Genomic DNA, 57512 nt, shown 5'->3' on the forward strand with positions numbered 1-57512 from the left:
CGGTGGTAAGGATGGCCGGAAAGGATGGTGACAGTGCGGTAAAGCTGCTCGGCCAGAAGAATGCGCACCAACTGGTGTGGCCATGTCATTGCGCCGAAGTTGATAACGGCATCGGCCTTGTCGCGGGAAGACGCATCATGGCCATCAGCCCCGCCGATCGCCAGCATGCAATCGCGTTTGCCTTGATCGCGAAAGCGGCCGATCAGCGCGGCAAAGGCCTCGCTGTCCATGGATTTTCCACGCTCGTCGAGAATGATCAGAACGCTGCCCTCCGGCAGCGCCTTGTCCAGCATGCCGGCCTCTTCGCGTTTGCGTGTTTCGGCATTGGACGCACGGCTTTCCGCCACTTCCACGACACGTGCAAACTCAAGGCCTACAGCCGGGCCGGCCTTGGCCATCCTGTCCACGTAACGGGACGCAAGTTCCTTTTCAGGGCCGGCTTTCAACCGTCCCACGGCAAATAGGCTGATGCGCATTTTTGAACCGCCATGTTCCTCCGATCCAAAACCGCCGTATGGACGGCGGTGTCGGGAACGGAATTGGCACCTAGCGGTTCACGTCTGCGGTGAGGAACCCGTCAGTGCAATGTGTTTTCCTCGTAATCCGGCTCTGCCCACATTCTTTCCAGATTGTAGAACTCGCGGATTTCAGGGCGGAACACATGGATGATGATGTCACCGGTGTCAATCAGCACCCAGTCGCCGGTTTCCTGGCCTTCGACACGGGAACCGCCGTATCCTTCGTCCTTTAGATCGGAAACAAGGTGATCGGTGATCGCCGAGACATGGCGGCTCGATCGCCCGGAGACAACGACCATGTAGTCTCCCAGCGCCGATTTTCCGGCAATGTCGATGGTGACGATATCTTCGGCTTTGGAGTCCTCAAGGCTTGCGAGGACCAGTTCAAGAGCACGATGAGCAGCTTCGGCGCCGCGGTCGGTGCTCGTCGGGAGGAGACGCTGGGTCTTTCCCTTGGCGTGTACTGTTGTCAGGGTTTTTCCTTTCGTCCAAGACAAAACAGGCACTCGCGAATCCCAGATACAAGCGGGATCGCAAGAAAGAAGGTGGCATCGAACGGATAATCTTTCAAGAGTGATGACGATCGGATTGCGACCGTAGCGCGATTGGACCGTTCACGTTTTTTGTCGTGCCTTTGCGCGCAACTGGGTGGAACTGATGGTCGAGCGGCGGTCGTGGACAAATGTCCATGCCGGTGCAGGGCGCAGCGCAAGGCCCGCCGCGTCTTCCTCATCGACGCGGGCATGGTCGTAGGCACGCGCCATTGTCGAAGACACAAGTGACAGCGTTGCGCCCGGCCGGTCGATGATGGCGATCGGGAAGGTGGCGACGATCTGGCGCCAGTTCTGCCATAGATGAAACGTTTTCAGGCTGTCCGCGCCCATGATCCAGACAAAACGGATGCCGGGATTGCGCGCCGCCACATGCGCCACGGTATCGGCCGTGAAGCGCGTATCGAGATTTTGCTCGAAGGCGGTCACCTTGATGCGCGGGTCGTTGATCAGCTTTTCACTGGCAGCGATCCGGTCGCTCAGGGAGGCGAGTTCCGAGCGGCTTTTCAGCGGATTGCCCGGCGTCACCATCCACCAGAGATTATCAAGGGACAGCCGGCGCATGGCGATTTCCGCCACCAGCAGATGGCCTTCATGCGGGGGATTGAACGAACCGCCGAACAGGCCGACGGTCATGCCGCGCTCGACATGCGGCATGCGCAGATAGCGGCGATCGACGGCTGCTTCCTCCTCCACCAGCGATCAGGGCCTTGTCTGGCCGGTGCCATGCACGCGGTATTTGAACGAGGTGAGCTGTTCGACGCCGACAGGGCCACGGGCATGCATCTTGCCGGTCGAAATGCCGATTTCGCCTCCCATGCCGAATTCGCCGCCATCGGCAAACTGCGTGGACGCGTTGTGCAACAGGATGGCAGAATCGATCTCGTTGAAGAAGCGCGTCACGACCTGCGGATCTTCTGCGATCACCGCTTCGGTATGGTGCGAGGAATAGGTATCGATATGGTCGATTGCGCCCGAAATGCCGTCGACCAGCTTCACCGAGATGACGGCATCCAGATATTCCGTGCGCCAATCTTCTTCGGTGGCCGGAGCGAGGCCAGGGACCTTAGCAAGCACATCAGCAGAGGCACGCACTTCGCAGCCGGCTTGCTGGAGAACATCCACCAGCGGCTTCAACAGCGTGTCCGCGGCAGAAGCGTCGATCAGCAGGGTTTCGGCCGCGCCGCAAACGCCGGTGCGGCGCATCTTGGCGTTGACAACAATCTTGCGTGCCATGTCGAGATCAGCGGAGGCATCCACATAGATGTGGCAAAGCCCCTCAAGATGAGCGAAAACCGGCACACGGGCTTCGTTTTGCACACGCGCGACCAGGCTTTTGCCGCCGCGCGGCACGATCACGTCAATCGCGCCATCGAGACCCGAAAGCATGGCCCCAACCGCTGCGCGATCCGTCGTCGGCACCAGCTGGATGGCATGTTCCGGAAGCCCAGCGGCTTTCAGCCCTTCAACCAGGCAGGAATGGATAGCTTGCGATGAAAGGGCGGAATCCGAGCCACCGCGCAAAATAACCGCGTTGCCAGCCTTAAGGCATAGTGCGCCGGCATCGGCGGTCACGTTCGGGCGGCTTTCATAAATGACGCCGATGACGCCGAGCGGGGTGCGCACGCGCTCGATCTGCAGACCGTTGGGGCGATCCCAGGCGGTGATCACCTCACCGACCGGATCCTTGAACTCAGCAATTTCACGCAGGCCTTGAGCCATGCCCGCTATGCTTTTTGTTGTCAGCGTCAGGCGGTCGATGAAGGAAGGCAGAAGTCCCTTGCCTTCAATGTTTTTCAGGTCGGCGGCATTGGCAGCCAGCAATTTGTCTTCTGCTGCCAGGATAGCGTCGGCCATGGCCTGCAGGGCAGCGTTCTTTGCTTGCGTCGAAGCCGTGGCGAGAATGCGTGCAGCGCTTTTGGCATTGCGGCCGATCATATCCATCACGGCGGCGACATCCGCCGCTCCGGTAACTCTATCCAGCATGCGCGTCCTCCCTGACTTTTGCTTCCTCTGCAAGCGCGTGATGGCCGGTTACAACCAGGTCGTCGCGATGGACCATGGCGGCGCGGCCTGCATAGCCGAGAATGTTTTCGATCTCGCCGGATTTACGACCGGCAATCTGCCGAGCCTCATCGGCATCATAACTGGCGAGACCCCGCGCGATTTCGCGGCCATCAACACCGATAATGGCAACCGTGTCACCACGATTGAATTGGCCGCTGATCCTGCGGACACCGGCGGGCAGAAGGCTTTTCCCACCATGCAATGCGTTTTGCGCACCTGCATCGACATGAAGTTCACCGCTCGCCTGAAGATGCCCGGCAATCCATGTCTTGCGGGCATTGACCGGCGTGGTCGCCGGCGCAAACCACGAGCAGCGAACGCCGTCCTCTATGGCGCGGAGCGGGTGTTCGGTCTTGCCGGAAGCAATGATCATCGCGCAGCCGGCGGCTGTCGCGATCTTGCCGGCATCGATCTTGGTGCGCATGCCGCCACGTGACAGCTCGGATGCCGCGCCGCCGGCCATGGCTTCGATCTCGGGTGTAATCTCAGCAATCTCACCAAGGAACTGCGCTTCAGGATCGATATGCGGGGGGGCCGTGTAAAGTCCGTCGATATCGGAAAGCAGGATCAGAAGATCGGCACCCGCCATGGTGGCCACGCGGGCAGCCAGCCGATCATTGTCGCCATAACGGATTTCCGATGTGGCGACAGTGTCGTTTTCGTTGATGATCGGCACTGCGCCCATCTTCATCAACTGTTTCAGCGTTGCGCGGGCATTGAGGTAGCGACGCCGCTCCTCGGTATCGCCCAGCGTCAGCAGCACCTGTCCGGCGACGATAGCGTCGCGAGACAGGCTTTCCGACCAGGCACGCGCCAGCGCGATCTGGCCGACGGCTGCGGCTGCCTGGCTTTCTTCAAGCTTCAGCGCACCGGCGGGCAGGCCCAGAACGGTGCGACCGAGCGCGATGGCCCCGGAGGAAACGACGAGCACTTCGCTGCCGCGCGCTCTCAATGCCGCAATATCGGCGCAGACTGCATCGAGCCAGCGCGATTTCAGCCCGGTGCCGCGATCAACAAGAAGAGCCGAGCCGATCTTGATGACGATGCGGCGGTGGCTGGCAATCGATTTGCGGCCGGCTGTCATTCGTCATCGTCCTCGTCGAGGTCGTTCTGAACTGGTGCGGAACGATCGGGCAGGGCGGTTTCACTGGTGCCGCTCGCCTCGACGATGATGTCGCGCAGGGCGCGCAGAACTTCCGTCATGCCCTTGCCGGTGATGGCCGAAATCGCAAATGGCGTCTGGCCGCTCGCTTTTTCAAGCTCCTTGGTCTTTTTCTTCAGTTCCTTGTCATCGAGGATGTCGATCTGTGACAAGGCGACGATGACCGGCTTGTCAATCAATCCGCCGCCATAGGCTTCCAGTTCTGTCTTGACCGTCTTGTAGGCTTTGCCGACATTTTCCTCCATCGAGGAAACGAGGTGCAAGAGAACGCGGGTGCGCTCCACATGGCCAAGGAAACGGTCGCCGATGCCGACGCCTTCATGCGCGCCTTCGATAAGGCCGGGAATATCGGCCAAAACGAATTCGCGGCCGTCAATGGTGGCGACGCCAAGGTTTGGATGCAGCGTCGTGAATGGATAGTTGGCGATTTTTGGCCGCGCACGGGTAACCGATGCAAGGAAGGTGGATTTGCCGGCATTCGGCAGACCAACGAGACCGGCATCGGCGATCAGCTTCAAACGCAGCCATACGGTCTTTTCTTCGCCTTCAAGGCCCGGATTGGCCCAGTTCGGTGCCTGATTGGTCGCGGTCTTGAAGTGTGAGTTGCCAAAACCGCCATTGCCGCCCTTGGCGAGGCGAAAACGCTGACCTTCGCGCGTCAGGTCGATGATCAGGGTTTCGTTGTCTTCCTCGAAAATCTGTGTGCCGACCGGCACTTTCAGCGTCACTTCGCCGCCATTGGCGCCGGTACGGTTGCGGCCCATACCATGGATGCCGGTCTGCGCCTTGAAGTGCTGCTGGAAGCGGAAATCGATCAGCGTGTTGAGACCGTTGACGGCCTCGACCCAGACATCGCCACCACGACCACCGTCACCACCATCCGGTCCGCCGAATTCGACGAATTTTTCGCGACGGAACGAGACCGCACCGGCGCCGCCGTCGCCAGAGCGAATGTATACTTTTGCCTCGTCAAGAAATTTCATCTTTTTGCCGTCACTTATCTGATAGTCGGTTTGCGGTTTGGATATCGCCCATAGGGGCCAAGGTCAAAGATTATCATGAAGTTCGTCAGCTATAACATCCAGTATGGTTTTGGCCTCGACGGCCTTTTCGACCTCGAACGTATCGCCAAGAGCCTCGCTGGTGCCGATGTCATCGCCTTGCAGGAGGTCACACGCGGATCGCCGGAAAACGATCACGTCGACATGGTTGCCGCCCTGCAGGAACTGTTTCCCGACTTCTTCATCTCTTATGGCGCCGGTTGCGACGTGCTTTTCGACTTCGTGGTCGAAAATGGTCGTCGCAAGGAGCGGCGTTTCCAGTTCGGTAACATGATCCTGTCGCGCTGGCCAATTCTTGCTACCCGGAACCTGCTTTTGCCGCGTAGCCACAGTGTCGAGCTTATCAACCTGCAGCGCAGCGCCGTCGAGGCGGTCATCGATACGCCGGATGGCGCCATCCGCGTCTATTCCGTCCATCTCGATCATGTGTCGCCCGATGAGCGCATGGCGCAGATCGCCTTTCTCAAAGAACGGGTTTTGAACTTTGTGGCCGAGGGTGGTTCTCTGACGGGTATTGGCTCCAACAGATTTCCAGAACTGCCGCTGCCGCAGGATTTTGTCGTGATGGGCGATTTCAACATGGAACCGGAGACGCCGGAATATATCGCCATGGTCGGGCATGATGACCGTTTCTATGGCCGCGCATTGCGCAGCAACCAGCTCGTCGATGTTCTGGCGCGTTTTGGTCGCCTTACATCCGACTGCTACAGCTGGATCGAACCGCCGGAAGGGCCGGCCAAGGCCCATCTCGATTACTGCTTTGTCAATCATGCTCTCTTTCCGCGCGTCCGGGATGTTTTTGTCGATATGGACGCCAAGGGATCCGACCATTTTCCGGTCTGGCTCGAGCTCGTCTGAGCATTCATCCTCTCCTGAAATGCCGGGACAATTGATTGCCCCGGCATGTCTTCAATTCCTGATCGTCTGCACAAAGTCCCGCGCTGTCACCACCGTGTCGATATGCATGACCATGGCATTGCGGGCGATGGAGAACATGTCTCGGCAACCGATAATGGCAAAACCAAGTTTCTGCTGAACGCGCAACGAGCCGGCATTGTCGGAAAACATTCCGGAATGCATTTCTGCATCCGGCATGCATTCGAAAAACGCCTTCAAAGCGCTGCCCGCCGCTTCCGTCATCAACCCGCGTTTCCAGGCGCTGCGGTTCAGCCAATAGCCCAGATGCCATTGGCCATGCCGCAGTTCTATGCTGACGATGCCAAGATGACGGCCGTCGGTATCGCAGATGGCAAAATTCCAGTCGGGCAGCTTTCTGGCAGTCTGCTGTTTCAGCCAGTCCACTGCATCCTGCCGATGGAACGGTGCGGGCACCCGCGCCAGCATGCGCGATACGGAAAAATCACCCAGGGAAACGGCGATGGCATCGGCATCCTCCATCCGGGGTGGGCGCAATAAAAGCCGCGGCGTGCGGATGGTCGGGCAGGGGCCGATACCCGCGCGGACGTCCTGCTTTTCGCTCTCCAGGGCAATCATCGCATTTCCCCCCAGCTTCTCAGCGACATCCAGGTCTTGCGATCGAGGCGATACCATTCGACCGGCACCATGCCGCCCAATGCCAAAGAACCGACCATGCCGGAACCCTGGAACTGGAAGCCGCATTTCTGGATGACGCGGCGGGAGGGGATGTTGGTGACCCGGCAGCGCGCGTCGATCTGGTCGATGTCGCGCGTGCGGAACGCCATGTCGATCAGCGCATGCGCCGCTTCGGTGGCAATGCCGTCATTCCAGTAGGGTTCGCCCAGCCAATAGCCGATTTCGAGCGTGGCCGGGTCTTCCTGCGGCTCCAGCGCGCAGCATCCGAGAAATTTGCCGTTTTCGGCATGGGTAATGGCATAGACGCACTTGCCAATCACGCCATCTTTCGTACGTCGCACGAAATCCGCGGCGTCTTTGGCCGTGTATGGGTGCGGCATGCGGGCGACCATGGTCGCAATATTCGCATTGTTGGCGAGATGGGCAAGGGCGTCGATGTCTTCTTCGTGCGGGGCGCGCAGAACGAGCCTTTGCGACAATAAGACGGGGCAACTGCTCCTTAAGCCATCGGGCCTTGGCCGCTCTTCGGGCAACCGTGATTGGCTGCTCCTCAACAATTCGCCTTGCATGTTCAGTCTCCTTCGTGGGGAACAAGAAAAAGGGGAGGTGGGTGGTGTCCCATCTCCCCTTTTCTTTGACTGAACCTTTTAACGTTCAACCGGGTCGATGAGACGCCGGTTGCTAACGCTTGCCGGCTTTTATTCTGCGGCTTCGGCTTTCGGCATCACGGACACGTATACGCGGCCGTTAGCCTTCGTACGGTAGTTCACGTTGCCGGCGGTGAGCGCAAAAATGGTGTGGTCCTTGCCGAGGCCGACATTGGCGCCCGGATGCCACTGCGTGCCGCGCTGACGCACGATAATGTTGCCTGCGATGACGACTTCGCCACCGAACTTCTTCACGCCGAGGCGCTTGGAATTTGAATCGCGACCGTTACGCGACGAACCGCCAGCTTTTTTATGTGCCATGGGAGTTCTCCTTTAAACCTACGAAACCCGATTAAGCGACGATGTCGGTGATACGAACAACCGTGTGATGCTGGCGATGGCCGCGAATACGCTTGGAATTCTGACGGCGACGCTTCTTGAAGGAAAGAACCTTCTTGCCACGGTTATGCTCAACGACTTCTGCCTTGACGATTGCACCAGCAACGAAAGGCGCACCGAACTTGGCATCGGCGCCAACGCCAATAACGAGGATTTCGTTGAATTCTACGACTGCACCAGCTTCGGCTTCCAGCTTTTCGATGGTGAGCACGTCGTTGGCGGCCACGCGGTACTGCTTACCGCCGGTCTTGATGACTGCGAACATTCTTTATCCTTTCATGTTCGTTCCGGCTCTCCCCCAAAGGGGTGGCCGTCTTTTTGTCAGTCGGGATGGCAGGTTTCCGATATTCTCGGATTGCGCTGCCGGTGAAAATCTGTGGGAAAGCGCTTGAGGCGAAAACCGCACAAACAAAGAGGCGAAGAAAGCTTTCCACGCCTGATTGCGTGCGGGGATACGCGAGAGTCAAAAAACTGTCAAGGCGATCATCTACAAAGAGTTTCTTTTGACCTCTTGCCAGCCCCGATTTTCATCGCTATGAACCGCCTCGCGCTGACCAACGCGTCATCATGCTCAAGCGGAGAGGTGGCTGAGTGGTCGAAAGCACCGCACTCGAAATGCGGCATACGGGCAACCGTATCGTGGGTTCGAATCCCACCCTCTCCGCCATTATTTCTATGTATTCATTAGACAGTCCATTAAGCGCTATTCGCTCGTTCGCTGGGTGACAATACATCGTCGCCTGTGAAATGCTCGTGTTTGAAATCCCAGATCACAGGAGCAGTTTTCGGGCTACGTCATCCAACCAAGCCCATCCTCGGTTCTTCCTGCCGGCCGGTATTCGCAGCCGACGTAACCTTGGTATCCGAGCGCATCGATTTCCTGAAAAATACGTCGGTCATCCAGTTCTCCCGTCAATGGCTCATGGCGGGTCGGGACGGCAGCGATCTGGATATGGCCGATGCGTGATGCCATTTGCCTCAATCCGGTGATCACATCACCATGCAGGATCTGGCGGTGATAGATGTCGAACTGCAGATTGAGATTAGGCCTGTTGAGCTCTCGAACGAGCTCGAATGTGCGATTGAAATCATTGAGAAAATATCCCGGCATGTCGCGCTTGTTGATGGGTTCGATCACAAGGCCTATCCCGGCTTCAGCTGTTGCGTCTGCTGCCATTTCCAGATTGTCCCGGTAACAGGAAAGGGCGGCTGGGTCATCAGACGGGGCTATGCCGGCCATCATGTGCAGAAGGGGTGTGCCGATTGTCTTCCCGTAGGAGATCGCGGTGCCAAGTGCTGACTGAAATTCCTCGCGCCGATGCGGGAGGCTGGCAAGGCCGCGATCGCCGGCTGCCCAGTCTCCCGGCGGCATGTTGAACAGGGCTTGTTTCAGCCCGGCTGCGCGAAGCGCTTCGGCGATGACCTCGGCAGGATATTCATAGGGAAACAGATATTCGACAGCCGTGAAGCCGGCATTGGCAGCGGCTTGAAAACGCTCCAGAAACGGCCGTTCGTTGAACATCATCGAAAGATTGGCAGCGAATTTCGGCATCGGATCATGCCTTTTCAGGCATGCCGGGCAGTTGCTGCCCGGTAATCTGTGCCAGCAGGCGTGCGACCGAACTGTCGTCGTCTCGTCCCATGCCGGCAGCCTCGGTCATGATGAACATTTGTAGTGCTGCTGCCGTGATCGGCAGTGGAAATTTTTGCGCGCGCCCGATATCGGAAACGATGCCGAGATCCTTCGAGAAGATGGAAACGGCGCTGTGCGGGGTGTAATCGCCCTCAAGGACATGCGGGATGCGGTTCTCGAACATCCAGCTATTGCCGGCCGATTTTGTGATCACGTCGAAAACGCGGCTGATATCGAGGTTCAGGCTTTTTGCGAAAGTTATTGCCTCGCATGCGGCAGCGATATGCACGCCGGCGAGCAACTGGTTGACGATCTTGAAGGATGAGCCGATGCCCGGCTGGTCGCCAAGTTCGTAAACGGTTGCAGCCATGGCATCGAGAGCCGGTCTTGCAGCCTCGAAAGCCTCGGGCGATCCTGAAGCCATAAAGGTGAGATCGCCGGAATTTGCTTTTTTCGAGCCGCCGCTGATCGGGCCGTCAAGATAAAGCAGGCCCGCAGCCTCCGTGCGCGCGGCGAAGGATTTTGCCTCGCCTGGCGAGATCGTGGCGCAGGAGATAATCACTGCGCCGGGCCTCATGGCGGAGACGATGCCGTGATCGCCGAACAAAACCAATTCCGTTTGAGCCGCATTGACGACAACGACGACAGCCACATCCGCGCCGTTGGTGGCATCGGCAGGGTTTTTCGCTGCGATGCCGCCGTCTGCTGACAGTCTTTCAAGCATATCTGGATTGACGTCAAAGCCCCGAACCTGCTGGCCGGCTTTTAACGCCGAACGGGCCATGCCAAGTCCCATGGAACCAAGACCGATAACAGCGACAGTTGGTGGGCGGGACATCGCAAAAAATCCTCCGTGAATGCGATAAACGACCTTATCTCAGCGCTAACATCTCTTTCAAACCACATCATCTTGATCTGTTCAAGTGAGTTATGTTAGCGCTGAGATAGATCTGGAGATTGTCGCATGACGGACAGCAGCCTTTTGGCTGAAGAGCGCTCTTCATTGTCAATGCCCGAGACGCCGACGCTCGCGCATGTGGCACGGCTGGCCGGCGTCAGCGAAAACACGGTTTCGCGGGTGATCCGTGACAAAGGACCGATTGCGACCGAGACCCGGCGACGCGTCAACGATGCGATCGCGCAGCTCGGTTATGTGCCGAACCGGGCAGCCGGTTCGCTTGCGTCTTCATCCTCGCTGATCATTGGCGTCATCCTGCCATCGCTGTCGAACATCGTTTTTCCCGAGGTGCTGCAGGGTATCAATGCCGGGCTTGCAGGGACGCCGTACAGGCCGATGATCGGCGTGACCGATTACGATCTCGAAAGCGAGCAGCATCTGATTTCCTCGCTTTTGGCCTGGCAGCCGGCAGCGATCATCACGACCGGGTTTGCGCATACTGATACCGCAAGACGCATGCTGGAAGGCAGCCGGGTTCGAATTGCAGAACTGATGGATATCGATGATCGACCGATCGATCTGGCGGTCGGTCTGTCGCATCGGCAGGCCGGTCGAGCCATGGCGCGGCATCTGGTGAACCGTGGTTATTCGAAAATTGCCTATGCCGGCCATGACTGGGCGTCGGACAGGCGCGCCTATGCGCGTTATCAGGGGCTGCGCGAGGGGCTTGGTGAAGCCGGTTTGCCGCTGGTGGCAGAGTGCCGTACAGAGCAGGCCAGTTCGACGCTGGAGGGCCGTGAAACGCTTGCGCGTCTGCTGGCGGAAAACACAGGCATCGACGCCGTTGCCTTTTCCAATGACGATATGGCGGTCGGTGGCTTCATGCATTGCCTTGCGGCCAATATTTCTGTGCCGGAGGATCTCGCTCTCATCGGCTTCAACGGGCTCGAGATCGGTCAGGTACTTCCAAAACCGCTGACCACAGTGCTCTCCAACCGCTTCGCCATCGGCAAGACGGCCGTCGAGATTTTGCTCGAAGACACGAAACGTCCGCCAGATGCCCGGATCATCGACACGGGGTTTTCAATTATCGAGGGTGCTACGGCCTGAATCTGAATCATCCGATGGGGAGGAATGGCATGCTGCTGGGCGCAATCGCCGATGATCTGACTGGAGCGACCGATCTGGCGCTGGTGCTGTCTCGCGAAGGCATGCGAACCATCCAGACGGTGGGCGTTCCGCCGGCGGGCTTTGATCCTGCCAATGTCGATGCCGTCGTGGTTGCGCTGAAATCGCGCACGATTCCTTCCAGTGAAGCCGTCCGAATGTCTCTGGAAGCGCTCGCATGGTTGAAAGCCGCCGGTGCGCGGCAAATCATCTTCAAATATTGCTCGACCTTCGATTCCACGCCCAAGGGCAATATCGGCCCGGTCACGGATGCGCTGGTGAAGGCGCTTGGAACCGATCTCACAATCGTCTGCCCGGCTTTTCCAGCCAATCGCAGAACGATCTACAAAGGGCATCTGTTTGTCGGTGAGCAGTTGCTGTCGGAAAGCCCGATGCGACATCATCCACTGACACCGATGACGGATTCGTCTCTGGTGCGTCTGATGGTGGCCCAATCCGGTTTGCAGGTCGGACTGGTTTCTCATGATGCTGTCGCCCGCGGTGTCGATGCCGTCAGAGACGCGTTTGACGCCGCGAAAACGAGGCGTGATCGCGTCGTCGTCGTTGATGCGATTTCCGATAGGGATCTGCGTGTCATCGGCGAGGCGATTGCCGATTTCCCTTTGGTCACCGGTGGCTCCGGCATCGCGATCGGCCTGCCGGAGAATTTTCGGCGTGCCGGTCTGCTGGCAAGTGACAAGACGGCAGGGCAGTTTGCGGCGCCTGCCGGGCGCTCCGCCATTCTTGCTGGGTCGTGCTCGGAGGCGACGCGCAAGCAGATCAAGGTGGCAATCGATGCCGGCCTGCCGGTTCTGAAGCTCGATCCGATAGACATTGTCGAAGGCCGCATCACGGTCGGCGAAGTGCTGGAATGGACGCTTTCCCAGGGAGATGCCGTGCCGTTGATCTATTCGAGTGCTGATCCGCAAGATGTCCTTGCCGCTCAAAAACGCCTCGGACAGGAAAGGGCAGGGGAGGTCATCGAGACGTTTCTGGCACAGACGGCGATCGGATTGCGCGGTGAAGGTGTTCGGCGACTGATCGTTGCCGGTGGCGAAACCTCGGGTGCGGTGGTCGGTGCGCTCGCTCCTGCCGCCTTGCTGATCGGTCCGGAGATCGATCCAGGCGTGCCCTGGACATTGACGTCAGGCGATAACGAGCCGATGGCGCTTGCGCTCAAGTCCGGCAATTTCGGCGCAGCCGATTTCTTCCTCAAGGCATGGAAAATGCTGACATGACGGCCATCCTTTCAGAAGACACACGCCTGCGTGACGAGATCGTCGAAGTCGGCAAATCGTTGTTCGACCGATGCTTCACCTTTGGTTCGACAGGAAATATCAGCGCGCGGCTGTCGAATGGCGAATTGCTGATGACACCGACCAACGCGTCGCTCGGTGCGCTTGATCCGGCGCGGTTGTCCAGATTTTCTGCGGAAGGCATTCATATCGATGGCGACAAGCCGACGAAGGAAGCCTTTCTGCATCAATGCATGTATTGCGAACGTAGCAGCGCCGGCGCGGTGGTGCATCTGCATTCGACCAATGCCGTCGCCATCAGCCTCATCGATGGACTTGATCCGCAAGATGTCTTGCCGCCGCTGACGGCCTATTATGTCATGCGGGTCGGCAGGCTGCCGATGGTGCCGTATTTTCCGCCGGGCGATGTTGCCCTGGCGGAGGCGGTCAGGGAGCGCGCGCGCGACAGCCAGGCCGTGCTGCTTGCCAATCATGGTCCCGTTGTTGCTGGCAAATCGCTACGTGAGGCGCAATATGCGACGGAAGAACTGGAGGAAACGGCAAAGCTGTTTCTGATGTTGCGCGGCGAAAATATCAGACCATTGACGCCGCAGCAGCGCGATGACCTGGTGAAAAGGCAAGGTTGATTGTCTGTCTGGGGTCGCAGCACCACCAAGATGAGAATTTTGAATTTTTGCCCTTGCACCTCTAGTTACTAGAGGTCGTACGAATGATCCAAGTGCCAAGAGGATCATTCGATGAGCAATCCGACTCAAACCCGTTTCCGTGTCGAAGGAATGGACTGCGCGTCCTGCGCGGCCAAGATCGATACGGCTGTCAGACGCATGCCTGGTGTCAATGACGTTTCCGTTTCCGTGACGGCTGGAACGATGACCGTGACGCATGACGGCGGCAATCTCGACGTCATCGGGAAAACGTTATCCGGGTTGGGGTATGGCGCTACACCTATCGTGCCCAGGGAGAAATCGTCGACGGTGGACAGTTCAGCGAGTGGCGGTCATGTCCATGGTCCCGGCTGCTCGCATGATCATGGCGATCACGCCCACGCCCACGCCCACGCCCACCACCATCACCATCATGATCATAGTCACGACCATTCTCATGCGGACGACACGAGCGAAAGCCTGCACGGCCATGACCATGGTCCCAGCGATGGTTCGTGGTGGAAAAGCCGCAAGGGACGCCTGACGATCATGGCCGGACTGGCACTGGTGGTTGCGTATGTCGTTGGTCATCTGGTTCCGGCTATCGCCACATTCGCCTTCATTCTGGCAATGCTGGTTGGATTGTTTCCGATTGCCCGCCGCGCTTTCATGGCAGCGCGGATGGGGACGCCTTTTTCGATCGAGATGCTGATGACGATTGCCGCCGCCGGCGCGCTGATCATCAATGCCACCGAAGAGGCCGCAGCCGTCGTGTTCCTGTTTCTTGTTGGCGAGTTGCTGGAAGGTGTGGCCGCCGGACGTGCACGCGACAGCATTCGTTCGCTGGCAGCGCTGGTGCCGAAAACCGCGCTGCTTGAGGACGGCGGCAAGACCCGTGAAGTGCCGGCGGAAACCTTGGCGGTTGGCTCCGTCATCCTTGTGCGTCCCGGTGATCGGGTTTCCGCTGACGGCATCATCGTTGCGGGCGAAAGTGCCATCGATGAGGCGCCGGTGACGGGTGAAAGCGTGCCTGTGCAAAAAGGTGTCGACGATGTCGTCTTCGCCGGTACGGTCAATGGTGATGCTGCCCTGCGCATCCGTGTGACGGCTGCGGCGCAAGACAATACGATTGCGCGAGTCGTGCGGCTTGTCGAGGAAGCGCAGGAATCAAAGGCTCCTACTGAACGCTTTATCGATCGTTTCTCTCGATATTACACGCCGGGTGTCGTGCTGGTCGCGGCCCTGATTGCCGTCATCCCGCCATTGGTTGCCGGAGGCGGCTGGAGCGAGTGGGTCTACAAGGGCCTTGCCATCCTGCTGATCGGCTGCCCTTGCGCGCTGGTCATTTCAACGCCGGCGGCGATTGCCGCTGCGCTGTCGGCCGGTGCGCGCCGCGGTCTGCTGATGAAGGGTGGCGCAGTTCTCGAGGGTCTCGGCAAGCTGACGGCAATTGCTTTCGACAAGACCGGCACGCTGACTGCCGGCAAGCCTGTGGTGACGGATATCGTACCGTTCGGACGCGCAGGCGTGGACGTATTGCGGTATGCGGCCTCTCTGGAAACCGGATCGAGCCATCCGCTGGCGCTCGCCATTCTCGAAAGGGCCGAGGAAGACGGTATCGATCTATTGCCGGCAGTGGCCGCAAAGGCACTGGGGGGCAAGGGCGTAACGGCTGTCATCGACGGCGTCGAAGTGTTTCTCGGTTCGCCGAGGGCAGTCGCGCAGCGCGTGAAGCTTTCTGCAGCGCATACCCGTTCGATCACGTCGCTTAACGATGATGGCAAGACGGTATCCGTTCTCATCATCGGCGATGTGCTGGCCGGCGCGATCGCCATGCGCGACGAGCCACGTGCCGATGCTGTGGCGGGCCTGAAAACATTGACCGATGCCGGCATAAAGACGGTCATGCTGACCGGTGACAACGCACGCACCGCAACGGCCGTCGGCGCACAGCTCGGTATCGAAGTCCGCGCCGAGCTGATGCCGGAAGACAAGCAGCGCATTGTCGGCGAACTCAAGAAGGATGGTTATGTGGTCGGCAAGATCGGCGACGGCATCAATGATGCCCCGGCGCTCGCCGCTGCCGATATCGGCATTGCCATGGGCGGCGGCACCGATGTGGCGCTGGAAACTGCGGATGCCGCTGTCCTTCACGGCCGTGTCGGTGATGTCGCTCTGATGATCGATCTGTCGAAGCGCACGATGAAGAACATCTTTCAGAACATCACGATCGCGCTTGGTTTAAAGGCCGTCTTTCTTGTCACCACCGTGATCGGCGTGACGGGTCTGTGGCCTGCCATCCTTGCCGATACCGGCGCAACGGTGCTCGTGACAATGAACGCGTTGCGCCTGCTACGGCCGATCAAATAATCGGACGGCTGCAAGGCGATTTTTTCGAAAGCCGGCTATGTTTCGTAGCCGGCTTTCGACTGCCTTTTCGGAATGAATTCAGGTCGCCCGGCGATGGGTGTCAATCGTGGTCGGTCGAGCAAAGATCATGGTTGGCGAGCGCCTGAATGACATAGCAGTCGCGGACGTGATTGCTGTGGCAATGGGTGGTGATCCGCTCGAGTTCCGCCTCCAGCTTCTGCAGTCGCTCGATCTTTTCGCGAACGGTGACGAGCTGTTCGGCAGCGATACGGTCGGCTTCGGCGCAGGGTTTTTCCGGATGCTGGCTGAGATCGATCAATTCCCGGATCGCCTCGATCGTCAGGCCCAGCTCGCGCGCATGTTTGATAAACGAAAGGCGCTCACGCTCCCCCTTCGAATATCGACGCTGGTTTCCTTCCGAGCGCTCGCTGTGGGACAAGAGCCCCATCTGCTCGTAATAACGGATGGTCGGCACTTTGACGCCGGTCGTTTTTGACAAATCGCCAATCGTCAGCATGACATGTCTCCGGCTCGTACCATCTTCGCCATATGCGAAAATTCAGATCTCAAATATCCGAGCCTGTTTGCCATTCAATATAGTGAGTGAACCCCGCCTTCAACACCGGCGAGGGAGGTCCGCCGCCTCCCGATCCGTTCAAACCCGTTCCAGTGCCACCGCGATACCCTGCCCGACACCGATGCACATGGTGGCAAGGGCATGGCGACCACCGCCAAGCGACAGTTCGAGTGCAGCCGTGCCGGCGATGCGGGCGCCTGACATGCCAAGCGGATGGCCGAGCGCGATGGCGCCGCCATTGATGTTGACGCGGATGTCGTCGTCGGCAATTCCCAATTCGCGCAATGTCGCCAGACCCTGTGAGGCAAAAGCTTCGTTGAGTTCGATGACGTCGAATTGATCCTGTCTCATGCCGAGCATGGCCATCAGCTTCTGTGAAGCCGGGGCAGGGCCGATGCCCATGATACGCGGGGGAACACCTGCCGCCGCCCCTGCCATGACGCGGGCGATGGGGTTAAGACCATATTTCTTTGCCGCTGCTTCCGAGGCAATGATCAAGGCCGCTGCACCGTCGTTGACGCCGGAAGCATTGCCGGCCGTGACCGTTCCGCCTTCCTTCTTGAAGGGCGTGCCGAGTTTCGCCAGCGTTTCGATCGTGGTGGCGCGGGGATGCTCGTCCTTCGAGACCACGACGGGATCACCCTTGCGCTGTGGAATGGTGACGGGTGTGATCTCCTTTGCCAGCCGACCGTTTTCCTGAGCTGCCGCCGCCTTGTTCTGGGAGCGGACTGCAAAGGCATCCTGATCCTCGCGCGAGACGTGGTAGTCTTCGGCCACGGTTTCACCAGTTTCCGGCATGGAATCGACGCCATATTGCTTCTTCATCAGCGGATTGATGAAACGCCAGCCGATCGTCGTATCGTGGATTTCGGCATTTCGGGAAAAGGCCGTTTCGGCCTTCGGCATCACGAAAGGCGCGCGGCTCATGCTTTCCACCCCGCCGGCAATCATCAGTTCCGCTTCGCCGGCCTTGATGGCGCGGGCGGCGGTGATGACGGCATCCATGCCGGAACCGCACAGACGGTTCATCGTCGTACCGGTCACCGAAACCGGCAGACCCGCCAGCAGCAGCGACATGCGGGCGACATTGCGGTTGTCTTCTCCCGCCTGATTGGCGCAGCCATAAATGACATCGCCCACTGCTTCCCAGTCGACGGCAGCATTACGCCCCATCAACGCCCTGAGCGGGATCGCGCCGAGATCGTCCGCCCGAACCGAGGATAATGCGCCAGCAAATCGGCCGATCGGGGTGCGGATGTAATCGCAGATGAATGCGTCAGTCATAAAACCCTCCTCCACGCATCGGTGCGGTGTCGAAACGCGATGCGGAATGTCAAAAACTCACAGAGCCGGGACCACGAGATCGATGACCGATTGCTCGACATGAAGTCTGGCGCCGGTCATGGCCTGCAATTCCTCGATGGTCAGGCCGGGCAGTTTTTCGCGCAGAACGAAGCGGCCTTCGACGATATCGACCACGGCGTGGCTGGTGTAGATGCGGGTGATGCAGCCGACGCCGGTCAGCGGAAATGTGCATTTTTCAACGAGCTTGGGTTCGCCATTCTTTGTGACGTGCTCGGTGATGACAAAAACCTGCCTGGCGCCGTGGACGAGATCCATGGCGCCGCCGACCGCCGGAACGCCCCTCGAGCCGACGCGCCAGTTGGCCAGGTCGCCATTTTCCGCCACCTGCAGCGCGCCGAGGATCGCCACGTCGAGATGGCCGCCGCGCACCATGGCAAAGCTGTCCGCGTGGTGGAAAAACGCGGCGCCGGGCTTCAGGGTGACGGCCTTCTTGCCGGCATTGATCAGGTCCCAGTCTTCCTCACCGGGTTTTGGCGCTTCGCCGAAATCCAGAATGCCGTTTTCGGTATGAAAGATCGCCTGCCGGCCCGGTGGCTGGTAACGCGCCACCATTTCGGGAAAGCCGATGCCGAGGTTCACATAGGCGCCGTCTCGAATATCCTGTGCGGCACGCCAGGCCATCTGGGCGCTCGAAAGTCGTGCATCGTCTGTGGCCACGCTTGATGTATCGGTGCTCATGCGTAAACGCCTCCCTCGTATTGCATACCGGCGCGGATCATCGCCTCTTCCTGCTGCGGGTTCGGCACCTCGACCAGTTGATCGACGAAAATTCCCGGCGTGACGATGTGTTCGGGATCTATGCCTCCGGCCTCCACAAGACTGGATACCTGCACGATGGTTCTGGCGGCTGCCATGCACATCAGCGGATTGAAGTTACGTGCGGCCTTGTTGTAGGTGAGGTTGCCGTGGGTATCGCCAATATGCGCCTTGATGATCGCAAAGTCGGCCTTCAGCCAGCGTTCCTGAACATAATGTCGGCCGTCGAATTCAGCGATCGGCTTGCCTTGCGCTAGTTCGGTGCCATAAGCGGTCGGCGTGTAGAAGGCTGGAATGCCAGCCCCACCGGCCCTGATCCGCTCGGCGAGCGTGCCTTGCGGCACCAGTTCCAGCTCGATCTCTCCCGCCAGATATTTTTCCGTAAAAGCGCGTGGATCTGACGATTTCGGAAATGAGCAGATCATCTTGTCGACCATGCCGGCGTCGATCATCGCGGCGATGCCGATACGGCCATTGCCGGCATTGTTGTTGATGACCGTGAGATTTTTGGGCCGCTTGTCGATCAACGCATGAATGAGTTCGATTGGCGCACCGGAACCGCCAAATCCACCGATCATCACCACCGCGCCGTCACCAATGGCAGACACTGCCTGCGCGGCACTCGCCGACCTCTTGTCCATGAAGCCTCCTCGACCTCTCTACACCGACATTCGTCAGCGCCTCCTCATGTTTGATAAAACTCACAAAAGCTTGCGACAATCCGTTTTGTGCGTTAATTGACATTTGTTTGTATATCGCACAAAATGAATGGGTGATGGCGCTGTGAAGGAAACGGATTTCGTCAACGGTTTTGCGAAGGGTTTGCGGGTGATCGAAGCGTTCGGGGAAGGCGATCGACGTCTTTCAATCGCCGATGTCGCCAAGAAGACGGGACTTGACCGGGCCACCGTGCGGCGGTCTCTGCTGACATTGGCAGAGCTGCAATATGCGGATTACGACGGGAAATTCTTCACCCTGACGCCGCGCATCCTGCGTCTCGGCCACGCCTACCTTTCGGCAACCCCTTTGCCGGCATTGTTGCAGCCGCATCTCGACCTGCTCGCCGAAAAGACCGGCCAGAGTTCTTCTGCCTCCGTCCTCGACGGAACGCAGGTTCTCTACATCGCGCGTGCGTCGCAGCGTCGGGTGATGTCGATCAATCTCAACCCCGGCAGCCGTCTGCCTGCCTATTGTTCATCGATGGGCAGGATACTTCTGGCCGCACTGGGCGATGATGGTGCTCGTGATGTGCTCGCAAGAACCGATCTGCATGCCAATACGGATCGCACGCTGACGGATATTGATGCGATCATCGCCGAGCTTGGTCGGGTGAGGCAGCTTGGTTACGCAATCATCGATCAAGAGCTTGAACTCGGCTTGAGATCCATTGCAGTGCCGCTGAAGAACCGACGTGGGGAAACGATTGCGGCGTTGAACGTGGGGGCGCCTGCCGCGCACATGTCGCTGACGCAATTGGTCGAGCATGTGCTGCCGTTGTTGAGGCAGGCAGCGGAAAACATCAGCCTGTCTCTTGGCTGACGAGGCAGGGGAATACCGGGTAAGATCGACACGCAAAACCCCTCCCGCGTGGATCGAATTGTGCTAGACGGACTTCATGACCGCGCTTTCAGACGTCGCTCCGATTTATAACCCGCCGCTCGATCCCTACGTGTCGCTTCTCCACCGTGACGCGGATTTCCTTGTTTTCGACAAGCCGAGCGGCCTCTTGTCCGTGCCTGGTCGTCATCCTGCCCTGTCCGACAGTTTGCTGACGCGTGTGCAGAAAGACTATCCGCAGGCATTGATCATCCACCGGCTGGACAAGGATACATCCGGCGTGGTGCTGATGTCGCGCAACCGCAAGGCGCACGCCTTTGTTGCCGCCCAGTTCGAGGCGCGCACGACCAAAAAATCCTATGTAGCCGAGGTCTGGGGACGTGTGGCCGACGAGGAAGGAATGATCGACCTGCCCTTGGCGATCGATCCCGACAACAAGCCCAGGCATCGAGTCGATACGGAGCATGGCAAACCCGCACAGACGCGCTGGCAGGTGCTCGGATATGGCGAGAACACCACGCGGCTTCGCCTGTCTCCGCTGACGGGGCGCACACATCAGCTTCGTGTGCATATGAAGGCGCTGGGGCACGTGATCCTTGGTGACGAATTTTATGCGGATAGTGCGGCATTGGCTGCGGCTGACCGTCTGTTGCTGCACGCCGAGCATCTGGCCTTTCGTCATCCCGATGGTCAGGATGTCAGCTTCACCGCTCCCGTTCCCTTCTGAGGCCGGACAATGGCGCAAAAACTCGAACAATCATCGCTAATCGTCGATTTCGTCGGTGGTGCCGTTGGCCATCGTTTTCGTTCTGGCGAGGGGCGTGGGCAGCCTCTGGCAAAAGCCGCCGGCTTTTCCAGTGGGGTCACGCCCGAGGTCGTTGATGCGACGGCGGGGCTTGGACGCGATGCATTTTTTCTGGCTGCACTCGGCGCGCGCGTCACTCTGATCGAGCGTTCGCCGACGATGCATGCGCTGCTTGCCGAGGGGCTTGAGCGGGCCCATGCGGAAGGTGGGCGTTATGCTGAAACGGTTGATCGCATGACTCTCCTTCATGGCGATTCCTGCGTTCTGCTGACACAGTTGAAGACGCAGGTCGTTCTGATCGATCCGATGCATCCGCCACGTGACAAGACATCACTGGTGAAAAAGGAGATGCGGCTGATCCGGGATATCGTCGGCACTGATCCGGATTCGGCGGAATTGATGCGCATCGCATTGGAAACCGCGCAAAACCGGGTCGTGCTGAAGTGGCCATTGCGTGCGGAGCCCATGCCGGGCGTGCGCAAGCCATCGCATCAGATCGTCGGCAAAAGCACCCGGTACGACGTATTCGTCAACGCCAAGATCGTGGTCCCGACATCATAGATTCCGGCCTGCACGATCTCAAAATAGCATTTTGGGAAACGCGGAAACCGCATGTTCCTCCAATAAAAAGAGGCAGCTGCGGGTGAACACAGCTGCCTCGTTTCATTGGAAATTTCCGGAACGCCGCTCCCTTGCCGCGATGACGGCCGCAGGAGGCGATTTTTGGTTTCACCAGTAACCCAGAACCTTCCACCAGATGCCGCCGACGGTGGCGAAGATGGCAAGGTTGATCACACACATGACAAAACCGATGCCCCACCATTTGCTCATGGTGACATATCCGCTGCCGAAAATGATCGGCGAGGTACCGGTGGCATAATGGGTGAGCGTCATCATGATGCCTGAGCCGGCCGCCATCATCAGGATGAAGATGCCTTGATATTCGGCGGGGATCAGCATGACGCCGACGGTCAGGAAGGCGAGCATCATGGCGCTGACATGGGCTGTGGTGCTGGCAAACATGTAATGTGAGAAGGTGAAGACCGCCACGAGCACCGCGGCCGTCAGCTGCCAGCTCAAGTCGGCAGCGGTAATCGCATCCTTCATGCCGTTCGAGAACCATCCGATCACGCCGAGCTTGTTGAGTTGGTCGGCCATCATCACCAGCGCGCCGAACCAGATGAGCGTGTCCCAGGCGCTTTTTTCACCGAGAATGTCGTTCCAGTCGAGCGTGCCGGTGATCAGCAGCGCGAAGAGGCCGATCAGGGCAACCACGGTCGGATCAAGCATGAAAGCGGGACCAAACATCATTGCCGGCACGTTGGCCCATAACAGCAGCAACAGCGCAAAGGTGCCGATCATCACCCATTCCTTGCCCGACAGAGGTCCCATCTCGGTCAGTTCCTTGCGGGCGTAGACGATCGCGTCGGGTGTCTTCTTCATCTCCGGCGGCGACAGCGCGTATAGAATGAGCGGCATGACCAGAAGCGCGACGATGCCGGGTACGAACATGGCGAGCGCCCAGGTGACCCAGGTGAGATGGACAGTGCCGCCGGTGACCTTGGTGACATATTCCAGCACCAGCGGATTGGGTGCCGTTGCCGTGACGAACATCGCCGACGAGATCGGGTTGGCATGATAGTTCACCAGTGCCAGATAGGTGCCGACACGACCTTGCGTTCCCTTGGCCGGATCCGAATCGAAGGCGTTGGCGATCGATTTCATGATCGGATGGATGATGCCTCCACCGCGTGCGGTATTGCTGGGAGTGAACGGTGCGAGGATCAGTTCGCAGATCACCAGTCCATACCCGATACCGAGCGTGCGCTTGCCGAGAAGGGCGATAAAATAAAGCCCGATCCGACGACCCAGCCCGGTTTTCTTCAGGCCGAGCGAGATCAGCACGGCAATAACGATCAGCCAGATCAGCGGATTGGCAAAGCTGCTGAGCGCATCGGCGACGGCGCCCTTCGAACTGGGCGAGGTGACCTGCGCCAGCGAGACGATGACGATCGCCATGATGGCCATGACGCCGATCGACATCACCTTCAGAATGATCGCCAGAATGGTGGTCAGGAAGATCGCCAGCATTACCCAGCCGTTTTCATCCAGGCCAGATGGGGCAGGAATGGCGAGAAGAGTAATCAGAAAGGCGGTGGTGACGATCGCGGGCAGGATCCGGAACGGCACCGCCTGTTTGAAATAGGTCAGAATTCCAGTCAATTTGGTGGGCATTGCAGTGTCCTCTGGACATTGCGGGGCAATCCCCGCCTCACGTCCTCCCACCGGACTGATCGCATTTTTCGTGCGATCTATTCTTGATGTTGATCAAGAGTGGCGTGCAATTGCGCCATTTGAGCATCAAAGGCTCAGTCCGTCAGGACGCAATCGGCCGTTCGGCCGTGTTCGCGGACAAGGGCACCATTCTTGAGATCGTTGCCTTCGGTTTTCGCGCGCGCCGCTTCCTGCGTGAAGCCGAGATCCAGCCATCGCTGCATCAGCCTTTTTTCCAGCAAAGCGACGGGTGGGGAGATCAGGATCGAATAGTCGAATTGCCCATCCAGTGCGGACCACGGGGCTTGGTCCAGCAGCAGATAATTGCCTTCCACCAGCACGAAACGCGTCGATCTGGCAACGATGCGCGCCGCGGCGATGGCAATTTCACGCGACCGGTCAAACACCGGTACGAGCACTTCACCTTCGGCAGCTTTCACGGCACGGATAATATCAAGAAAGCCGCGGACATCGAATGTTTCAGGGGAACCCTTGCGCGGCAGAAGTCCCTTTTCACGCAGGATGCCGTCATCCATGTGAAAACCATCCATTGGCAGCACTTCGGCGGTCTCGCCATTTGCCTTCAATGCGGCCGAAAGAGAATCCGCCAGCGTCGATTTTCCGGCACCGGGCGGGCCGGCGATCGCCACGAGGAAGCGTTTTTTGTCGCCCGCACGGTCCATCAGTGTGCGGGCGAGATCGTCTGTCGTCGGTGTCATGCGGCAAGTGGCTCCGGTGCCTTGGCGCCGGTCATGAAAGCGACGGCGTCCGACATCGTATAGTCCTTCGGATTGATGACGGTCAGTCGTTTGCCGAGCCGATGGATATGGATGCGGTCGGCGATTTCAAAAACATGCGGCATGTTGTGGGAAATCAGCACGATCGGAATGCCGCGCGAGCGCACGTCGAGGATGAGTTCCAGCACACGCCGGCTTTCCTTGACGCCGAGCGCCGCTGTCGGTTCGTCGAGAATGATGACCTTGGAACCGAAAGCAGCTGCGCGCGCCACCGCCACGCCCTGGCGCTGGCCACCCGACAGTGTTTCCACTGCCTGGTTGATGTTCTGAATGGTCATCAGTCCGAGTTCGGTGAGCTTTTCGCGAGCCATTCGTTCCATGGCGCCGTGATCGAGTTTGCGCAGTACCTTGCCCATGAAGCCCGGCTTGCGGATCTCGCGTCCCAGAAACATGTTATCGGCAATCGACAGTGCCGGTGACAGCGCAAGGTTCTGGTAGACGGTTTCGATGCCGGCCTTGCGGGCCTCTATCGGCGAGGCGAACTGTACGAGTTCTCCATCCATGCGGATCTCGCCCTCGTCAGGCCGGATGGCGCCGGAAATCGCCTTGATCAGCGATGATTTGCCGGCGCCGTTGTCACCGATCACGGCGAGGATTTCGCCCGGATAAAGGTCGAAATCGGCATTGTCGATGGCGGTGACGCGGCCGTAACGCTTGATCAGTCCGCGGCCGGTGAGGAAGGGTTTTCTTGTCTGTACCTCGGTCATTAGCGGGCGGCCTTTCTGATCCATTGGTCGGCTGCGACGGCGACGATGATGAGGACGCCGATCAGGAGATATGTCCATTGCACGTCGGTGCCGAGAAGGCGCAGACCCAGCGAAAAGACGCCGACGATCAGTGCGCCGAACATCATGCCGAGAATGGAACCGCGGCCACCGAACAGAGAGATGCCGCCGATCACCACGGCGGTGATCGATTCGATATTGGCAAACTGGCCGGCGGTCGGCGAGACGGAGCCGATGCGGCCGATCAGCGCCCAGCCGGCAAGCGCACAGATGACGCCGGAGATAACGTAGACGGAAATCAGCATGCGCGTCACGTTGACGCCGGAAAGATCGGCGGCTTCCGGATCATCGCCGACCGCGTAAAGATGGCGGCCCCAGGCGGTGTGGTTGAGCACATACCAGAGAACGGCGACGAGCAGGATCATGGCAATGACGCCATATGTGAACACTGCACCGCCGAGTTTAAAAGTTTCGCCGAAGAATTGCAGGATCGGCGCATTCGCCTCGATTTCCTGCGCGCGAATGGTTTCGTTGGCGGAATAGAGAAAATTGCTGGCAAGCACGATCTGCCACATGCCGAGCGTCACGATGAAAGGCGGCAGTTTTACCTTGGCGATCAACACGCCATTGATGAAGCCGCAAAGCGCGCCGGTGATGAAGCCGCAGAGAACAGCGAGTTCCGGCGGCAGGCCGTAGCGAAACGTGAACTGGCCCATCACCACCGAAGACAGGACCATGATGGCGCCGACCGACAGGTCGATGCCGGCGGTCATGATCACCAGCGACTGGGCGGCGCCGACAATGCCGGTGATCGCCACCTGCTGCAGGATCAGCGTCAGCGAGAAGGCGGAAAAGAATTTGCCGCCGAGCGTCAGTCCGAACACGAAGAGCGAAACCACCAGCACGATCAGCGATACGGCGGACGGGTTTGAATGCAGGAAATGGCGAAACTTGTGAAGGGCGGATGGTTTGTCGCTGTCGAAGGATGCCACATCCTTGGAACTGTCCTTCAGCACTTTTTCGTAGTCGTGATGCGGTGCGCTTGCCACTGGCTCGCTCATGAAATCCTCCCGCTGTGTCGTGTGTCCGGTTCAGGCCGGTTTGCCGTGGCGGGCCGATGAAGTGTCTCCACCGGCCCGCAAAATTGGCTAGAGGCTTAGCCCCAGCACTTTCCAAGGCCTTCCTTGGTGTCGATCGACTTGATCGACGGGACGGGCTTGTCGGTGACCAGCGTCACGCCGGTATCGAAGAAGTTCTTGCCTTCGGTCGGCTTTGGCTTTTCACCGCTATCGGCAAACTTCTTGATGGCCTCGATGCCGAGTGCTGCCATCTGCAGCGGGTATTGCTGCGAGGTGGCGCCGATCGCGCCATCGGCGACGTTCTTGACACCCGGGCAACCGCCATCGACCGAAACGATCAGCACGTCTTTTTCGCGGCCGACCGACTTCAGGGCTTCATAGGCACCAGCGGCAGCCGGTTCGTTGATCGTGTGGACGACGTTGATGGTCGGGTCCTTCTGGAGAAGGTTTTCCATCGCCGTGCGGCCGCCTTCCTCGTTGCCGTTGGTGATGTCGTGGCCGACGATGCGTGGATCGTTTTCGTCACCGATCTTGTTCGGGTCCTTGGGGTCAATGCCGAAGCCGATCATGAAACCCTGGTCGCGAAGAATGTCGACGGAAGGCTGCGAGGGGGTGAGGTCGAGAAATGCCACTTTGGCATCCTTCGCCTTGTCGCCCAGCGTATCCTTCGCCCATTGGCCGATCAGTTTGCCGGCAAGCAGGTTGTCGGTGGCAAAGGTCATGTCAGCAGCGTCGATCGGCTCAAGCGGCGTGTCGAGCGCGATTACCAGAAGGCCGGCGTCGCGTGCCTTTTTCAGGTTCGGCACGATGCCCTTGGTGTCCGAAGCTGTAATGAGAATACCCTTGGCGCCATCGGCGATGCAGGTTTCGATTGCGGCCACCTGGCTTTCACTGTCACCATCGATCTTGCCGGCATAGGATTTCAGCGTCACGCCGAGTTCCTTGGCCTTGGCGGTGGCGCCTTCCTTCATTTTCACGAAGAAGGGGTTGGTATCGGTCTTGGTGATCAGGCAGGCGGAAACATCGGCGGCCTGTGCCGGTGCTGCAAACACGACGCCAAACGCCAGCGCCCCGAAAGACAGGGACAATACGGATTTTTTCATGATCTCCTCCCAGAGACGAAGTCCGCGACGCGGACGGGTTCGAGCGATACAGGGCCAGATCGAGCCAGATGCCTCCTCCAGACATCCCTGCATTCTTGCGATTTGCATAATCGCAAAACAAAACCGCCTGTCAATAATTAATTCCGATTGAATTATTTATTCCATCTTGTCATGCTGTGTCCGGCGTGAGAGAGCGAAGGCGGGGAGGTGCTGGATGTCGATCACCGATGGCCCGCTTTCCGGGCTCGTTTCATCTGCCGGTTTTTCCGGTGGTTCCAACCAGACGCGGGTGCGCGCCTATAACGAGCGGCTTGTGCTGTCGCTGGTGCGGCTGCATGGCGCGCTGTCGAAGGCGGATATTACCCGGCTCAGTGGTCTGTCCGCACAGACGGCTTCGGTCATCATGCGCGCGCTGGAAAAGGATGGTCTGCTGTTGCGTGGCGAGCCGTTGCGTGGCCGTGTCGGCCAACCCTCGGTGCCGATGCGGCTCAATCCCGATGCAGTCCTGTCCTTCGGGGTGAAAATCGGCCGCCGCAGCGCCGATCTCGTGCTGATGGATTTCGTCGGCAATATTCGCAAGCGTTACCACGAGACCTATGCCTATCCGCTTCCGCAGGAAATTCTCAGGATCATCACGTCCGGCATTGCCGACATAGAGGCGCAGATGAATGCCGAGGAACAGGCCCGTGTGGCCGGCATCGGTATCGCCGCACCTTTCGAATTGTGGAATTGGGCCGATGAAATCGGTGCTCCGAGCGGGGCGATGGATGTCTGGCACGGGTTCGATCTGCAGGCGGAAGTCGCAGCGCGGGTGGCGCATTCCGTCTATCTGCAGAACGATGCCACCAGTGCCTGCGGTGCTGAACTGGTTTTTGGGATGGGGTCGATTTATCCCGATTTCATATACCTGTTCATCGGTTCCTTCATCGGTGGCGGCATTGTTTTGAATTCCAGCATCTTTTCCGGTCGAACCGGTACGGCCGGGGCCGTCGGCCCGCTGCCTGTGCGCGGAAAGGATGGCGAGAACCGTCAGCTTCTCGACATCGCCTCGATTTTCGTTCTGGAAAACATGCTGCGTGAACGCGGTGTCGATCCTCAGCCCTTGTGGTATTCCGCCGATGAGTGGGTCGATTTCGGTGAGCCGCTTGAGGTTTGGATCCAGGCGACGGCCGCCGCGTTGGCGCAGGCCATTGTTGCGGCGGCATCGATCATCGATTTCGGCGCTGCCGTCATCGATGGCGGTTTTCCAGCCTGGGTCAGAAAGCGTATCGTTACCGCGACCCTCGAGGCCGTCGCCCGGCTCGATCTGCGCGGCGTCGTCATTCCCGATATCATCGAGGGGAAGGTGGGATCGCAGGCGCGCGCCATCGGCGGGGCCAGCCTGCCGATCTTTGCGCGATACCTCACCGATCAGTCCGTTCTCCTGAAGAATGTCAGCGAGGCCTGAGGCTTTCAATTTTTCCGATGTCGTTGCAGGTTGGCAAGGCTGATGGACAATCCTTGTCACGCAGCAGGCCCGTATGCGGGTGAAAAAAGGGGAAACCATGAACGACATGCCTGCGCCGCTAAGCTTCAATCCATGGGTGGAACAATTGGCGCCGCCGCCGATCCCGGCCGTGCAGGCAAGTCTCAAATCCTACACGGGAGCGGCCGGCCCGGTCATCGATCTTTCGCAGGCCGTTCCGGGCTACGCACCGCATGACGATCTGTTGCGCTGGCTGGGGGAGACGGCCAGCCGCGCCGATCTGTGCGGTTATGGCCAGATCCAGGGCGAGGCGGTTCTGCGCAATGCCTTTGCGGCCGATCTCAATCTTGCCTATCAGGCCGAGGTGACGGCTGAAGATGTACAGATCACCGCTGGCGGCAATCAGGCGTTTTTTGCCGTCGCGCTGGCGCTGCTGCGGCCTGGCGACGAAGTCATTCTTATCCGCCCCTATTATTTCAACCACGAAATGACACTGCGCATGCTGGGCATCGACGTGAAAGTCGTGGATGCCGACCCGCAGGCCGGGTTCGTGCCGTCGATCGAGGCGGTGGAGGCGGCGGTAACGTCGCGCACCCGCGCCGTTTTCGTGGTCACGCCCAACAATCCGACCGGCGCAGTCTATCTGCCTGCTTTTCTGGATGCGCTTTACGACCTCTGCGCAGCCCGCGGCATATTTGTCATCGCCGACGAGACCTATCGTGATTTCCTGCCGGCTGGTTCCGGACCGGCCCATGCGCTGTTTTCCAAAACCGGATGGCGGGACGGCTTCATCCATCTTTACAGCTTTTCAAAGGTCTTCTGCATTCCCGGCCACCGCCTCGGCGCGATCGTTTGCGGGGGAAAGGCGATGGAGCAATTGCAGAAGGTGATGGACAATTTGCAGATTTGCGCGCCGCGTCCGGCCCAGCATGCCGTGGCTGCGGCTCTGCCGGCCCTGACGGAATGGCGACAGGGCAATACCGCCATTATCGATGAGCGGCGACAGGCCTTTCAAACGGTCATCGATGGTCTGGCTGGCTGGTCCATCGTATCGATCGGTGCTTATTTCGCTTATCTGCGGCACCCGTTTATCGGTCGCGACTCCATGGATGTGACGCGCTGGATGGCGTCGGAATTCGGTATCCTGATGCTGCCCGGAACCTGTTTTGGCGAAAATCAGCAGGGTTTTGTCCGTGCCGCCTTCGCCAATGTCGGCGTCGATGCCATCCGGTTGCTGGCGGATCGTTTGCCGATCGCAGGTGGATGATCGTCAGTCCTGATCCTTGATCCACTGTCCAAGGGCGGCGATGACGGCGAGCCGCAGGCTTGCATTTCTGGCGAGCGCCATCGTCAACGCGCGTCCTTCGGTCGGAAATCCCGCTTCCTTCATCACCAGCGATGGCGACAGATTGCGCGCTTTCATGATGGTTTCAATCCGTTGCACGGTCTGCGGCAGGAGATAGCGGCCATTGGCAATAAGGCCGTGCGCCGTCTCTGCTGCCATTGCAGGTATTGTCGGAGCTATACGGTTGGCACCGATCTGCGTCAGAAACTGCTCGCGCTCCTGCGCATTTGCCTTGCCCCAGGCCTTCACCAGCTTTTCGATCGGCGTCGGCCTGGTGGCAAGTCCTGCCTTGATGAGGGCTTTTTTCAGGGAGGGAATGCGGCCGGAAACCAGCTCGGCATGGATGTCAGGGAAGTCTCTTTTCAGGCGTTGTCCGGCCATGGACTGTCGCTTGCGCGGCTTGGACATCGATACTCCCTGCATGTTCACCGGTTCCCTTTAAGAGGCCATCTGTTCCGAAGCCACACAAAATCTGCACTGGTTCTGCGCTGAAACGGGTTTCCCGCTCGTCTCATTTGAGGATTTTTTAACGTTTTGAGCTGTATGGGCCGAATCACTGGCCTGCATGATGCGGGATCAAAAGGAAGGATTCCTTGTCATGCTTGCACGAATTGTCGTGGCTGCAAGCCTTGCGGTATTTGTCGCCACCCAGGCGCCGGCGATGCTTGCCTCCGGTAAGGAGCCCAGCGCCGCCTTATCGCAGCCCATCTCTTCAACATCCAGACTTGCGAACGATGCGACGCTTATGGCCGGTCGTGATGGTCATTTCGCGGCCAAGTTTGTCATCAATGGCCGTCCTGTTGCCGGCGTCATCGATACCGGTGCGACATTCGTTGCCTTGAGTGAAACGGACGCGCAACACATCGGCATCGATTCGGATGATCTCGTCTACGACCATACGGTCGCGACTGCGGCAGGCGACATCAAGGCGGCCCGTGTGACCTTGGCCAGTCTGACTGTCGGCAATGTCTCGTTGAAAGATGTCGATGCACTCGTGGTGCGCAATGGCGCCCTGCCGACCGCCTTGATCGGCATGAGCTTTCTTGGCCGCTTGTCATCCTATGCGGTCGCCGGAGATGTGATGCGACTGGTCGAATAGGCTATCGCCGGTCATTTCCAATCCCGTGGTGGGGCATGTGGCTTTTTCTGGGAATAGCGTTAACGCTTGATTAACAAATCAGTTACTAAAACGCTAATATTATCCACGCAGCACTCGCGAATCAGTCTTGATGTGCAACGCGTGGAACCAGTTTTTTGATTGCGGCTGCCTGTATGAAATCGATTGCGACGACAGTTCTGTTGATGGGAGCCTTGGCGGGCTGCAGTTCCACCGAGGGCGTCACCCGGTTTCAGCCGACGCGTTCGGTTTCCGCGACAGAAGCACTGGTCTTTCCGCCGCCGGGTGGACCAGCGATCATTGCCGTTGTCGAGCGCCGCTTCCGCAATGGCATAGAGCAGGATATAGCCCTGCGCACGCAATCTTCCGTACCCGGCCAGAACTCGATCAAGGTCAAATTCGTGGGCCCCGGTATCGAGGGCACGAATACCGACAAGACGCTCTCTTCGGCTCGACTGACGGATCTCGCCGTTTCGCGGGAAATGCGCAGCGAGGTACCGGGCATCGCCATGGTGCGCACGCCGAGCTACCTGCAGAACAATTACGGCCCGTTCAGCTATGCGGTGGGCAGGAGCCGTGGCGGCGATACCTGCGTTTATGGCTGGCAGCAGATCCGCTCCAGCCCCGATGCCCGCAATACCCTTCATAACCTCGGCATCATCCAGATGCGTTTGCGGTTGTGTGATGCCGTGCTGTCGGAACAGGCGCTTCTGGCGACCATGTACGGCTACACCATCAATGGCTCGTTCACCGGCTGGCAATGGAACCCTTATGGCAGGACGGATGGCGTCGATCCCAACCTCGGCCGGCCGGGTCATCCGGTCTATCCTGCGGCCGCAGCGATCGACCATTATGCAGCACCGCTTGGTTACGAACCGCAACCGGCGGTGCGCCGTGCCGCGGCTGCGCCCGCCCGCCCGCGGGTGGCACCGGTCCGCCAGGCTGCCCGCACCGTGACGCCGCCGGTTTCGACTGCACCGACCGGCCCCATGGTACCGCTTCCGCCAACGAATTCGTCAATGCCCGCCGCTGCTACGGCAAACGGGCGGCCAGCGATGCAAAACCAAAATTCCATACGGGTGCCGACCCCGGATTGTGTCGGCGGCAGCGGCACGCGCTGCCCATGACAAGACCGATGACGGATCGGATTGAAGTTGCGCCAGACCGGCGCGGGGAGTTCTGAAATGCCCATTCACAAGATCCGCAGCGTCATCGTCTGGATCATTGTCGTTACTGCCGTCATTGCTCTCATCACGCTGCCGGTCAATCTCCAGACACAGCTCATTGCCAGCATCTGCGCGCTCGCCGTGATGGCGATCATCAAGATCCTCAAGGGTGAGGGGACCTGGCGTCTGATCGCGCTGGCTTTCGGCACGGCCATCGTGCTGCGTTATGTCTACTGGCGCACGACCAGCACGTTGCCGCCGATCAACCAGCTGGAAAACTTCATTCCCGGTTTCCTGCTGTATCTCGCTGAAATGTACAACGTGATGATGCTGGGCCTCAGCCTCTTCGTCGTCGCGACACCGCTGCCGCCGCGCCCCTCGCGTGCGGGCAAGCTCGAACATTTTCCGCATGTCGATGTCTTCGTGCCCTCGTATAACGAGGATGCAACCCTGCTGGCCAACACGTTGGCAGCTGCCAGCAGCATGGATTACCCGGCCGACAAGCTGCATATCTGGCTGCTGGATGATGGCGGCACGCTGCAGAAGCGCAATTCTCCGAAACTTCTGGAGGCGCAGGAGGCGATGGCCCGCCACAAGGAGCTGAAACAGCTCTGCGAGGATTTGGGTGTCCATTATCTCACGCGTGATCGCAACGAACACGCCAAGGCCGGCAATCTCAACAATGGCATGCAGCATTCCAGCGGCGAGTTGATTGCGGTCTTTGACGCCGACCATGCGCCGGCACGCGATTTCCTCAAGGAAACGGTAGGCTATTTCGAGGAGCAGGAAAAACTCTTCCTCGTGCAGACGCCGCATTTCTTCATCAACCCGGATCCGCTGGAGCGCAATCTTCGCACCTTCGACAAGATGCCAAGCGAGAACGAGATGTTCTACGGCATCATCCAGCGTGGTCTCGACAAGTGGAACGCGGCTTTCTTCTGCGGTTCTGCGGCGGTTCTCAGCCGCAAGGCGCTGGAAACCACCAATGGCTTCAGCGGCATCAGCATCACCGAGGATTGCGAGACGGCGCTTGAGCTGCACAGCACCGGTTGGCACAGCATCTATGTCGACAAACCGCTGATCGCCGGTCTGCAGCCCGCGACGTTTGCAAGCTTTATCGGCCAGCGCTCGCGCTGGGCGCAGGGCATGATGCAGATCCTGCGTTTCCGTTTCCCGCCGTTGAAGCGTGGCCTCTCGGTTGCGCAGCGCTTCTGCTACATGTCGTCAACGCTGTTCTGGATGTTTCCATTTCCGCGCACGGTTTTTCTGTTCGCGCCGCTCTTTTATCTGTTCTTCGATCTGGAAATCTTCACGGCATCAGGTGGCGAGTTCCTAGCCTATACCCTCGCCTACATGTTCGTGAACCTGATGATGCAGAACTATCTCTACGGATCGTTCCGCTGGCCATGGATTTCCGAACTCTACGAATATGTGCAGACGGTGCACCTTCTGCCGGCCGTCGTGTCGGTGATGCTCAATCCGCGCAAGCCCACTTTCAAGGTCACGGCCAAGGATGAATCGATCGCCACCAGCAGGCTGTCGGAAATCAGCCGCCCCTTCTTCGTCATCTTCGCAGTGCAGGTCATTGCGCTGCTGATCACCATCTACAAGATCTATGCCGAGCCCTATAAGGCCGATGTGACGCTGGTGGTCGGTGGCTGGAATATCATCAACCTGCTGATGGCGGGCTGCGCACTCGGCGTCGTGTCGGAACGCGGCGAGCCGGCGGCATCCCGACGCGTGCGCATCAACCGCCGCTGCGAATTCCGCGTCCACGATGAATGGCATGCTGCCTCCATCGAAGACGTTTCGGTCCATGGCGCACGGGTGAACGTGTTCAACCGCCGCGCTGCCGGCATGGTCAAGGGCGCCGTCGGCGAGATCCGTTTCCAGCCGCATAGCGGCGGCGAGATGGTGACCTTGTCGGTCGCCGTGCGCAATGCCGAATCGGCCGGCGACATCACTACTGTCGGCTGCCAGTATGTGCCGAAATCGGCACAGGATCACCGCATGATCGCCGACCTCATCTTCGCCAATTCCTCGCAATGGTCGCAGTTCCAGGAATCCCGGCGCTACAATCCGGGCATCATCCGTGGCACGATCTGGTTCATCGGTCTGGCGCTCTACCAGACCAGCCGCGGATTGGTGTATTTCTTCCGCAGTGCCCGCCCCGTTCAGGAAGAAAGCGGCGCGAAGGATGCAGCAGGAGCGAAAAACTGATGCGCCGGACCTGCCTTGCTGCCACGCTTTCCATCCTGACCGCGACCTGCGCTTTCGCGCAGTCCGCAGGTTTCGACATGTCGGGCGAACGGCCGGCTGGCGCTGCACCGCCACCGGCTCGCGCCAATTCCGCACCTAGCCAGCAGACCAGTCCTTCGTCCGATCCGGCCGCACCGGTGATGCCGCAGCAGGCTCCGGCCACCGCGCCGCAAATGCCGGCCCAGGCGGCTCCGCCCAGTGCCGCGCCACCGGCTGTGCAGCAGGGTCAGAAAACGCCGCCGAGCCGCGTCGCCACCTCTGGACAGGTTGCGTCGCAGGGGTTTCGCCGCAACATCATTCCTGCCGCATCCATGGTTCTGGAAGGCGAGCATGATAAGCATTCCTGGTCGGTCTATGTCACGCCCGAGCAGGCCGGCAGCCCGGCACGTTTCAATCTGGGTTATCAGAACGCCGTCGTTGTGGCGCCGGAAGCATCGCAGATCTCCGTTCTCGTCAACGATCGCCTCATTGGCCAGCAGCGGGTGACCGCCTCCGAAACGCCCGGACAGGTGTCGTTTGCCGTGCCGCCGGGGCTCTTGCAGCAGGGCGTCAATGTCGTCACCCTGCGCGCCGACCAGCGCCACCGTACCGATTGCTCCATCGCCTCGACCTATGAGCTATGGTCGAATATCGATCCGGCCAGCACCTATCTGGCTTTTAACGGCGCCTTGGCGACGCGCCTGTCGAGCATCGACGCGCTGCGCGCCATCGGGGTCGACGAGACGGGTGCGACGACATTCAACATGGTTGTCCCCTCGCTCGATCAGCCGGGCACATTGAAGCCCATCCTGCGACTTACCCAGGGTCTTTCCGTTCTCAGCGGTATGCCCAGCCAGAAATTCGATTTCCAGACGGATCGCATTACAGCTTCTGCCTCCGGCAAGCTGACGGTGCTGGTGGGGACCGCGGCCGAGTTGCAGCCGCTTTTCCCCGATCTGCCGTCCTCGGCCACCAGTGCGCCGATTGCCACATTCGTGGATGACCGGCGTACAGGGCAGCCGGTGCTGGTCATCAGCGGCCCGAACTGGCAATCCATCGCTTCTGCCGTCGATTCGGTTGTTTCGCCGGTCGATCGACCGCTCAGCGCCCAGCGCAGTGTGCTGTCGACCCAACGCTGGTCGGCGCCCGATGCGCCCATGCTATTTTCCGATGCCACCCTCAGCTTCGCACAACTGGGTATGGAGACGCTGGAATTTTCCGGCCGCCGCGTTCGTTCCGGTTTCAAGATCGGTGTTCCGGCCGATTTTTATGCGCAGGGTTATGGCGAAGCTACCATTCTGCTCGACGCGGCATACTCGCAAGCGGTGCTGCCGGGCAGTCAGATCAATGTCTATGTCAACGGCAATATCGCTTCCACCGTGCCGATCACCACCTCGGGTGGCGGCATTCTGCGGCATCTGCCGATCCGTGTGACGATGCGGCATTTCAAGCCGGGCGTGAACACGGTGGAGATGGAAACGGTGCTGCGCACGCAGGAAGACGAGGTTTGCGCACCCGGCGCTTCGGCCTCCACCACGCCGCGGTTTGCCATGTTCGATACGTCCGAATTCCAGATGCCGGATTTCGCCCGCATCGGTCAGCGGCCTGATCTGTCGAGCATGGTCGGGACCGGATATCCCTATAACCGCGGTGACGATGCGACACCGCTGTTCATGGACAGAATCGATCGCGATACGCTTTCAGCCACCGCAACATTGCTGTCACGCATGGCGCTGATGGCGGGGCGGCCGCTGGCAATCGATCCCATCGCTTCCGCCAATGCCGCCGGAGACCGCGATGCGATCTTTATCGGCTCCGTCACGCAAATGCCGGTAACCGTCCTGTCGCAGGCCAATATCGCGACCACCAGTCAGGCGGCATGGCGGCCGACGGCAGGAGCCACGGCCGAAAACGTCAATACCGGCGAAGTGTTCGACCAATGGCGCGACCGCGTCAGTGGCGGCAATTGGAACGGACAGATTTCGGCCTTGCAGGAATGGCTGCAGCGCAATTTCGATATATCGCTCAAATCGTTCCGGTTGTTTCCCGGCAATGAAGAGCCCTTTGCGCCGTCCAACGCCGCGACCTTCATGGTTGCCCAGGGGCTAAGCCCCTCGGGTACCGGCAGTTGGACCGTGGTGACGGCACCTTCCTCCGCCGACCTCGCCGATGGTGCACGCGTGATGTCCTCGCAGGAATTCTGGCCGCAAATCACAGGTCGTATCACGACCTATTCGTCGCGGACGGGACGGATCGACAATGTTGCGGCCGAAGGTTTTTCGTTCGTTGCGCCGACGGATAACTCCATCTGGAATTACCGCCTGATCGCTGCCAACTGGCTGTCCACCAACGTGCTCTATTTCGCGGCACTGTTTGCGGCCATGACATTCCTGATCGGCATCACCACGGCAGGCCTGCTCTCCAATATCGGGAGGCGAAAATGAGCTTTGATCGCCCACGTCTTGCCTGTGCTGCTTTTTTTCTGGCGATTGCGATGTCGCTTACGGGAGGCAGTGTGAGCATGGCGCAGGCGGCGGGCGTACCGGCAGCGGAATGGGATGCCTACAAGGCAAAATTCCTCGATGGCAGCGGGCGCATCATCGACAACGGCAATGGCAATATCAGCCATAGCGAGGGACAGGGCTACGGCCTGATCCTTGCCTATCTCGCCAATAATCCCGCCGATTTCGAACAGATCTGGTCCTTCACACGCACCGAATTGCTGTTGCGCGATGATGGTCTGGCTGTGTGGAAATGGGACCCGCAGGCAAAGCCGCATGTGATCGATACCAACAACGCTTCCGATGGCGATCTTCTGATCGCCTATGGTCTGGCGCTCGGTGGCGCCGCGTGGAACAGGGCCGATTATACCGTGGCCGCCAAGCGTATCGCCCGCACGCTTCTGAAAAGCGCCGTTGTCGACAATGCCGGCCGCACCGTGATCTTGCCGGGGCTTGAAGGTTTCGGGCGGGATGACCGTGAGGATGGCCCGGTCATCAATCCATCCTACTGGGTTTATGAAGCCTTGCCGATCATGAACATGCTGGCGCCTTCCGATCGCTGGCAGAAACTCGGCGATGACGGGCAGACGCTGTTGAAGGCCATGCGGTTCGGTCCGCGCCGTTTGCCGGCAGACTGGGTCAGTATCGCGCGCCAGCCGAAACCGGCCGACGGCTTTGCGCCGGAATACGGCTATAACGCCATCCGAATTCCCCTCTACCTTGCGCGTGCAGGCATCACGGATCGGGCTTTGCTGACCTGGCTTGCTGAAGCGACAACGGCATCACCCGGTGCCACGGGGACGTTCGATGTCACGACGGGGCAGGTGAAAGACACGCTTTCCGATCCCGGCTATCGTTTGGTTAACCATCTTGTCGCCTGTGTGGTAGACGGTAAAAAGCTGCCGGATGATGTTCGTCGATTCGAACCCGTCCTCTATTATCCGTCCACGCTCCAGTTGCTGGGCCTGGCCTTCATCGCAGAGAAGCACCCGGAATGCCTATGAGAAAGGTTCTTGCGACAGCAGTGGCAGTCATCGCCGTGGCGGCAGCCGTCTACGGCCTGAACGACCCGAATGCGCTGCGCGACCGTTTCGCCTCTCTCGAGAGCGGGCAGGAACAGCCTGCGCCAAAACTCATGGTCATGGGTCGTGTGCGCGGCCCGGACGGTCTGCCGGTCGGTGCGCCGGGTATAGATTTCCATTCCGGTCCCACCGGTTCGACTGTCGAAGCACCGTTGCAGCTGTCTCAGGCAGATACCGTTGCACCTCCGGTACAGGCACCTGCGACATCTTCTAATACCGCGCAGGCGCAAGACAGCCGCCCCCAAGTCGATGAAAGCGCACTTCGCTATTTCGCGGCGAGAAACGATCAGGCTCGCCTTCAGGCAGAAATTTCCCGCCTTCGGACACTTTATCCCGACTGGATGCCGCCCAGCGATCCACTGGCGGTGCCGCAGAATGGTGATCCGCAGATCGAGGGCATGTGGCGGCTTTATGCCGACGGGCGTTTTGCAGAATTGCGCAAGGCGATCGCCGATCGCCGGACGGCTGAAGCCGCCTGGCAGCCGCCGGCCGATCTGCTCGAGCGGCTGGAAGTCGCCGAGGCGCGTGCGCGTCTCGTCAATGCATCTGATCTCAAGCAATATCAGACGGTCGTCGAAATCGCGGCTCAGACATCGGCGCTCCTGACATGCAGTGAAGTCGATGTTCTCTGGCGCGTCGCCGAGGCCTTTGCGCAGACAGATCGGGCAGGACGCGCGAGAGATGCCTATAATTATGTCCTGAAAAACTGCACCGTGCCGCCGGAACGGTTGGCAACGGTGCAGAAGGCATCGGCCGTGCTTGATTATGCAGGCATGCAGGATCTGCTGTCATCGGAGCATCGCAACGAAGACGGCTCAGGCGAGTTCGACAGCCTGCGCGACGATCTCTCCCGGCGTTTTGTCGCCGAGGCAAATGAAGATCCGAAAATGCGGATTGCCGACGCCTATGTGACGCGCGTCGAAAAGCTTGCGGCCGATGGCACACTTGCATCCGACGCGCTGCTTGCCGGCTGGTATCGCCTGCGACGCGAAGATACCGGTGCTGCCGAAAAATGGTTCCGCATGGCCCGCGAACGTGAGGATTCCGCCTCGGCCTCGCAAGGACTGGCGCTTTGCCTGATTGCAAAAAAGTCTCCGCAGGAAGCTGAGGATGTGATGTATCGCTGGCGCGACGATTCCACCGACGCCAAGAACACCTATATGGCCGCGACGGCCAATCTGCTCGCCATCATGCCGCCTCCGGTTCTGGCCGAGCCGGTGCTGCAGCGTATTGCCGCCGAGGTTATCGATGCCAAGGACGCCGCCTCCGCACAGCAGTTCGGCTGGTATGCCCGCAACTTCAATCAGCCGCAGACAGCGGCTCGCTGGTTCGAGACGGCGCTGTCGTGGAAGCCGGATGACGAACCCTCCGCGTATGGGCTCGTTCTGTCGCGCAACCAGCTCAACGACCGCGCCGGCGTCGCCGCCGTGCAGCGTCAGTGGCAGGGCCGTTCCGTGCGCATCGCCAATCTCGGTGAAACCACGCAGGAAACGCTGGCCGCCCAGCAAATTGCGCAGCAGGGCGCTCAGGTGCCAGTTCAGCAATATATGACGCAACAGCCATACCCGACACAGCAATATGCGGTTCAGCCGGCTCAACAGCCCGTCGCTTCAAGACCGGTGCCGGTCCTGCCCACCAATGCGCCTGCGCCGTTCGCGCAGAACTATGCGGCTCCACCGAGAACGGCCGCCGCCGTCAATGTATCTTCGCGCGGTGCAAGGCCGCAGCGCGGTTGTGCGACCACCATCGATCCCGAAGGTCTGGCGCCGGGCGCAGCCGTCACGCGCGGCTGGTGCCTGATGGAGCTTAACCGCCCGATGGAGGCCGCCGATGCCTTCGGTGTCGCCCTGAAACGCGGCTCCGGGCAGGTGCGTGAGGATGCGGCTTACGGCCAATCGCTTGCCTATCTACGCGTCGGCTTGACCGACAATGCCGCAGTGGCCGCAACCCAGGCGCCGCTTGCCCGCAAACGTGCATCCGAACTGCAGGTGGCGATTCTTTCGAACCGCGCCACCGCAGCGTTCGATGCAGCCCGTTACCGCGATGCCTTGCTGTTTCTCGATCAGCGTGCCCAGCTGGAAACCGAACGCGTCGACCTGATGGTGATGCGCGGTTATGCCTATCTCAACATGCAGCGTTACGCCGATGCCATGACGGTTTTCGAAGCGGCTGCGCAGACCGGCAACCGTGCCGCCCTGCGCGGACTGGCCGATACCCGCGCCGCCCGCAACAACGATTACTGAGGCATCGTCCAGGGTGATGGCGCGCATTTGCGATTGCGCGCTTTCCCTCTCTGGTTTTGTGTTTTCCGACTTCCTATCTTGCTGGTAACCGATTGACGCCGACCGCATCGACGGACGGCGAGACATACCGTTGGAGACGAGAGGAAACATGACCGAGACCGCTGCAGAAAAGACTGTCGAAAACCACGCCTTCGAGGCAGATGTCGCCCGCCTCCTGCATATGATGGTCCATTCGGTCTATTCCGACCGCAATGTCTTCCTGCGCGAACTGATTTCCAACGCCGCCGATGCCTGCGAAAAGCTGCGTTACGAGGCGATCACCGATTCGTCCCTTGCTGCGGGAGACGGCGAAGGCCGCATCACGCTGACGCTCGATGAAGACGGCAAGCGCCTCATCGTCGAGGATAACGGTATCGGCATGAGCCGCGCGGAAATGATCGAGGCGCTCGGCACGATCGCCCGCTCCGGCACACGTGCTTTCATGGAGCGCATCGAGGCGGCGAAAGCTGAAAAGAGCGAGCAGGGGGCGCAACTGATCGGCCAGTTCGGTGTCGGTTTCTATTCCTGCTTCATGGTGGCCGACAAGGTTGACGTGGTGTCCCGCCGAGCAGGCGGTAACGAGGCCTGGCGCTGGTCGTCCGACGGCAAGGGAAGTTATGCCATCGATGCGGTCGATCTTGCCGATGCGCCCGCGCGCGGCACGTCCATCACCCTGCATCTGATGGAGGATGCCAGCACCTATACCTCGCGCTGGACCATCGAAAAGATCGTCAAGGATCAGTCCGGCCATGTGCCGGTGCCGGTCCTGCTGGTTGAAAAGCCCGGTGCTGAGCCGTTGCGCGTCACCGATGGCAGCGCTCTGTGGACGCGCTCCAAAAACGAGATTTCTGCGGAAGAGTACACGGATTTCTACCGCAGCCTTTCCGGCCAGTATGACGAGCCTGCGCTCAACGTGCATTTTCGCGCCGAGGGCCGCCATGAATATACGACGCTTGCCTTCGTTCCCGGCTCGCAGCCTTTCGATATGTTCGATCCAGACCGCAAGGGCCGGATGAAGCTTTACGTCAAGCGCGTCTTCATCACGGACGATGCCGATCTCGTGCCGCGTTACTTGCGTTTCGTGCGCGGTCTGGTCGATACGTCCGATCTGCCGCTCAACATGTCGCGCGAGATGATCCAGGAAAGCCCGATCCTCTCGGCAATCCGCAAGGGCGTCACCAGCCGCGTGCTGACCGCCATCGAAAAGCTGGCCGAAAACGACGCGGAGGCTTTCGCAAAACTCTGGGAAAATTTTGGGCCGGTTCTGAAAGAGGGTATTTACGAGGATTTCGAGCGCCGCTCGCAGCTTCTGGGCCTTTCGCGGTTTCGTTCGACGTCCAGCAGCGAAGGCTACCGTTCACTTGCCGATTACGTCCGCGATGCCAAGGAAGGGCAGCAGTCGATCTACTACCTCACCGGCGGCAATCTCGAGCAGCTGAAGAATTCCCCGCAGATCGAAGGTTTTCGCGCCCGCGGTGTCGAGGTCCTGTTGCTCACCGATTCGATCGACAGTTTCTGGGTGATGAACGCACCGGAATTCGAAGGAAAATCGTTCAAGTCGGTCACCCAGGGAGCAGCGGATCTGTCGCAGTTCGCAAAGCCCGAGGGTGAGGAGGCCGCGAAAAAGCCGGAGACCACGGCTGTCCTCGATGATCTGATTGCCTTTGCCAAGCTGCGTCTGGCCGATGCCGTTTCCGATGTGCGTGTTTCGGACCGGTTGACCGAAAGCGCCGTATGCCTTGTCGCATCCGAAGGCGGTTATGACCGTCAGCTGGAAAAGATCCTGCAGGGTGCGGGTCGCATCGAAGGTTCAAGCAAACCTGTCTTGGAACTCAACGCCGATCACGGACTTGTGCGGGCCATCGCCGCCAAGTCCGATGATCAGGCGCTGCGCGACGACGCTGTACTGCTGTTGCTCGATCAGGCCCGTATTCTCGATGGTGACAAGCCGGAAGAGCCGCGCGCCTTTGCCGAAAGGCTCCAGCGCATTTTCGAACGCGCCTTGAAGTAGGGGATGAAGGTCACGGCTGGTGCGGCCTTGCCACACGACAAGGTCGCGAAAGGATGATAAAACCTGATGGCTGCAATGCGCGAGGCGATTTGCAGCCATAGATTCGGATGTTTATAGACAGCGCCTGACACATGTAGAGACATGGACGTGCACCTGCCGTCCCTTTGACGGCATCCCATGGAAAAAAGTCTTCTCCGTTACATCTGGAGACATACTCGACGGCAGCAGCTGTTCATTCTGGCCATCGTGGCGGCGTCCATGGTGCCGTACTTCCTTGCCTTCGATTTGCCCAAACAGATCATCAACGGCCCCATCCAGGGCGGCGGCTTCGAAAGCGAAGGCGCGACGCAAGCCTATATGGATTTCACCGTCACGCTGCCGTGGCTCGGAAACGTCTTTCAGTTCGACGGTATTCCGCTTGATCGTCTGGAAACGCTTGGCGCGTTGTCCGGTGTCTTCCTGCTCCTGGTCATCATCAATGGCCTCTTCAAATATTACATCAACACCTACAAGGGCCGGCTCGGCGAGCGTCTTCTGCGCCGCATCCGTTTTCAACTGGTCGATCGAATTCTTCGTTTCCCGCCGAGTTACCTGAAAAAGGTGCATGCGGCGGAAGTGTCGAGCATGGTCAAGGACGAGGTGGAACCCTTCGGTGGCTTTACCGGTGATGCCTTCGTGCAGCCTGCCATGCTGGGTGGGCAGGCAATTGCGGCCCTGTTCTTCATCATGGTGCAGAATTTCTGGCTGGGCATGATCGCGGCCACCATGGTGGCGATCCAGGTCGGCATCATACCGAAAATGCGGCACCGGCTGATCGAACTCGGCCGGCAGCGCCAGGTCACGGCACGCCATTTCGCCGGCAAGGTCAGCGAAATCGTCGAGGGCATCGGCACGATCCATGCCTTCGATACCTCGAACTACGAGCGCGCCGACGTTTCTCATCGCCTCGGCCATATCTACAAGATCCGCTACGACCTCTATCAGTGGAAATTTCTCGTCAAGTTCGTGAACAATTTCCTGTCGCAGCTGACCCCCTTTCTGTTTTATTCGATCGGCGGGTACCTGACGCTACGCGGCAATCTTGACGTCGGCCAGCTGATTGCCGTGATCAATGCCTACAAGGATCTGCCCGGCCCGCTGAAGGAACTGATCGACTGGGATCAGGCGCGCCAGGATGTGCAGGTCAAATACGAGCAGGTGTTGGAGGAATTCGACTCGCCGATGATGATCCCGCCTGCCATTCATGCGCTGGCGGCGAAATCCGAAGACAAGTCGCTTACGCCGCTTGCCGCCGTCAATGTCACGATCGAAGACCAGAGCGGCGCGAGAGTGGCGGAAGGTGTCTCGGTCAAATTCGAGCGCGGCGAGACGGTTGCCATCATCGACAATGCCGGCAGTGGCGCTGAAGCGCTTGCCGAAGCGTTTGGCCGTGTCGTCTGGCCGATCTCCGGCAAGATCACGCTTCAGGAAACGGATTTGCTCGAATTGCCGGAATCGGTATCCGGCCGGGCCATTTCCTATTCCGGTGCCGACAGCTATTTTTTCCACGGTACGTTGAAGGACAATCTTCTCTACGGCCTGAAACACGCCCCCACATCGACCGTCACCTATAGCGGTCGTGACGCCACGCAGCGTCGCTGGGAGATGCACGAGGCCCGTATGGCGGGCAATGCCGATTTCGATGTTCATGCAGAATGGCTAGACCGCAGCACCACTTCCGTTCGTCACGGCCAGAAAGATGACCTGAAGAATTCGCTGCTGGCGGCGCTGGATGCCGTCCAGCTGACCTCCGACATCATGGATCTGGCCCTTCACTCCAGCTTCGATCCGGAAATTCATACCGAACTTGCGGCCCGTATCGTCGACATGCGGCACGCGTTGCGCTCGACCTTGGCTGCCAAGGGGCTTTCGCATCTGGTCGTGTTCTTCGAACCCGATCGCTACAATATCGAGGCAAGTGTCGGCGAAAACCTGCTGTTCGGCACCATGCGCCAAGGTGTCGGCGGCGAAAACTCGCTGCTCGACAGTGACTTTTTCTACGACGTGCTGCGTTCTGCGGCCCTGCTGGAACCGCTGTTCGATATGGGCACGGCAATCGCCGAAAACCTTGTCGACATTTTTGGCAGCCTGCCGGAAGACCATCCTTTCTTCCAGCAGATGATCACCTTGAGCGCCGATGAAATCGACGTCTATGAACAGTTGTTGCAACGCTTCAAGGATCGGCCTGAGGGTGTCCGGCCGAACCGCGACGAATTGCGGGCGATGCTGCGCCTGAGTTTCAACTATGTGGAACTACGCTATCGTTTCGGCCTTTTGACACCGGAGCTTTCGGAAAGGATCGTCAAGGCGCGCGACCTGCTGCACGACAAGCTGCCTGCGCATCTCTCCGGCCTTATTGAACGCTACGATCCGCATCGCTATATCGCGCTGGCGAGCCTGCGTGAAAACATCCTGTTCGGCAAGCTCAGCCACCGTATCGCCGATGCCGGTGAGCAGATCCGGGCGGTCGCCTCCGGTGTCATGCATGAGAAGGATCTTTACGCCAGCTTCCTTGGCGTGGGCCTGGAATTCGACATCGGTGCAGGCGGCAGGCGCTTGACGCTGGTGCAGCGGCAGAAGCTGAATGTGGCACGTTCGCTGATCCGCAGATCGGATTTTTATATCTTTAACAGGGCTCTACCTGGCCTCGATCGACGCGTACAAAACGAGATCGTTAAAAACGTAGTAGATTTTCTAAAGGAACAGGATCATGATCCTGCGATTATATGGGTGTTGTCCAACACGTCTCTCGCTCGTTTGTTCAAGAGGGTCGTGGTGTTCGACAGAGGCTCGATCGCAGATGATGGAACATTCGAGACTCTTGAGCAGGAAAGTGGTATATTCAAAACGCTGGTAGCCTAGGAGAGGGCTATCAAGCACAGCTGAGCGGTGGTGACGACTATGTTACTGAGGGAAGAAGTACAGCTTTTGCGCCGGATACCTTACTTTGCGAAGGTGGATCCGTGCCGTCTTAAGCTACTGGCTTTCGCATCCAGCAGGGTCAGCTACGATGCCAACCAGGAGCTCTTTCATCAGGGCGACGCTGGCGATTGCGCCTACGTTCTTCTGAGTGGCAGCGCGGATATTCTCATGGAAGCCCCTGATGGCGAAGTGAAGATCGGCGAAGTCAAGGGTGACTGCATCGTGGGCGAAGTCTGCCTGCTCTGTGATGGTGTCCGCACCGCGACCGTTCGCAGCACCACTCCAGTCGAGGCACTCAAGATCTGCAAGGACGCCTTCTCCAAGGTCCTGATCGATCCGGGTGTGACACGCGAAGTCACTCGCGCATTTGCTGAGCAGCTGCATCGCACGACCAGTGAACTCGATCGTACCCGTGCTGGTCAGCGTCAGCTGGTCAACTGACCTCAGACTGTTTTGCGGTAATAGAAATAACGGCCTTCTTCCACGTTGGGCAGGCGGGGCAGTTCTTCCAGTTGTGGATGTGACAGCGGAAGGCCGCTGACGGCAATTCCTCCCTCCGTCAGCATGCCAGCCACCATGTCCGGCAGCCATTGCAGTGTGATGGCGTCCTTTTCCGGATAACCGGTGCCGATGTCGGAATGCACCAATGCTGCACCTTTGCCGACAAACCCCTGTCCGGTCTCGCGGATTTCCCCCTCGATAAAATCTTCCGGTTCCGGTGCCAGCGTTTTGTGCGCGGCAAATTGCCGGTCGAACACAACGATGCGACGGTCGCCGAAATTCTCACGCAGATGGCTGTAGGTGCGACCATTGCCGAGGCCGACTTCAAGAACGGCGCCATCCGGAAGCGAAAGGGCATCGCGGATGTGATTGAGGATATCGCGCTGTGCCGTCATGCGGTTGATAAAACTGTCGAGCCGGCTCATGGAAGATCCTTATGCTTTGACGATGTGATCGGCGCTGATGTTGCGGCGAGCAAAGACATTACGTGTGTCGATGACGAGCGATGACCAGTCGGCAAGCGCCTGATAATCGACATCGTCGTGATCGGTGGCGACCAGCACGGCATCATAGCTGCGGATATCCGCTTCGCTCCAGCCGATCGACCGGCGTCCGCGCAGATGTCCGTATTCGCGGGTCTGCGGAATTTCTGGGACAAAGGGATCGCAATAATCAAAATCGCCGCCGCGCTCGAGAATGATCTCCATCAGCTTCAGCGACGGGCTTTCGCGAATATCCGGCACATTTTTCTTGTAGGCGAGGCCGAGGATGAGAATTTTCGAGCGGCTGAGCGCCTTGCCGGCCTTGATGTCAAGCGCTTCGGCAAGACGGGTGATCACATGGCGCGGCATGGCCGTGTTGATCTCGCCGGCCAGTTCGATGAATCGCGTTGGCTGATCGTATTCGCGTGATTTCCAGGTCAGGTAGAACGGGTCGATCGGGATGCAGTGGCCGCCAAGGCCGGGGCCGGGGTAGAATGGCATGTAACCGAACGGTTTTGTCTTGGCCGCATCGATCACGTCCCAGACATCGATGCCCATGGCCTCGTAGACGACCTTCAATTCATTGACGAGGGCGATATTGACGGCGCGAAAAATGTTCTCCGTCAGTTTTACGGCTTCGGCTGTTGCGGTCGATGCCACCGGCACCACCGTCTTCACCACCGAGCCGTAAAAGGCCTGCATCATCTCGGTCGCGGCTTCGCCGTCGCCGGCGACGATTTTCGGAATGGTCGAGGTTTCGAATTCACGGTTGCCGGGATCTTCGCGTTCCGGCGAATAACCGATGAAGAAATCCTCGCCCGAGCGCAGGCCGGATTTTTCGAGGATCGGCTTCATCACCTCGTCGGTCGTGCCGGGATAGGTGGTCGATTCCAGCACGATCAACTGGCCGGGACGAAGCGTCTCGGCGATCTTTTCGCAGGTTTTTTCCACGTAGGAGAGATCGGGGTCGCGGTGATGCGTCAAAGGCGTCGGAACGCAGATTGCAATCACGTCGCAATCGCGCAGCTGGGCAAAATCGGTGGTTGCGGAAAAACGGCCGGCTGCCGTTTCTCCCGCCAGAATATGGTCCGGCACTGCCTCGATGTAACTCTTGCCCGCCTCGATCGCCACCATCTTGGTCGGGTCGATGTCAAAGCCGGTAACGCAGTAGCCGGCGCGCGCCATGGTCATTGCCAGGGGCAGGCCAACGTAACCAAGTCCGATGACACCGGCGCGGGCGGATTTGGATTGAATGGCGGCGAGGAGGGTAGAAGATGGAGTGCTGGTCACGGGGAAGGAACCTGAATTTCGATGTCCCTCAGTTGAGTGCAGCGGGCCGAACTGTCAAGGGACGGCGGTGGCGCAACTTGGCCGCAGGTCTCGTGCCTCACGCCGGTTCACGGTGATGAGGCTTGCATCAGGCTCGGCTCGGCGTTTATGCCTTTCTCCATGAAAATCGCCTTCCATGCGCCATTGAAGTCGCCCAACCATCCGGTTCCCTCTGGTGACCGCCTGATGGCGCGGCTGCTGATTGCAGCCTTGCGCAAGAGTGGTCACGAAGTCGAGATCGCCTCGGAATTTCGCTCGTTTTCTGCAGATCCCGCGGCACTTCCTCGCCTGCAGAAGGAGGCCGGCCTGGAAATCGACCGAATCGATGCAGCCTGGCGAGAGGTTGGCCGGCCTGATCTGTGGTTCTGCTATCATCCTTATTACAAGTCGCCTGACCTCATCGGTCCTGCTCTGTGCAAGGCGCATGGTGTTGCCTATGCAACAGCCGAAGCCTCCTATTCCGAGCGCCGCAATGGTCAGGGCTGGCGTGATCATCAGGCCCTGCTGGGCGCGGCATTGCGCCTTGCCGCCGTCAATATCGGTTTCACCCGGCGTGATCTCGACGGCATCAGCCAATCGGTGACGGACGCCCGGCTCGAACATCTGCCCCCCTTCATCGACACGGCTGCTTTTTCCAGTCTGCTGCCGTCTCCAGAGCCGTTTCGGCTTGTCACGGTGGCGATGATGCGCGCAGGCGACAAGCTCAACAGCTACACCGCATTGGCCGCTGCACTGAAAAATCTTGCCGATCTTCCGTGGACGTTGTCGATCGTCGGCGATGGCCCCGCGCGCAGTGAAGTGGAAGCATTGTTTGCCGGATTCCGATCTGATCGCATCGTCTGGCACGGCCAGCTGGCTACGGACGAAATTGCCGGCGTGCTTGCCGCAGGTGCGCTCTATCTCTGGCCCGGTCATGGCGAGGCTTACGGTCTTGCCTATCTGGAAGCGCAGGCAGCCGGATTGCCGGTCGTGGCCGAACGTATTGCCGGCGTGCCGGAAGTCGTTATCCATGGCCGCACAGGGATTTTGACTGCACCCGGTGACGTCGCTGCCTATTCCGCCGCGATCCGGCACTTGCTGCTCGATAACGTTGACCGGAACACGATGGCCAAAGCCGCCAGGCACTTCGTACTGGACGAACGCTCGCTCAACGGGGCGTCCAGCCGGCTCGACACCATTCTGAAAACCCATCTGGAACATTTGCGATGACCGAACGACTGCTGATCGAGGCGCTGGACAGATTGGCCGCGAATGGCAAGCATGTCGACCTGTGGCTGCGCGATGACGATTGCATCGAACCCAGCGATGCGCTCGACGCTTTTCTCGGCGCTGCGGCACGCCATCAGATCCCGAGCACACTCGCCGTCATTCCTGCCCATACCGGTGAGGCGCTGGCGAAACGGCTGGAACGTGAGCCGGATGTTCTGGTCACGATGCATGGCTGGTCGCATGAAAACCATGCGCCGCAAGGCGTCAAGAAGCGCGAACTCGGTCTAGATCGGCCGATTGATGTCGTCGAGAAACAGCTTCAGCAAGGTCTGGAAATGCTCACCGCCCTGCATGGGCGTCGTTTTTTCCCCATGCTGGTGCCGCCATGGAATCGTATCGATCCGGCTGTCGTCGCATTACTTCCGGCACTGGGGTACTGCGCGCTTTCCACCTTCGGGCCGGAAAAAGCGGCGGCCGTTCCGATGCTCAACACCCATGTCGATGTCATCGACTGGCATGGCACCCGCGGCGGTCGCGATGCGGCCGTCCTCTTTGCAGAAACGGCAGCGATCTGCCGGCCGGGGGCGGCCATTGGCGTGCTCACCCATCACCTCGTTCATGATGGTGCGGTTGCCGATTTTCTTGAGCGCCTGTTCAGCCTGACAACCGGCCATCCAGGCTGCCGGTGGCGGTCTGCGGCAGATATCCTTGCCTCACCAGCTTTTCCAGCCGATCAGAAAACCTGAATCAGAACCTTCCGCCTTTCGCGCGGTATCCAGCACGTCGGCTACCGGCGCTTGCTGTGCAAGATTTGCGGCCACGAACCGCGTATCCGGCACAGTCACCGCCGCCATACGTGCGAGAAGCGTAAAGATCACCGGTCCTGTTGCCCACCAGGCGGGTGCGCCCGGCAGTTCCGCCATCACGCCCGGCAGCGCATCAACGAGAATGTCAAACAGCGGATGCTGCGGCGGTGCTGCAATGAACGAATTGGTGAGAAGAAGGCTTTCGCCGCCGAGGTTGCGTGGCGTCTGTTCCGCCAGTGCCGACAGGCCGACCAATGGTATGAAGGCATCGAAACCGACATCCATGCGGGCCGGGTACCAGTCGCAGTCGAGATAGATGCCGCCTTCACGCGCCAAAATCAGGTAACGGGCCACATCGACGGCGCCTGGAAAATCGCCGGCATCGAGAAAAGCCCGGAAGACCGCATTGTCATGGACGCCAATGGAACGGATATCCTCTTCCTGCCACAGGCGATGATCATAACCCGTGGCTTCTGCATGCCGCTGCCATGCCTCCACGCTGGCGGTAACCGGTTTCGAACCGATCCAGACCTGGTGGATCACGCGCGGAACAGGTGCGGCATTGAGCGCCGCCATGCTGCGCCGAGCTGTATCATCCACGCGAAAATGCCGGGTTATGCGCTCGGGGTCGGGCACGAGATTGTATTGCAATCCGATACGCGCAACCGCGTCACCCTCGGCCTTGGCGAGCTTGAGAAAGGACGCATGCAATTTGCGCGGCATGCCCAGCAACGTCATGGGACCCAAACTGTCGATCGATTGCGACGTGAGGCCGGTGCGAAGCTCTTCGAGCAGCGCGCGCGCTTCTGCCAGACGGTGATCGGCGATCAGGTTTCTGGCCGCTTGCAGAGTTGCCTTCTCGCCGCCTCTGATACCCATGTGATAACGCTCCCGCCGCTCCTGATTGCCCTTTGCGGCTACGACGTTTTCCGCCTTTCGGTCAAACGCTTTCGTCTTTTGGAACCATCTTGCGTTTTGCGATTTCTGTCACATGGACAGAGGGAGGCGGCGTGCTATACGCTGCGTCAGAATTGTCCAGAAATTGGCCTGCTTTGACTGCGCCATGACGAAGGGCATCGGGGAAATGAAGTGACCGAACGCCACGATTTGCTGCGTGCCGAAGATTTGAGCGTATCGTTCCCGTTCTACGGTGGGCGCATCGAGGCGATCCGCAATTTCAGCCTGCGCATTTCTCCCGGCAAGGTCACGGCACTGGTGGGCGAATCCGGCTCCGGAAAGTCCGTTTTCGGCCGCACGATCATGGATATCGAATCCGCCTCGGCGCAGATCGGCGGGCGTGTTTTTTTCAATGACCCGGCCAGCAGCGAAGGCCCGATCGATCTTCTCGCTCTTCCGCATGACGGGCGAAAGATCCGCTCCATCCGCGGCAATCGCATCGGCATGATCTTTCAGGAACCGATGGTGTCGTTTTCACCGCTGCACACGATCGGTAACCAGATCGAGGAAGCGCTGAAGACCCACACGATCCTGTCGCCGGCGGAACGGCACGAACGGGTGATCGAGATGCTGGGGCTGGTCGGCTTTTCCAAGCCGAACAAGGTTTTTGGCATGTACCCGTTCGAACTTTCGGGCGGCATGCGCCAGCGTGCGATGATCGCCATGGCACTGATCTGTCGCCCGGCACTCCTGATTGCCGATGAGCCGACCACCGCGCTCGACGTCACCATCCAGGCGCAGATCCTCAAGCTTTTGAAAGACCTTCAATCGCGCTTCGACATGGCGATGCTGTTGATCACCCATGATCTCGGAGTGGTCGCCAATCTTGCCGACGAGGTGGTGGTCGTCTATCGCGGCGAGGTGATGGAAGCCGGTCCGGTTGCCGATATTTTCCGCGGACCAAAACATCCCTATCTCAAGGGCCTGATGGCAGCCGTTCCGCATTTCGATATGCAGCCGGGCGAACGTCTCAAGCCGTTGCGCGATATCGATGTCGATGGCGGCCGTATGCTCGCGAAAAAGAAAGCGGCAGCGGAGCCGGCTTCGGTGCATCCGCGCTCCGATGTCCTTCTCTCCGTCCGCAATATCAGCAAGTCTTTTACCGCCCGCCGTTCCGGTTTCTTTGGCCTTGGCACGCCGGAAAAGACTTTGGCCGTCAACGACGTCAGTTTTGACATTTTGCGCGGTGAGAGCCTTGGTCTCGTCGGCGAAAGCGGTTGTGGCAAGACCACGCTCAGCAAGATCCTGATGCGCGGACTGACGGCGGATGCCGGTTCCGTGACGTTCAACGGTGCCGATGGTCCCGTCGATGTGCTTCATGCCCATGGGCAGGAGCTGCGGGCACTGCGCCGAAAGGTGCAGATGGTGTTCCAGGATCCGGTCTCGTCGTTGTCGCCGCGCATGACGGTGCGCAACATCATCGCCGAACCACTGCAGATCCACGAAAAGGGCGATGCCGAAAAGCGCACCCGTATCGTCGAGGCGCTCACCAGCGCCATCGGTCTCGATCGCAGCGCGCTCAGCCGTTACCCGCACAGCTTTTCAGGCGGTCAGCGCCAGCGTATCGGCATTGCCCGCGCGCTCGCGCTAGGACCCGAGCTGCTGATCTGCGACGAACCTGTCTCGGCACTCGACGTATCGATCCAGGCGCAGATCCTCAATCTCCTGAAGGATCTGAAGAAGGAACTCGGCCTCACCTACCTGTTCATCTCGCACAATCTCGCGGTGGTGAACTACATGGCTGATCGGGTTGCCGTCATGTATGCCGGCCGTATTGTCGAGATCGGCCCCGTCGAAGCCATCATGCGCTCGCCGGTTCATCCCTATACGCGAAAACTGCTGGCGGCCGTGCCTTATCCCGATCTCGATCGCCCGCTCGATTATGCAACTGTCGGCAGTGCGCTGAAACGCCCGAAATGGGACGCGCCCTTCGATGACGAGGAGCAGCCGGAAAGTCTGGCGCATGCCGATCTCGGCGGTGGCCACCTCGTTCTCGCCCGGCGCAGTGTCGATGCTAGGGAGTTGCGGCCATGATCACCCGTCGCCTCCTGCTTTCGCTTCTTGCCTCTTCGGCTGTCGTGCCGTTCGCAAAGGCTGCCGAAACCGCCATGAACCTTGAAGGCGCTACGGTTCCACCCGGACCTCCAATGACGCCACGCGTGATCAATCTGGCAGCGCTCGGCCGCGAACCTGGCAAACGTGGCGGCACTGCGCGCATGCTGATCGGTGGGCAGCGCGATATCCGTCTGATGCCGATCAATGGTTATGCGCGGCTGATCGGTTACGACGAACATCTCAATCCGCTGCCGGATCTTCTGGAAAAATACGAGGTCGAGCACTCGCAGGTCTTCACCTTCCATCTGCGCGAAGGTCATCGCTGGTCGGATGGCAGCCCGTTCACGACGGAGGATTTCCGTTATGTCTGGGAAGACATGTTCCATAACAAGGAACTGCATCGCGGCGGCATTCCGGCCGAATTGATCGTCAATGGTGCAGAGCCGCGTTTCGAAATCCTCGATGAACTGACGGTGCGGTATTCGTGGGATGCACCCAATCCGGATTTTCTGGCACAGCAGGCTGCGCCTTCTCCGACGCGGCTGATGATGCCGTCAGCCTATATGAAGCAGTTCCATGCGAAATATCAGGACGCGGGCACGCTGGCGAAACTGATCAAGGCGAACCGCGTCGAAGACTGGTCGTCGCTGCATCAGAACAAGGGCCGTACGGTTCGGCCAGAAAATCCCGATCTGCCGACGCTCGACCCCTGGCGCAACCGGACTGCTCCCCCCGCACAGCAGTTCATTTTCGAGCGTAACCCGCATTTTCACCGCATCGACGAAAACGGCGTGCAGCTGCCCTATATCGATCGCTTCGTGCTTAATGTCAGTTCGCCCGGCCTGATTGCCGCCAAGGCGGGCTCGGGGGAGAGCGAGCTTCAGCTCGCCAATATCGATTTCGCCGACTACACGTTCCTGAAAAGCTCGGAGCAGCGCTTTCCGGTACACGTCAATCTGTGGAAGCGCACGCAAGGGTCGCGCATCGCGCTGATGCCCAATCTCACCTGCAAGGATGATATCTGGCGCGGCCTGTTCCGGGATGTCCGCGTGCGGCGGGCACTCTCGCTGGCCATCGATCGCAGCGAGATTAACAAGGCGTCTTTCTACGGTATAGCCAAGGAGAGCGCGAATACGATCCTGCCGGAAAGCCGCCTCTACCGGAAGGAATATGCCGAAGCCTATATTGCGCATGATCCGCATGAGGCAAACCGGCTTCTGGATGAGGCAGGTCTCGCGCGCCGCAACGAAAAAGGGTTTCGGCTGCTTTCGGATGGCCGCATCGCGCAGATCGTCATCGAGACGGCGGGCGAGGATTCCTTCGAAAGCGATGTGCTCGAACTGGTTGCCGATCACTGGTACAAGGTCGGCATCGCCATCCATGTCCGCGCCTCGAGCCGCGAATTGTTCCGCAGCCGCATCCGTGGCGGCGAAACGATCATGTGCGTCTGGCCGGGTATCGACAATGGCGTGCCGACGGCCGACATGTCGCCGAAGGAACTTGCGCCGACCTCTGATGACCAGCTGCAATGGGCAAACTGGGGTCTGCATTATCTGTCCGGCGGCAGCGATGGCCGTCCGCCCGATATGCCGGAACCATTGAAACTGCTCGATCTTCTGGCCGACTGGAGACGTAGCGGCGAAACGGCCGAGCGTGAAAAGATCTGGCATGAAATGCTGTCGATCTACACCGATCAGGTCTTCACCATCGGCATCGTCAATGCGGCGCTGCAGCCGGTGGTGAGTTCGTCGCGCCTGCGCAACATGCCGTCGCGCGGTCTGTTCTGTTTCGATCCCTATTCCTATCTCGGCGTCTACATGCCGGACACGTTCTGGTTCGGGGAGAGCGCCTGATGCTACGGTACATTCTCTGGCGCATCCTCGTGATGATCCCGACGCTGCTGATGATCTCGCTTCTGGTCTTCACCATCATCGAGCTGCCACCGGGCGATTATTTTGAAAGTTACGTCGAGGAAATGCGTGCCATCGGCGAAAAGGCCGATCTGCAGGAAATCGAGGAGTTGAAGGCCCGCTACGGTTACGACAAGCCGGCGCCGATAAGGTACCTCAACTGGGTCGGCGGCATGCTGGTCGGCGATTTCGGTTATTCCTTCGAATACCGCATGCCGGTCAACGAGGTGGTCGGCGATCGTCTATGGCTCACTATTTTGGTGTCTTTCGTCACCATCGCGCTCACCTGGATCATCGCCTTTCCGATCGGTGTCTATTCGGCCACGCGCCAATATAGCTGGGGTGATTACGGCCTGACGCTGTTCGGGCTGATCGGCATTGCCGTGCCGAATTTCATCTTCGCGCTGATCCTGATGTATTTCGCCAATATCTGGTTCGGCACGACGATCGGCCATCTGATGGACCAGAAATATCTCAACCAGCCGATGAGCTGGGACAAGTTCTGGTCGATCCTCGAGCACCTGTGGATCCCGGTCATCATCATCGGCACGGCCGGCACGGCCTCGATGGTTCGGCGCCTGCGTGCAAACCTTCTCGATGAGTTGCAGAAGCAGTATGTCATGACGGCGCGGGCCAAGGGCCTGCATCCGCTCAAGGTTCTGGTCAAATATCCATTGCGCATGTCGCTCAATTTCTTCATCTCGGATATCGGCTCGATCCTGCCGTCGATCATTTCGGGTGCGGAAATCACCGCCGTGGTGCTGTCGCTGGAAACCACCGGCCCGATGCTGATCAAGGCATTGCAGAGCCAGGACATGTATCTGGCCGGCTCCTTCCTGATGTTCCTTGCTTTCCTGACAGTCATCGGCGTGCTGGTGTCGGATATTGCGCTGGCACTGTTTGATCCGCGTATTCGCCTGAAAGGAGGGGCCACCAAGTGAAACCGACCCTTCCCGAAAGCGGCCAGCCGCTCGCCCATTATGTTTCGACCGCACCTTTCGACCCCTACGCGACAGAAGCGGCCGCCGCCTCCAGCGCCTATACGGAAGCATCGCAGCTGAAGCTGATGTGGTGGCGGTTCAAGCGCCATCGGCTGGCGCTGATCTCCGGCATCCTGTTGGCTGTCGCCTATCTGTCGATCATCATCGTCGAGTTTCTGGCGCCCTATAACCTGCACACGCGCAACATCGACAGCATCTATTCACCACCGCAATCGGTGCATCTTTTTCATGACGGCGAATTCGTCGGGCCGTTTGTCTACAAGCAGCACATGCAGCTCGACATGACGACGTTGCGAAGGGTTTATACCGATACCAATATCGTGCAGCCGCTGCGCTTCTTCTGTCATGGCGATGCCTATCGTTTCTGGGGGCTGGTCGAAACCGATCGCCATCTGGTTTGCCCGGCTGAAGGTGGTGATTTCTTCCTGCTCGGCACGGATCGGCTCGGGCGGGATGTCATGTCGCGCATTCTGTATGGTGCCCGCATATCGCTGACGATCGGCCTTCTCGGCATCACCACCAGCTTTGTTCTCGGCATTGTGATCGGTGGCCTTGCGGGTTATCGCGGTGGCGTGTTCGATCTGATCGTCCAGCGCATCATCGAGGTGTTGCAGTCCATTCCCAGCATTCCGTTGTGGCTGGCTTTGGCCGCCATCATGCCGGTGACATGGAGCCCGTTGATCATCTATCTCGGCATCACCTTCATCCTCGGCATGCTCGACTGGACGGGGCTGGCGCGTGCCGTGCGTTCCAAACTGTTTTCGCTGCGGGAGGAGGATTATGTCCTTGCCGCGCAGCTGATGGGGGCCAGCAAGACCCGTATCATCGGCCGCCATCTGGTGCCCGGTTTCATGTCGCATCTGATCGCCAGCGCCACGCTCGCCATTCCCGGCATGATCCTTGGCGAAACGACGCTCAGCTTCCTCGGTCTCGGTCTGCGGGCACCGATCACGAGCTGGGGTGTCTTGCTCACGGAAGCGCGCACGGTTAACGTGATTGCCCTCTATCCCTGGCTTCTGTTTCCGGTCATCCCGGTCATTGTGGTCATCCTGGCATTCAACTTTCTGGGAGACGGCTTGCGCGACGCGGCCGATCCCTACAAGTGACACGCATCGCATTCGTATAATCTGAAACGAAAGACCCACATGACGCGCCGTCTCGATAACGCTCGCATCCTCATGTACAGCCATGACACGTTTGGACTCGGCCACCTGCGCCGCTGTCGCGCCATCGCCCATTCGCTGGTCGAGGATTATCGTGGTCTCAACGTACTGATCATTTCCGGCGCCACCATTGCCGGCGCCTTCGACTATCGCGCCCGCGTCGATTTCGTCAAAATCCCGTCGGTCATCAAGCTGCGCAACGGCGAATACACGTCGATGGATCAGCATATCGATCTTCAGGAAACCCTGAAGATGCGCCAGTCGATCATCCGGCATACTGCCGAAACCTTCGACCCCGACATCTTCATCATCGACAAGGAGCCGCTTGGCCTGCGCGGCGAAGTCGAGGATACGCTGGCCTATCTGAAGACCCGCGGCACCAAGCTGGTTCTCGGCCTGCGCGAAGTCATGGATGCGCCGCACCTTCTCGACAAGGAATGGCAGCGCAACGACGTGATGCGCAAGATCGGCCAGTATTATGATGATATCTGGGTTTATGGTCCGCCGGAGTTTTATGATCCGCTGGTTGGCCTCGATGCGCCGCAGAACGTGCGCTCCAAGATGAGTTTCGTCGGTTTTCTGCAGCGTGCCGTCGGTGAAGGCGTGCAGTCGGATCACCGCCAGAAGGGCGACTATATTCTCGTCACCACCGGCGGCGGCGGCGATGGCGCCGATCTCGTGCAGGAAGTGATTGCCGGTTACGAAGCTGATCCGACTTTCACGCAGAAGGCGCTGATCGTGCTTGGTCCCTATATGCCGGCCGAACAACGCCATCGCCTGCAGGAGGCCGCTTCGCGTGTCGGTCCACTGGAAGTGATCGAGTTCGACAACCGCATGGAAGATCTCGTTGCCAATGCCAAGGCGGTCGTCGCCATGGGCGGCTACAACACCTATTGCGAAATCCTCTCCTTCGACAAACCGGCGCTGATCGTGCCGCGCACACAGCCGCGCGAAGAACAGCTCATC

51 protein-coding genes and 1 tRNA gene (2 of these 52 running past the window's edge) are annotated in these 57512 nt (G+C 59.4%); 27 read left to right on the forward strand and 25 right to left on the reverse strand.

Annotated features, from left to right (window positions below):
• From rlmH to obgE, 6 genes are all read right to left on the reverse strand, one after another.
• Window positions 1-476: the 5' portion of a 23S rRNA (pseudouridine(1915)-N(3))-methyltransferase RlmH gene (rlmH, locus tag EDF70_RS23865; protein WP_132278658.1), read on the reverse strand. 7 nt of this gene lie to the left of the window's left edge; only the first 476 of its 483 coding nucleotides appear in the window; it begins with the start codon at window positions 474-476; its stop codon lies beyond the left edge, outside the window.
• A 101-nt stretch (window positions 477-577) separates the two neighbouring features.
• Entirely contained in the window at window positions 578-1024 is a 447-nt protein-coding gene (rsfS, locus tag EDF70_RS23870; protein WP_132278660.1) for a ribosome silencing factor, read from the reverse strand.
• A 108-nt stretch (window positions 1025-1132) separates the two neighbouring features.
• On the reverse strand, window positions 1133-1726 hold the full coding sequence (locus EDF70_RS23875) for a nicotinate-nucleotide adenylyltransferase (RefSeq protein ID WP_132278894.1): 594 nt from the start codon (window positions 1724-1726) through the stop codon (window positions 1133-1135).
• Between the two features lie 45 nt (window positions 1727-1771).
• Window positions 1772-3055 (reverse strand): glutamate-5-semialdehyde dehydrogenase, encoded by a 1284-nt coding sequence (locus EDF70_RS23880; protein WP_132278663.1) that lies wholly within the window; start codon window positions 3053-3055, stop codon window positions 1772-1774.
• Entirely contained in the window at window positions 3045-4220 is a 1176-nt protein-coding gene (gene proB, locus EDF70_RS23885) for a glutamate 5-kinase (protein WP_132278666.1), read from the reverse strand. The genes EDF70_RS23880 and proB overlap by 11 nt, the downstream gene beginning before the upstream one ends.
• Window positions 4217-5281: a GTPase ObgE gene (gene obgE / locus EDF70_RS23890; RefSeq protein ID WP_132278669.1), complete on the reverse strand. Its 1065-nt coding sequence runs from the start codon at window positions 5279-5281 to the stop codon at window positions 4217-4219. The genes proB and obgE overlap by 4 nt, the downstream gene beginning before the upstream one ends.
• A 75-nt stretch (window positions 5282-5356) precedes the next feature.
• Between obgE and EDF70_RS23895 the strand changes: the two genes are divergently transcribed.
• Window positions 5357-6217, forward strand: coding sequence for an endonuclease/exonuclease/phosphatase family protein (locus EDF70_RS23895; protein ID WP_132278672.1), 861 nt, complete (start codon window positions 5357-5359; stop codon window positions 6215-6217).
• Between the two features lie 51 nt (window positions 6218-6268).
• On the opposite strand, the gene EDF70_RS23900 is transcribed toward EDF70_RS23895, so the two are convergent.
• The 4 genes from EDF70_RS23900 to rplU all read right to left on the reverse strand — a co-directional run bounded on the left by EDF70_RS23900 (window position 6269) and on the right by rplU (window position 8224).
• Complete coding sequence (locus tag EDF70_RS23900; RefSeq protein ID WP_245519314.1) at window positions 6269-6853, reverse strand: GNAT family N-acetyltransferase; 585 nt, start codon at window positions 6851-6853, stop codon at window positions 6269-6271.
• Window positions 6850-7482: a GNAT family protein gene (locus tag EDF70_RS23905; RefSeq protein WP_132278678.1), complete on the reverse strand. Its 633-nt coding sequence runs from the start codon at window positions 7480-7482 to the stop codon at window positions 6850-6852. Before EDF70_RS23905 ends, EDF70_RS23900 begins: the two co-directional genes overlap by 4 nt.
• A gap of 129 nt (window positions 7483-7611) precedes the next feature.
• The gene (gene rpmA, locus EDF70_RS23910; protein ID WP_132278681.1) at window positions 7612-7881 is read right to left on the reverse strand and encodes a 50S ribosomal protein L27; all 270 of its coding nucleotides are present in this window, start codon (window positions 7879-7881) and stop codon (window positions 7612-7614) included.
• A 31-nt stretch (window positions 7882-7912) separates the two neighbouring features.
• Window positions 7913-8224: a 50S ribosomal protein L21 gene (rplU, locus tag EDF70_RS23915; protein WP_132278684.1), complete on the reverse strand. Its 312-nt coding sequence runs from the start codon at window positions 8222-8224 to the stop codon at window positions 7913-7915.
• 312 nt (window positions 8225-8536) lie between these two features.
• On the opposite strand from rplU, the gene EDF70_RS23920 reads away from it, so the two are divergent.
• Window positions 8537-8626: transfer RNA gene (locus EDF70_RS23920), tRNA-Ser, on the forward strand.
• Window positions 8627-8749: 123 nt separating this feature from the next.
• Here the strand turns inward: EDF70_RS23920 and otnI are convergent.
• A complete protein-coding gene (gene otnI, locus EDF70_RS23925) occupies window positions 8750-9511 on the reverse strand; it encodes a 2-oxo-tetronate isomerase (protein WP_132278687.1) in 762 nt (253 codons plus the stop codon).
• A 4-nt stretch (window positions 9512-9515) separates the two neighbouring features.
• The gene (gene ltnD / locus EDF70_RS23930) at window positions 9516-10430 is read right to left on the reverse strand and encodes an L-threonate dehydrogenase (RefSeq protein ID WP_132278690.1); all 915 of its coding nucleotides are present in this window, start codon (window positions 10428-10430) and stop codon (window positions 9516-9518) included.
• Window positions 10431-10556: 126 nt separating this feature from the next.
• On the opposite strand from ltnD, the gene EDF70_RS23935 reads away from it, so the two are divergent.
• From EDF70_RS23935 to EDF70_RS23950, 4 genes are all read left to right on the forward strand, one after another.
• The gene (locus tag EDF70_RS23935) at window positions 10557-11600 is read left to right on the forward strand and encodes a LacI family DNA-binding transcriptional regulator (RefSeq protein ID WP_245519315.1); all 1044 of its coding nucleotides are present in this window, start codon (window positions 10557-10559) and stop codon (window positions 11598-11600) included.
• Window positions 11601-11629: 29 nt separating this feature from the next.
• Window positions 11630-12895: a 3-oxo-tetronate kinase gene (gene otnK / locus EDF70_RS23940; RefSeq protein WP_132278693.1), complete on the forward strand. Its 1266-nt coding sequence runs from the start codon at window positions 11630-11632 to the stop codon at window positions 12893-12895.
• Window positions 12892-13539, forward strand: a complete 648-nt coding sequence (gene otnC / locus EDF70_RS23945; protein ID WP_132278696.1) for a 3-oxo-tetronate 4-phosphate decarboxylase — start codon at window positions 12892-12894, stop codon at window positions 13537-13539. Before otnK ends, otnC begins: the two co-directional genes overlap by 4 nt.
• Before the next feature lie 111 nt (window positions 13540-13650).
• The gene (locus EDF70_RS23950; RefSeq protein ID WP_132278699.1) at window positions 13651-15927 is read left to right on the forward strand and encodes a heavy metal translocating P-type ATPase; all 2277 of its coding nucleotides are present in this window, start codon (window positions 13651-13653) and stop codon (window positions 15925-15927) included.
• Between the two features lie 100 nt (window positions 15928-16027).
• On the opposite strand, the gene EDF70_RS23955 is transcribed toward EDF70_RS23950, so the two are convergent.
• The 4 genes from EDF70_RS23955 to EDF70_RS23970 form a co-directional block, all read right to left on the reverse strand.
• Window positions 16028-16444, reverse strand: coding sequence for a helix-turn-helix domain-containing protein (locus tag EDF70_RS23955; protein WP_132278702.1), 417 nt, complete (start codon window positions 16442-16444; stop codon window positions 16028-16030).
• A 138-nt stretch (window positions 16445-16582) separates the two neighbouring features.
• The gene (pcaF, locus tag EDF70_RS23960) at window positions 16583-17788 is read right to left on the reverse strand and encodes a 3-oxoadipyl-CoA thiolase (protein WP_132278705.1); all 1206 of its coding nucleotides are present in this window, start codon (window positions 17786-17788) and stop codon (window positions 16583-16585) included.
• A gap of 57 nt (window positions 17789-17845) precedes the next feature.
• Window positions 17846-18547 carry a CoA transferase subunit B gene (locus tag EDF70_RS23965; protein ID WP_132278708.1) on the reverse strand — a complete coding sequence of 234 codons (702 nt, stop codon included), beginning with the start codon at window positions 18545-18547 and terminating at the stop codon, window positions 17846-17848.
• The gene (locus EDF70_RS23970) at window positions 18544-19266 is read right to left on the reverse strand and encodes a 3-oxoacid CoA-transferase subunit A (protein ID WP_132278711.1); all 723 of its coding nucleotides are present in this window, start codon (window positions 19264-19266) and stop codon (window positions 18544-18546) included. Before EDF70_RS23970 ends, EDF70_RS23965 begins: the two co-directional genes overlap by 4 nt.
• Window positions 19267-19408: 142 nt before the next feature.
• Between EDF70_RS23970 and EDF70_RS23975 the strand changes: the two genes are divergently transcribed.
• From EDF70_RS23975 to EDF70_RS23985, 3 genes are all read left to right on the forward strand, one after another.
• Entirely contained in the window at window positions 19409-20164 is a 756-nt protein-coding gene (locus EDF70_RS23975) for an IclR family transcriptional regulator (protein ID WP_132278900.1), read from the forward strand.
• Window positions 20165-20240: 76 nt separating this feature from the next.
• On the forward strand, window positions 20241-20909 hold the full coding sequence (locus EDF70_RS23980; protein ID WP_132278714.1) for a pseudouridine synthase: 669 nt from the start codon (window positions 20241-20243) through the stop codon (window positions 20907-20909).
• 9 nt (window positions 20910-20918) lie between these two features.
• Entirely contained in the window at window positions 20919-21548 is a 630-nt protein-coding gene (locus EDF70_RS23985) for a class I SAM-dependent methyltransferase (RefSeq protein ID WP_132278717.1), read from the forward strand.
• Window positions 21549-21716: 168 nt separating this feature from the next.
• On the opposite strand, the gene EDF70_RS23990 is transcribed toward EDF70_RS23985, so the two are convergent.
• The 5 genes from EDF70_RS23990 to EDF70_RS24010 form a co-directional block, all read right to left on the reverse strand.
• Window positions 21717-23222, reverse strand: a complete 1506-nt coding sequence (locus EDF70_RS23990; RefSeq protein ID WP_132278720.1) for a DASS family sodium-coupled anion symporter — start codon at window positions 23220-23222, stop codon at window positions 21717-21719.
• 134 nt (window positions 23223-23356) lie between these two features.
• Window positions 23357-23980, reverse strand: a complete 624-nt coding sequence (locus tag EDF70_RS23995; protein WP_132278723.1) for a nucleoside triphosphate hydrolase — start codon at window positions 23978-23980, stop codon at window positions 23357-23359.
• On the reverse strand, window positions 23977-24789 hold the full coding sequence (locus tag EDF70_RS24000) for an ATP-binding cassette domain-containing protein (protein ID WP_132278726.1): 813 nt from the start codon (window positions 24787-24789) through the stop codon (window positions 23977-23979). The genes EDF70_RS23995 and EDF70_RS24000 overlap by 4 nt, the downstream gene beginning before the upstream one ends.
• Window positions 24765-25844: an ABC transporter permease gene (locus tag EDF70_RS24005; RefSeq protein ID WP_132278729.1), complete on the reverse strand. Its 1080-nt coding sequence runs from the start codon at window positions 25842-25844 to the stop codon at window positions 24765-24767. Before EDF70_RS24005 ends, EDF70_RS24000 begins: the two co-directional genes overlap by 25 nt.
• A gap of 95 nt (window positions 25845-25939) precedes the next feature.
• Window positions 25940-26965 carry a sugar ABC transporter substrate-binding protein gene (locus EDF70_RS24010; RefSeq protein WP_132278732.1) on the reverse strand — a complete coding sequence of 342 codons (1026 nt, stop codon included), beginning with the start codon at window positions 26963-26965 and terminating at the stop codon, window positions 25940-25942.
• A 214-nt stretch (window positions 26966-27179) separates the two neighbouring features.
• Between EDF70_RS24010 and EDF70_RS24015 the strand changes: the two genes are divergently transcribed.
• Together EDF70_RS24015 and EDF70_RS24020 are read left to right on the forward strand one after the other, a co-directional pair.
• Window positions 27180-28412: an ROK family transcriptional regulator gene (locus tag EDF70_RS24015; RefSeq protein WP_132278735.1), complete on the forward strand. Its 1233-nt coding sequence runs from the start codon at window positions 27180-27182 to the stop codon at window positions 28410-28412.
• A 97-nt stretch (window positions 28413-28509) separates the two neighbouring features.
• Window positions 28510-29697, forward strand: a complete 1188-nt coding sequence (locus EDF70_RS24020; RefSeq protein WP_348639733.1) for an aminotransferase — start codon at window positions 28510-28512, stop codon at window positions 29695-29697.
• 3 nt (window positions 29698-29700) lie between these two features.
• Here EDF70_RS24020 and EDF70_RS24025 read toward each other — a convergent pair whose 3' ends face one another.
• Window positions 29701-30183, reverse strand: coding sequence for a hypothetical protein (locus EDF70_RS24025; RefSeq protein ID WP_132278738.1), 483 nt, complete (start codon window positions 30181-30183; stop codon window positions 29701-29703).
• Window positions 30184-30373: 190 nt separating this feature from the next.
• Between EDF70_RS24025 and EDF70_RS24030 the strand changes: the two genes are divergently transcribed.
• From EDF70_RS24030 to EDF70_RS24070, 9 genes are all read left to right on the forward strand, one after another.
• The gene (locus EDF70_RS24030; protein WP_245519316.1) at window positions 30374-30874 is read left to right on the forward strand and encodes a TIGR02281 family clan AA aspartic protease; all 501 of its coding nucleotides are present in this window, start codon (window positions 30374-30376) and stop codon (window positions 30872-30874) included.
• 173 nt (window positions 30875-31047) lie between these two features.
• Entirely contained in the window at window positions 31048-32019 is a 972-nt protein-coding gene (gene bcsN / locus EDF70_RS24035) for a cellulose biosynthesis protein BcsN (RefSeq protein ID WP_132278744.1), read from the forward strand.
• 57 nt (window positions 32020-32076) lie between these two features.
• The gene (gene bcsA / locus EDF70_RS24040) at window positions 32077-34278 is read left to right on the forward strand and encodes a UDP-forming cellulose synthase catalytic subunit (protein ID WP_245519317.1); all 2202 of its coding nucleotides are present in this window, start codon (window positions 32077-32079) and stop codon (window positions 34276-34278) included.
• Window positions 34278-36740 carry a cellulose biosynthesis cyclic di-GMP-binding regulatory protein BcsB gene (locus tag EDF70_RS24045; protein ID WP_132278747.1) on the forward strand — a complete coding sequence of 821 codons (2463 nt, stop codon included), beginning with the start codon at window positions 34278-34280 and terminating at the stop codon, window positions 36738-36740. Before bcsA ends, EDF70_RS24045 begins: the two co-directional genes overlap by 1 nt.
• Complete coding sequence (locus tag EDF70_RS24050) at window positions 36737-37801, forward strand: glycosyl hydrolase family 8 (RefSeq protein ID WP_132278750.1); 1065 nt, start codon at window positions 36737-36739, stop codon at window positions 37799-37801. Before EDF70_RS24045 ends, EDF70_RS24050 begins: the two co-directional genes overlap by 4 nt.
• Entirely contained in the window at window positions 37798-40122 is a 2325-nt protein-coding gene (locus EDF70_RS24055; RefSeq protein WP_132278753.1) for a cellulose synthase, read from the forward strand. The genes EDF70_RS24050 and EDF70_RS24055 overlap by 4 nt, the downstream gene beginning before the upstream one ends.
• Before the next feature lie 148 nt (window positions 40123-40270).
• Window positions 40271-42172, forward strand: a complete 1902-nt coding sequence (htpG, locus tag EDF70_RS24060; protein ID WP_132278756.1) for a molecular chaperone HtpG — start codon at window positions 40271-40273, stop codon at window positions 42170-42172.
• Between the two features lie 177 nt (window positions 42173-42349).
• Window positions 42350-45073: an ABC transporter transmembrane domain-containing protein gene (locus tag EDF70_RS24065; RefSeq protein WP_132278759.1), complete on the forward strand. Its 2724-nt coding sequence runs from the start codon at window positions 42350-42352 to the stop codon at window positions 45071-45073.
• Between the two features lie 39 nt (window positions 45074-45112).
• Window positions 45113-45574 (forward strand): Crp/Fnr family transcriptional regulator, encoded by a 462-nt coding sequence (locus EDF70_RS24070; protein ID WP_132278762.1) that lies wholly within the window; start codon window positions 45113-45115, stop codon window positions 45572-45574.
• Window positions 45575-45576: 2 nt separating this feature from the next.
• Here the strand turns inward: EDF70_RS24070 and EDF70_RS24075 are convergent, their stop codons facing one another.
• The gene (locus tag EDF70_RS24075; RefSeq protein WP_132278765.1) at window positions 45577-46059 is read right to left on the reverse strand and encodes a class I SAM-dependent methyltransferase; all 483 of its coding nucleotides are present in this window, start codon (window positions 46057-46059) and stop codon (window positions 45577-45579) included.
• A 9-nt stretch (window positions 46060-46068) separates the two neighbouring features.
• Window positions 46069-47406 carry a nucleotide sugar dehydrogenase gene (locus EDF70_RS24080; protein WP_132278768.1) on the reverse strand — a complete coding sequence of 446 codons (1338 nt, stop codon included), beginning with the start codon at window positions 47404-47406 and terminating at the stop codon, window positions 46069-46071.
• A 159-nt stretch (window positions 47407-47565) separates the two neighbouring features.
• Between EDF70_RS24080 and EDF70_RS24085 the strand changes: the two genes are divergently transcribed.
• Both EDF70_RS24085 and EDF70_RS24090 read left to right on the forward strand, forming a co-directional pair.
• The gene (locus EDF70_RS24085; RefSeq protein WP_132278771.1) at window positions 47566-48654 is read left to right on the forward strand and encodes a glycosyltransferase family 4 protein; all 1089 of its coding nucleotides are present in this window, start codon (window positions 47566-47568) and stop codon (window positions 48652-48654) included.
• Window positions 48651-49400 (forward strand): polysaccharide deacetylase family protein, encoded by a 750-nt coding sequence (locus EDF70_RS24090; RefSeq protein WP_132278774.1) that lies wholly within the window; start codon window positions 48651-48653, stop codon window positions 49398-49400. Before EDF70_RS24085 ends, EDF70_RS24090 begins: the two co-directional genes overlap by 4 nt.
• Here EDF70_RS24090 and EDF70_RS24095 read toward each other — a convergent pair.
• Window positions 49368-50339 (reverse strand): glycosyltransferase, encoded by a 972-nt coding sequence (locus EDF70_RS24095; protein ID WP_165932115.1) that lies wholly within the window; start codon window positions 50337-50339, stop codon window positions 49368-49370. The two genes, EDF70_RS24090 and EDF70_RS24095, sit on opposite strands and share 33 nt — an antisense overlap.
• A 210-nt stretch (window positions 50340-50549) precedes the next feature.
• Here EDF70_RS24095 and EDF70_RS24100 point away from each other — a divergent pair, with 210 nt between their 5' ends.
• The 5 genes in view from EDF70_RS24100 to EDF70_RS24120 are tightly spaced (at most 39 nt apart) and all read left to right on the forward strand, a layout consistent with a single transcriptional unit that may run on beyond the window.
• Complete coding sequence (locus tag EDF70_RS24100; RefSeq protein WP_132278777.1) at window positions 50550-52451, forward strand: ABC transporter ATP-binding protein; 1902 nt, start codon at window positions 50550-50552, stop codon at window positions 52449-52451.
• Entirely contained in the window at window positions 52448-54325 is a 1878-nt protein-coding gene (locus EDF70_RS24105; RefSeq protein WP_132278780.1) for an ABC transporter substrate-binding protein, read from the forward strand. Before EDF70_RS24100 ends, EDF70_RS24105 begins: the two co-directional genes overlap by 4 nt.
• Window positions 54325-55323, forward strand: a complete 999-nt coding sequence (locus EDF70_RS24110) for an ABC transporter permease (protein ID WP_132278783.1) — start codon at window positions 54325-54327, stop codon at window positions 55321-55323. The genes EDF70_RS24105 and EDF70_RS24110 overlap by 1 nt, the downstream gene beginning before the upstream one ends.
• Entirely contained in the window at window positions 55320-56489 is a 1170-nt protein-coding gene (locus EDF70_RS24115; RefSeq protein WP_132278786.1) for an ABC transporter permease, read from the forward strand. The genes EDF70_RS24110 and EDF70_RS24115 overlap by 4 nt, the downstream gene beginning before the upstream one ends.
• 39 nt (window positions 56490-56528) lie before the next feature.
• Window positions 56529-57512 carry the 5' portion of a glycosyltransferase family protein gene (locus EDF70_RS24120; RefSeq protein WP_132278789.1) on the forward strand. It continues 225 nt past the right edge of the window, so the window shows 984 of its 1209 coding nt (coding positions 1-984); its start codon is at window positions 56529-56531; its stop codon lies beyond the right edge, outside the window.

It is taken from the genome of Neorhizobium sp. JUb45 (genome assembly GCF_004343585.1).
GTDB lineage: Bacteria > Pseudomonadota > Alphaproteobacteria > Rhizobiales > Rhizobiaceae > Neorhizobium.

What these genes read in the sequence shown, in the direction of transcription:
- EDF70_RS24065 (WP_132278759.1), top strand. Translation starts at nt 42,350, where the DNA reads ATGGAAAAAAGTCTTCTCCGTTACATCTGGAGACATACTCGACGGCAG.
- EDF70_RS23880 (WP_132278663.1), bottom strand. Translation starts at nt 3,055, where the DNA reads ATGCTGGATAGAGTTACCGGAGCGGCGGATGTCGCCGCCGTGATGGAT.
- EDF70_RS24075 (WP_132278765.1), bottom strand. Translation starts at nt 46,059, where the DNA reads ATGAGCCGGCTCGACAGTTTTATCAACCGCATGACGGCACAGCGCGAT.
- EDF70_RS24010 (WP_132278732.1), bottom strand. Translation starts at nt 26,965, where the DNA reads ATGAAAAAATCCGTATTGTCCCTGTCTTTCGGGGCGCTGGCGTTTGGC.
- EDF70_RS23980 (WP_132278714.1), top strand. Translation starts at nt 20,241, where the DNA reads ATGACCGCGCTTTCAGACGTCGCTCCGATTTATAACCCGCCGCTCGAT.
- pcaF (WP_132278705.1), bottom strand. Translation starts at nt 17,788, where the DNA reads ATGACTGACGCATTCATCTGCGATTACATCCGCACCCCGATCGGCCGA.
- EDF70_RS24025 (WP_132278738.1), bottom strand. Translation starts at nt 30,183, where the DNA reads ATGTCCAAGCCGCGCAAGCGACAGTCCATGGCCGGACAACGCCTGAAA.
- otnI (WP_132278687.1), bottom strand. Translation starts at nt 9,511, where the DNA reads ATGCCGAAATTCGCTGCCAATCTTTCGATGATGTTCAACGAACGGCCG.
- htpG (WP_132278756.1), top strand. Translation starts at nt 40,271, where the DNA reads ATGACCGAGACCGCTGCAGAAAAGACTGTCGAAAACCACGCCTTCGAG.
- EDF70_RS23950 (WP_132278699.1), top strand. Translation starts at nt 13,651, where the DNA reads ATGAGCAATCCGACTCAAACCCGTTTCCGTGTCGAAGGAATGGACTGC.
- EDF70_RS24090 (WP_132278774.1), top strand. Translation starts at nt 48,651, where the DNA reads ATGACCGAACGACTGCTGATCGAGGCGCTGGACAGATTGGCCGCGAAT.
- EDF70_RS23955 (WP_132278702.1), bottom strand. Translation starts at nt 16,444, where the DNA reads ATGCTGACGATTGGCGATTTGTCAAAAACGACCGGCGTCAAAGTGCCG.
- EDF70_RS24095 (WP_165932115.1), bottom strand. Translation starts at nt 50,339, where the DNA reads ATGGGTATCAGAGGCGGCGAGAAGGCAACTCTGCAAGCGGCCAGAAAC.
- rplU (WP_132278684.1), bottom strand. Translation starts at nt 8,224, where the DNA reads ATGTTCGCAGTCATCAAGACCGGCGGTAAGCAGTACCGCGTGGCCGCC.
- EDF70_RS24015 (WP_132278735.1), top strand. Translation starts at nt 27,180, where the DNA reads ATGTCGATCACCGATGGCCCGCTTTCCGGGCTCGTTTCATCTGCCGGT.
- EDF70_RS24030 (WP_245519316.1), top strand. Translation starts at nt 30,374, where the DNA reads ATGCTTGCACGAATTGTCGTGGCTGCAAGCCTTGCGGTATTTGTCGCC.
- EDF70_RS24005 (WP_132278729.1), bottom strand. Translation starts at nt 25,844, where the DNA reads ATGAGCGAGCCAGTGGCAAGCGCACCGCATCACGACTACGAAAAAGTG.
- rpmA (WP_132278681.1), bottom strand. Translation starts at nt 7,881, where the DNA reads ATGGCACATAAAAAAGCTGGCGGTTCGTCGCGTAACGGTCGCGATTCA.
- EDF70_RS23895 (WP_132278672.1), top strand. Translation starts at nt 5,357, where the DNA reads ATGAAGTTCGTCAGCTATAACATCCAGTATGGTTTTGGCCTCGACGGC.
- EDF70_RS23970 (WP_132278711.1), bottom strand. Translation starts at nt 19,266, where the DNA reads ATGGACAAGAGGTCGGCGAGTGCCGCGCAGGCAGTGTCTGCCATTGGT.
- otnK (WP_132278693.1), top strand. Translation starts at nt 11,630, where the DNA reads ATGCTGCTGGGCGCAATCGCCGATGATCTGACTGGAGCGACCGATCTG.
- ltnD (WP_132278690.1), bottom strand. Translation starts at nt 10,430, where the DNA reads ATGTCCCGCCCACCAACTGTCGCTGTTATCGGTCTTGGTTCCATGGGA.
- EDF70_RS24020 (WP_348639733.1), top strand. Translation starts at nt 28,510, where the DNA reads ATGAACGACATGCCTGCGCCGCTAAGCTTCAATCCATGGGTGGAACAA.
- EDF70_RS23995 (WP_132278723.1), bottom strand. Translation starts at nt 23,980, where the DNA reads ATGACACCGACGACAGACGATCTCGCCCGCACACTGATGGACCGTGCG.
- bcsA (WP_245519317.1), top strand. Translation starts at nt 32,077, where the DNA reads ATGCCCATTCACAAGATCCGCAGCGTCATCGTCTGGATCATTGTCGTT.
- obgE (WP_132278669.1), bottom strand. Translation starts at nt 5,281, where the DNA reads ATGAAATTTCTTGACGAGGCAAAAGTATACATTCGCTCTGGCGACGGC.
- proB (WP_132278666.1), bottom strand. Translation starts at nt 4,220, where the DNA reads ATGACAGCCGGCCGCAAATCGATTGCCAGCCACCGCCGCATCGTCATC.
- EDF70_RS23875 (WP_132278894.1), bottom strand. Translation starts at nt 1,726, where the DNA reads ATGCCGCATGTCGAGCGCGGCATGACCGTCGGCCTGTTCGGCGGTTCG.
- EDF70_RS24085 (WP_132278771.1), top strand. Translation starts at nt 47,566, where the DNA reads ATGAAAATCGCCTTCCATGCGCCATTGAAGTCGCCCAACCATCCGGTT.
- EDF70_RS23985 (WP_132278717.1), top strand. Translation starts at nt 20,919, where the DNA reads ATGGCGCAAAAACTCGAACAATCATCGCTAATCGTCGATTTCGTCGGT.
- EDF70_RS24110 (WP_132278783.1), top strand. Translation starts at nt 54,325, where the DNA reads ATGCTACGGTACATTCTCTGGCGCATCCTCGTGATGATCCCGACGCTG.
- EDF70_RS23905 (WP_132278678.1), bottom strand. Translation starts at nt 7,482, where the DNA reads ATGCAAGGCGAATTGTTGAGGAGCAGCCAATCACGGTTGCCCGAAGAG.
- EDF70_RS24000 (WP_132278726.1), bottom strand. Translation starts at nt 24,789, where the DNA reads ATGGATCAGAAAGGCCGCCCGCTAATGACCGAGGTACAGACAAGAAAA.
- bcsN (WP_132278744.1), top strand. Translation starts at nt 31,048, where the DNA reads ATGAAATCGATTGCGACGACAGTTCTGTTGATGGGAGCCTTGGCGGGC.
- EDF70_RS24070 (WP_132278762.1), top strand. Translation starts at nt 45,113, where the DNA reads ATGTTACTGAGGGAAGAAGTACAGCTTTTGCGCCGGATACCTTACTTT.
- EDF70_RS23990 (WP_132278720.1), bottom strand. Translation starts at nt 23,222, where the DNA reads ATGCCCACCAAATTGACTGGAATTCTGACCTATTTCAAACAGGCGGTG.
- EDF70_RS23935 (WP_245519315.1), top strand. Translation starts at nt 10,557, where the DNA reads ATGACGGACAGCAGCCTTTTGGCTGAAGAGCGCTCTTCATTGTCAATG.
- EDF70_RS24105 (WP_132278780.1), top strand. Translation starts at nt 52,448, where the DNA reads ATGATCACCCGTCGCCTCCTGCTTTCGCTTCTTGCCTCTTCGGCTGTC.
- EDF70_RS23900 (WP_245519314.1), bottom strand. Translation starts at nt 6,853, where the DNA reads ATGATTGCCCTGGAGAGCGAAAAGCAGGACGTCCGCGCGGGTATCGGC.
- EDF70_RS23965 (WP_132278708.1), bottom strand. Translation starts at nt 18,547, where the DNA reads ATGAGCACCGATACATCAAGCGTGGCCACAGACGATGCACGACTTTCG.
- EDF70_RS24055 (WP_132278753.1), top strand. Translation starts at nt 37,798, where the DNA reads ATGAGAAAGGTTCTTGCGACAGCAGTGGCAGTCATCGCCGTGGCGGCA.
- otnC (WP_132278696.1), top strand. Translation starts at nt 12,892, where the DNA reads ATGACGGCCATCCTTTCAGAAGACACACGCCTGCGTGACGAGATCGTC.
- EDF70_RS24050 (WP_132278750.1), top strand. Translation starts at nt 36,737, where the DNA reads ATGAGCTTTGATCGCCCACGTCTTGCCTGTGCTGCTTTTTTTCTGGCG.
- EDF70_RS24045 (WP_132278747.1), top strand. Translation starts at nt 34,278, where the DNA reads ATGCGCCGGACCTGCCTTGCTGCCACGCTTTCCATCCTGACCGCGACC.